The organism is Psychrobacter sp. PSP (assembly GCF_024085615.1).
In the GTDB taxonomy this organism is placed as follows: Bacteria; Pseudomonadota; Gammaproteobacteria; order Pseudomonadales; family Moraxellaceae; genus Psychrobacter; species Psychrobacter pacificensis.
Genome location: NZ_JABLTF010000016.1, coordinates 173015 through 230685 on the forward strand (window position 1 = coordinate 173015; position 57671 = coordinate 230685).

General features: G+C 43.3%; 44 protein-coding genes and 3 tRNA genes (1 of these 47 cut by a window edge). 13 read left to right on the forward strand and 34 right to left on the reverse strand.

Translation table 11 applies throughout. The features are described from left to right. Positions 1–119 precede the first annotated feature (119 nt). The gene (locus tag HL061_RS06775) at positions 120–1394 is read left to right on the forward strand and encodes a hemolysin family protein (RefSeq protein WP_093067574.1); all 1275 of its coding nucleotides are present in this window, start codon (positions 120–122) and stop codon (positions 1392–1394) included. Between the two features lie 66 nt (positions 1395–1460). Here HL061_RS06775 and HL061_RS06780 read toward each other — a convergent pair whose 3' ends face one another. Beyond that, the gene (locus HL061_RS06780; protein WP_093067942.1) at positions 1461–2189 is read right to left on the reverse strand and encodes a YggS family pyridoxal phosphate-dependent enzyme; all 729 of its coding nucleotides are present in this window, start codon (positions 2187–2189) and stop codon (positions 1461–1463) included. Positions 2190–2554: 365 nt separating this feature from the next. On the opposite strand from HL061_RS06780, the gene HL061_RS06785 reads away from it, so the two are divergent. Beyond that, a complete protein-coding gene (locus HL061_RS06785; protein WP_071002368.1) occupies positions 2555–3610 on the forward strand; it encodes a type IV pilus twitching motility protein PilT in 1056 nt (351 codons plus the stop codon). Positions 3611–3729: 119 nt separating this feature from the next. Next, complete coding sequence (locus HL061_RS06790) at positions 3730–4851, forward strand: PilT/PilU family type 4a pilus ATPase (protein ID WP_071002369.1); 1122 nt, start codon at positions 3730–3732, stop codon at positions 4849–4851. Between the two features lie 136 nt (positions 4852–4987). On the opposite strand, the gene fur is transcribed toward HL061_RS06790, so the two are convergent. Then, positions 4988–5422 (reverse strand): ferric iron uptake transcriptional regulator, encoded by a 435-nt coding sequence (gene fur / locus HL061_RS06795; RefSeq protein WP_058024231.1) that lies wholly within the window; start codon positions 5420–5422, stop codon positions 4988–4990. 327 nt (positions 5423–5749) lie between these two features. On the opposite strand from fur, the gene bamE reads away from it, so the two are divergent. Continuing rightward, positions 5750–6169, forward strand: a complete 420-nt coding sequence (gene bamE / locus HL061_RS06800) for an outer membrane protein assembly factor BamE (protein WP_058024230.1) — start codon at positions 5750–5752, stop codon at positions 6167–6169. A gap of 50 nt (positions 6170–6219) precedes the next feature. Here bamE and HL061_RS06805 read toward each other — a convergent pair whose 3' ends face one another. The 4 genes from HL061_RS06805 to HL061_RS06820 form a co-directional block, all read right to left on the reverse strand. Continuing rightward, on the reverse strand, positions 6220–6597 hold the full coding sequence (locus HL061_RS06805; RefSeq protein ID WP_240365861.1) for an RnfH family protein: 378 nt from the start codon (positions 6595–6597) through the stop codon (positions 6220–6222). After that, positions 6573–7703: a hypothetical protein gene (locus HL061_RS06810; RefSeq protein ID WP_240365860.1), complete on the reverse strand. Its 1131-nt coding sequence runs from the start codon at positions 7701–7703 to the stop codon at positions 6573–6575. Before HL061_RS06810 ends, HL061_RS06805 begins: the two co-directional genes overlap by 25 nt. 309 nt (positions 7704–8012) lie before the next feature. Then, entirely contained in the window at positions 8013–8681 is a 669-nt protein-coding gene (locus tag HL061_RS06815; RefSeq protein ID WP_093067562.1) for a c-type cytochrome, read from the reverse strand. Positions 8682–9004: 323 nt separating this feature from the next. Then, a complete protein-coding gene (locus HL061_RS06820) occupies positions 9005–9340 on the reverse strand; it encodes a c-type cytochrome (protein ID WP_058024226.1) in 336 nt (111 codons plus the stop codon). Between the two features lie 670 nt (positions 9341–10010). Here HL061_RS06820 and yihA point away from each other — a divergent pair. Continuing rightward, positions 10011–10778, forward strand: a complete 768-nt coding sequence (gene yihA / locus HL061_RS06825) for a ribosome biogenesis GTP-binding protein YihA/YsxC (RefSeq protein ID WP_071002373.1) — start codon at positions 10011–10013, stop codon at positions 10776–10778. Between the two features lie 85 nt (positions 10779–10863). Here yihA and HL061_RS06830 read toward each other — a convergent pair whose 3' ends face one another. Next, positions 10864–11577 carry an HAD-IA family hydrolase gene (locus HL061_RS06830; protein WP_071002374.1) on the reverse strand — a complete coding sequence of 238 codons (714 nt, stop codon included), beginning with the start codon at positions 11575–11577 and terminating at the stop codon, positions 10864–10866. A 139-nt stretch (positions 11578–11716) separates the two neighbouring features. Next, entirely contained in the window at positions 11717–12727 is a 1011-nt protein-coding gene (locus HL061_RS06835; protein WP_071002375.1) for an RluA family pseudouridine synthase, read from the reverse strand. Between the two features lie 1200 nt (positions 12728–13927). On the opposite strand from HL061_RS06835, the gene HL061_RS06840 reads away from it, so the two are divergent. Further along, positions 13928–18130, forward strand: coding sequence for an Rne/Rng family ribonuclease (locus HL061_RS06840; protein WP_252962644.1), 4203 nt, complete (start codon positions 13928–13930; stop codon positions 18128–18130). Between the two features lie 125 nt (positions 18131–18255). Here the strand turns inward: HL061_RS06840 and HL061_RS06845 are convergent, their stop codons facing one another. Continuing rightward, positions 18256–19185 carry a DUF808 domain-containing protein gene (locus HL061_RS06845; RefSeq protein ID WP_071002377.1) on the reverse strand — a complete coding sequence of 310 codons (930 nt, stop codon included), beginning with the start codon at positions 19183–19185 and terminating at the stop codon, positions 18256–18258. Positions 19186–19605: 420 nt separating this feature from the next. Here HL061_RS06845 and HL061_RS06850 point away from each other — a divergent pair, with 420 nt between their 5' ends. The 5 genes from HL061_RS06850 to HL061_RS06870 all read left to right on the forward strand — a co-directional run bounded on the left by HL061_RS06850 (position 19606) and on the right by HL061_RS06870 (position 25650). Continuing rightward, positions 19606–20460, forward strand: coding sequence for a DsbC family protein (locus HL061_RS06850; protein ID WP_071002378.1), 855 nt, complete (start codon positions 19606–19608; stop codon positions 20458–20460). Positions 20461–20846: 386 nt separating this feature from the next. Then, positions 20847–22205: a homoserine dehydrogenase gene (locus HL061_RS06855; RefSeq protein ID WP_240365856.1), complete on the forward strand. Its 1359-nt coding sequence runs from the start codon at positions 20847–20849 to the stop codon at positions 22203–22205. A gap of 149 nt (positions 22206–22354) precedes the next feature. Beyond that, the gene (locus tag HL061_RS06860) at positions 22355–23536 is read left to right on the forward strand and encodes a thiolase family protein (RefSeq protein WP_252962645.1); all 1182 of its coding nucleotides are present in this window, start codon (positions 22355–22357) and stop codon (positions 23534–23536) included. A gap of 456 nt (positions 23537–23992) precedes the next feature. Further along, positions 23993–24841: a PRC and DUF2382 domain-containing protein gene (locus tag HL061_RS06865; protein ID WP_240365855.1), complete on the forward strand. Its 849-nt coding sequence runs from the start codon at positions 23993–23995 to the stop codon at positions 24839–24841. Positions 24842–25083: 242 nt separating this feature from the next. Then, positions 25084–25650: a DUF2382 domain-containing protein gene (locus HL061_RS06870; RefSeq protein ID WP_240365854.1), complete on the forward strand. Its 567-nt coding sequence runs from the start codon at positions 25084–25086 to the stop codon at positions 25648–25650. Positions 25651–25755: 105 nt separating this feature from the next. Here HL061_RS06870 and HL061_RS06875 read toward each other — a convergent pair whose 3' ends face one another. Further along, positions 25756–26286 carry a hypothetical protein gene (locus HL061_RS06875; RefSeq protein WP_252962646.1) on the reverse strand — a complete coding sequence of 177 codons (531 nt, stop codon included), beginning with the start codon at positions 26284–26286 and terminating at the stop codon, positions 25756–25758. A gap of 232 nt (positions 26287–26518) precedes the next feature. After that, positions 26519–29311, reverse strand: coding sequence for a preprotein translocase subunit SecA (secA, locus tag HL061_RS06880; RefSeq protein ID WP_252962647.1), 2793 nt, complete (start codon positions 29309–29311; stop codon positions 26519–26521). A gap of 459 nt (positions 29312–29770) precedes the next feature. Between secA and mutS the strand changes: the two genes are divergently transcribed. Then, positions 29771–32854, forward strand: a complete 3084-nt coding sequence (gene mutS, locus HL061_RS06885; RefSeq protein WP_252962648.1) for a DNA mismatch repair protein MutS — start codon at positions 29771–29773, stop codon at positions 32852–32854. 97 nt (positions 32855–32951) lie between these two features. Further along, entirely contained in the window at positions 32952–33275 is a 324-nt protein-coding gene (fdxA, locus tag HL061_RS06890) for a ferredoxin FdxA (RefSeq protein ID WP_102094709.1), read from the forward strand. A gap of 91 nt (positions 33276–33366) precedes the next feature. Here fdxA and tfpZ read toward each other — a convergent pair whose 3' ends face one another. From tfpZ to HL061_RS07015, 23 genes are all read right to left on the reverse strand, one after another. Then, a complete protein-coding gene (gene tfpZ, locus HL061_RS06895; RefSeq protein WP_252962649.1) occupies positions 33367–34110 on the reverse strand; it encodes a TfpX/TfpZ family type IV pilin accessory protein in 744 nt (247 codons plus the stop codon). 78 nt (positions 34111–34188) lie between these two features. Continuing rightward, positions 34189–34638 (reverse strand): pilin, encoded by a 450-nt coding sequence (locus tag HL061_RS06900; protein ID WP_290127445.1) that lies wholly within the window; start codon positions 34636–34638, stop codon positions 34189–34191. Positions 34639–34728: 90 nt separating this feature from the next. After that, on the reverse strand, positions 34729–35187 hold the full coding sequence (locus HL061_RS06910; RefSeq protein WP_355457301.1) for a pilin: 459 nt from the start codon (positions 35185–35187) through the stop codon (positions 34729–34731). 363 nt (positions 35188–35550) lie between these two features. After that, positions 35551–35994: a type IV pilin protein gene (locus HL061_RS06920; protein ID WP_240365850.1), complete on the reverse strand. Its 444-nt coding sequence runs from the start codon at positions 35992–35994 to the stop codon at positions 35551–35553. After that, entirely contained in the window at positions 35994–36545 is a 552-nt protein-coding gene (locus HL061_RS06925; RefSeq protein ID WP_240365849.1) for a prepilin-type N-terminal cleavage/methylation domain-containing protein, read from the reverse strand. Before HL061_RS06925 ends, HL061_RS06920 begins: the two co-directional genes overlap by 1 nt. Before the next feature lie 12 nt (positions 36546–36557). Then, positions 36558–40541 (reverse strand): pilus assembly protein PilY, encoded by a 3984-nt coding sequence (locus tag HL061_RS06930; RefSeq protein ID WP_252962650.1) that lies wholly within the window; start codon positions 40539–40541, stop codon positions 36558–36560. 32 nt (positions 40542–40573) lie between these two features. After that, positions 40574–41449 carry a pilus assembly protein PilX gene (locus HL061_RS06935; protein WP_252962651.1) on the reverse strand — a complete coding sequence of 292 codons (876 nt, stop codon included), beginning with the start codon at positions 41447–41449 and terminating at the stop codon, positions 40574–40576. 21 nt (positions 41450–41470) lie between these two features. Further along, positions 41471–42451, reverse strand: a complete 981-nt coding sequence (locus HL061_RS06940) for a prepilin-type N-terminal cleavage/methylation domain-containing protein (protein WP_093067503.1) — start codon at positions 42449–42451, stop codon at positions 41471–41473. After that, positions 42451–43017 carry a type IV pilus modification protein PilV gene (gene pilV, locus HL061_RS06945; RefSeq protein ID WP_075105693.1) on the reverse strand — a complete coding sequence of 189 codons (567 nt, stop codon included), beginning with the start codon at positions 43015–43017 and terminating at the stop codon, positions 42451–42453. Before pilV ends, HL061_RS06940 begins: the two co-directional genes overlap by 1 nt. Then, on the reverse strand, positions 43017–43514 hold the full coding sequence (locus tag HL061_RS06950; RefSeq protein WP_227674181.1) for a GspH/FimT family pseudopilin: 498 nt from the start codon (positions 43512–43514) through the stop codon (positions 43017–43019). Before HL061_RS06950 ends, pilV begins: the two co-directional genes overlap by 1 nt. Positions 43515–43782: 268 nt before the next feature. Continuing rightward, on the reverse strand, positions 43783–44619 hold the full coding sequence (locus HL061_RS06955) for a ComF family protein (RefSeq protein ID WP_252962652.1): 837 nt from the start codon (positions 44617–44619) through the stop codon (positions 43783–43785). A gap of 40 nt (positions 44620–44659) precedes the next feature. After that, a complete protein-coding gene (locus HL061_RS06960; RefSeq protein WP_252962653.1) occupies positions 44660–46072 on the reverse strand; it encodes a phospholipase A in 1413 nt (470 codons plus the stop codon). Between the two features lie 368 nt (positions 46073–46440). Continuing rightward, the gene (locus HL061_RS06965) at positions 46441–48615 is read right to left on the reverse strand and encodes a protein-disulfide reductase DsbD domain-containing protein (protein ID WP_252962654.1); all 2175 of its coding nucleotides are present in this window, start codon (positions 48613–48615) and stop codon (positions 46441–46443) included. A 47-nt stretch (positions 48616–48662) separates the two neighbouring features. Further along, positions 48663–49229 (reverse strand): protein-disulfide reductase DsbD N-terminal domain-containing protein, encoded by a 567-nt coding sequence (locus HL061_RS06970; RefSeq protein ID WP_252962655.1) that lies wholly within the window; start codon positions 49227–49229, stop codon positions 48663–48665. Positions 49230–49470: 241 nt separating this feature from the next. Beyond that, a complete protein-coding gene (gene gspG, locus HL061_RS06975; protein WP_058025683.1) occupies positions 49471–49911 on the reverse strand; it encodes a type II secretion system major pseudopilin GspG in 441 nt (146 codons plus the stop codon). Positions 49912–50513: 602 nt separating this feature from the next. Then, positions 50514–51716 carry a type II secretion system inner membrane protein GspF gene (gene gspF, locus HL061_RS06980; RefSeq protein WP_252962656.1) on the reverse strand — a complete coding sequence of 401 codons (1203 nt, stop codon included), beginning with the start codon at positions 51714–51716 and terminating at the stop codon, positions 50514–50516. Between the two features lie 228 nt (positions 51717–51944). Further along, positions 51945–53000 (reverse strand): hypothetical protein, encoded by a 1056-nt coding sequence (locus HL061_RS06985; RefSeq protein WP_252962657.1) that lies wholly within the window; start codon positions 52998–53000, stop codon positions 51945–51947. Positions 53001–53292: 292 nt separating this feature from the next. Continuing rightward, on the reverse strand, positions 53293–54228 hold the full coding sequence (locus tag HL061_RS06990; RefSeq protein WP_212563968.1) for an AraC family transcriptional regulator: 936 nt from the start codon (positions 54226–54228) through the stop codon (positions 53293–53295). Between the two features lie 434 nt (positions 54229–54662). Then, a tRNA-His gene (locus tag HL061_RS06995) sits at positions 54663–54738 on the reverse strand. Positions 54739–54779: 41 nt separating this feature from the next. Continuing rightward, a tRNA-Arg gene (locus HL061_RS07000) sits at positions 54780–54856 on the reverse strand. Positions 54857–54964: 108 nt separating this feature from the next. Next, a tRNA-Pro gene (locus HL061_RS07005) sits at positions 54965–55041 on the reverse strand. Between the two features lie 233 nt (positions 55042–55274). Continuing rightward, on the reverse strand, positions 55275–56816 hold the full coding sequence (locus HL061_RS07010; protein WP_252962658.1) for an McrC family protein: 1542 nt from the start codon (positions 56814–56816) through the stop codon (positions 55275–55277). A gap of 12 nt (positions 56817–56828) precedes the next feature. Then, a protein-coding gene (locus HL061_RS07015; RefSeq protein WP_252962659.1) for an AAA family ATPase crosses the window boundary here: on the reverse strand, positions 56829–57671 show its 3' portion. It continues 621 nt past the right edge of the window; the window shows 843 of its 1464 coding nt (coding positions 622–1464); its start codon lies off the right edge, out of view — the gene reads right to left on this strand; the stop codon is at positions 56829–56831.

The window sequence follows — 57671 nt, forward strand, 5'->3', positions numbered from 1 at the left end:
CTTGCCCAGCTTTTTTGGTTTTTATACATGAACAAATTTACCGTCCACCTTCTGATCTTCTCCCTTTACCTACTGACTATTTTTGACCCAATTCCTCTTTACTTCTTTTCGAGTATGTCATGAGCTTGCTAACTGCCAGTGTTTTTCTTCTCCTTCTACTTGCCTTGAGTACCTTTGTCTCTGCTGCTGAAATTGCGATTGCCGCAGGACGCAAAATCAAACTGCAAATCATGGCAAAAGAAGGCGATGTTCGCGCACTTGACGTCCTCAATATGCAGGATCATCCTGGGAGCTTTATCACGGTCGTACAGATAGTACTCAATGCGGTTGCTATCTCGGCGGGTGCTGTGGGCGAGTCAGCCATCAGTCCTTATCTGGAGCAGATGTTTAATAGTGAAGCGGTGGCTTCAGTGATATCGTTTGCACTCATCACCAGTCTGTTTTCATTACTTGCAGATCTGATGCCCAGACGCTTGGCAATGTCGAGTGCTGAGGCGATAGCGGTGCGACTGGTACGCCCAATGATTCTCTTGATTTTTGTATTAAAACCCATTATCTGGGTGTTCGATGGCGCTGCAAATATCCTTTTTAAATCCTTTGGTATCTCAACCATTCGCCAAGATGATATGACCCCAGAAGATATCTATGCCGTCATGGATGCAGGCGCTGAAGCAGGCGTGCTAAAAAAACAAGAGCATCATCTGATAGAAAATATCTTTGATATGCAGGAGCGTACCGTCACCTCAGTGATGAACCCACGCGAAAATATCGTTTATTTTGATACCAAAACCAGTACCGAAGAAGTCGTAAATATCATGATTGAGCAGCCGCACAATAAGTTTTTGGTCTGCCATGATGACGACCTAGAACATATCGTGGGTTATGTAGAGTCTCGTAGCTTTCTGGCCTTGGTTTTAAATCAGCAAGAGGTCAATCTGACAGACAAATCTCTATTAAAACCGGCACTATTTGTACCGGACACCTTGTCTTTGTTTGAAGTATTAGAGATGTTCAAATCGACTGGCGCAGACTTCGCTGTCATCGTGAATGAATATGGGCTTGTGGTTGGTGTTATCACACTCAAAGACGTGATGAGCATTGTGATGGGCGAGCTGGTGACGCTTGAGGAGCAGCCTATTGTTCAGCGCACAGACAACTCGTGGCTGATCGATGGAATGACCCCTATTGAAGATGTCATTCGTGCATTAGATATCGTCGACTTACCACGCAGTGAGAACTATGAGACCATCAGCGGCTTTATGATGTATATGCTGCGCAAAATTCCTAAGAAGACCGACACCATCGAGTACGCCAATTATCGGTTTGAAATCATTGCAACGGACAATCTAAAAATCACGCAAATGCTAGTGACCAAACGAGAAGATACGGTTTGATTGATTGGCCAATTAATCATTTATTCAATTGGCCTAGTACGCAGCATTCTAGTCTCGCGCACAAAACTAATCTCGCGCACCAAAGATAGCTGTACCAACACGTACCATGGTAGACCCATTGCCTATCGCCTCTGTCATATCGCCACTCATCCCCATGCTAAGTGTATCCCAAGCATCCAACTCTGGGTGGCTGGCTTTTATATCGTCAAACAATGCCTTGGTTCGTGCAAAAGCGTTTGTATCTGCTTTGGCAGGGATAATCATTAACCCGCGCAGTTGCAAGCGCTCATAGCCTTTAATCGCTATGATTAATGCTGGCAGTTCTGCTGGTAGGCAACCTGACTTGCTGTCTTCGTTATCAATATTTACCTGAATTAATACGTTCAATGCTGGGAGCTCATCTGGGCGTTGATCGTTTAAACGTTTGGCAATGATATCGCGCTCAAGGGTTTGCACCCAATCAAAATGCTCGGCAATATCGCGTGTTTTATTACGCTGAATACTGCCGATATAATGCCAGACGATATCCGCGCATGCAGGATTCGATTTTAGCGTATTTATTTTTTCAATGGCTTCTTGTAGATAGTTCTCGCCAAAGTGCTGCTGTCCCTCATTCGCCAAAGTAGCAATCATATTGGCAGGCTTGGTTTTTGACACGGCTAGCAAAATGGTAGTGTTGGCAGATCTACTATCTCGCTCAGATGCCTGTTCATAGGCTTGGGTCATTTGCTCTTTGACTTGCTGCCAATTAGCGAGAAGCGTCTGATTATCAACACTTTGATTTGTCTCTTTCATATCAGTCATATATAAGGCTCTCAAAATTTACTTAATTTTTAATAGGTTTTATAAATAGTTTATGGCTGAGACTGCTTAATTTAAATATTTTTAATAAAAATTATTTATCGCTCATATATAAAATTAGCTGAAAAATGACTAATTTCATATTTTCTTAAAGGAGTAGATGGTTAAATACTCACAGTCTTGTTATGATATTGTTACATGCTTTAACATATGCTACTGAATATGATAGCGGTGGTAAAGACGGCATGCTGGTTCACTCTTCAATATTTTACGCTTGAACAAAGCGATTGATGGATAGTTTACCACGTGCCTTTATGCTCTTTTGTCTTACCCTGACTAATTGATAGGAATATCGGATTATGGCTGAAAAAAACACCTTAAGTATCGAAGACTTGCTACGTTTTACGGTCAAACATAAAGCATCGGATTTACATATTTCAGCTGGCATGCCTGCGATGATTCGTACCGATGGTGAGATGACACGCATCAATATGCCTGCGATGACGCACCAAGTGGTTCATCAGCTCATTTATGACATTATGAACGACAAGCAGCGCGCTGATTTTGAAGAGTTCTTTGAGACAGATTTTTCTTTTGAGATTCCAAATTTGGCACGTTTTCGAGTCAATGCATTCAATCAAAATCGCGGCGCAGGCGCGGTATTTCGTACCATCCCTTCTAAAGTATTGACCATGGAAGACTTAGGGATGGGCGACGTGTTCAAACGTGTCTCAGACTTCAAACGTGGCGTGGTGTTAGTTACCGGCCCAACTGGTTCGGGTAAATCGACGACGCTAGCGGCCATGATTAATTATATTAACGAAAGTCGTAAAGAGCATATTTTAACGATTGAAGATCCGATTGAATTTGTCCATGAATCGAAAAAAAGCCTGATTAACCAGCGTGAAGTGCACCGCGATACCTTAGGTTTTGAGCCTGCATTACGTTCGGCATTGCGAGAAGATCCAGATGTCATCTTGGTTGGTGAGTTACGTGACCTTGAGACCATTCGTTTGGCACTGACTGCGGCCGAAACAGGACATTTAGTATTCGGCACTCTGCATACTAGCTCAGCCGCTAAGACGATTGACCGTGTCATCGACGTATTCCCTGCCGCCGAAAAAGATATGATTCGTGCCATGCTATCGGAGTCACTACAAGCCGTTATTTCACAAACCCTATTGCGTCGTCAAGCTGGTGGACGTGTGGCAGCTCATGAAATCATGCTAGGCACACCCGCTATCCGTAACTTAATACGTGAAAACAAAATTGCTCAGATGTATTCTGCCATCCAAACGGGTGCAGGCGAAGGCATGATTACGCTTGATCAAACCTTAAAGAACTTGGTTGCAAAAGGCACCATCAGTAAAGATGTGGCTCGTCCTTATGCCAAGCAACCTGAGGCATTTTTATAGTCTCAGCCAAATCACAAAAAAGCGTGAATGGTGCTAAATTGTTATTGGTCTCTATGAATGACCTTTAATACACTACTCTAAATAACTTTTAATCGACTTACATCGAATGCAGGTACGATATGGACATTGATAAATTATTGCAGTTGATGATTAATAAAAATGGCTCTGACCTTTTTATTACTGCTGATGTAGCGCCTTCCATGAAAGTAAATGGAAAAATTTTACCTGTCGGTAAAACCCCTTTGACCGCTGATCAAACCATGATGTTAGTCAAAGGAGTGATGACCCCTAGCCAGCAAAAAGAATTTAAAGAGACGAACGAGTGTCAATTTGCTATATCTGATGAAGCACAGCAAGCACGCTTTCGGGTCAGTGCATTCATACAGCGCGATATGGCAGGAATGATTTTACGGAAAATTGAGAATAAGATCCCAACTGTTGAGGAACTACGCTTGCCGCCAGCGCTCAAAGAACTGGCCATGAAAAAGCGCGGCATTATCTTGCTGGTCGGCGCGACCGGCACAGGTAAATCTTCTACGCTCGCGGCTATGATTGGACATCGTAACCAAAACTCTCATGGGCATATCATTACCATAGAAGACCCTATCGAGTTTGTCCATAAACATCGTGGTTGTATCATCACTCAGCGTGAAGTCGGTATCGACACTCATTCATTTGAAGCAGGACTAAAAAATACGTTGCGCCAAGCACCAGATGTCATTTTGATTGGTGAGATTCGTAACCGTGAGGTCATGAGCTACGCTATCCAGTACGCTGAGACAGGGCATCTGGTATTTGCAACCTTGCATGCCAATAATGCCAACCAAGCGATTGACCGTATTATTCATTTCTTTGAAACCAGTCGTCATAATCAGCTATTTATGGATTTGTCACTGAACTTGCAGGCCATTATCGCTCAGCAGCTCATTCCAACCCCTGATGGCAAAGGACGCCGTGCTGCTATTGAGATTTTATTAAACTCACAGCTAATTAGCGACTATATCCGTAAAGGTGAGGTGCATGAAATCAAAGACGTCATGACACGCTCTCGAGACAGCGGTATGCAAACCTTTGATCAAGCGCTTTTTGACTTGTATGAACAAGGAGAGATCACTTATAAAGAGGCAATTTTGCATGCTGACTCCCCTAACGACTTACGCCTAAAAATTAAGCTCAGTAGCAAAAACGGTAAGGCTAATTTAGATGAAGGTGCGGATAGTTTATCTTTAGACATCAGTTAAGCTATTGAGAGTGATGTCAGTACATACTGAAAAATTAAACTCAAAAAAGCCCTCATTATCAATAATGAGGGCTTCTTAATATAAGAGATCTTAGAGTCATTTATAAAAATAAAGCTTTAATTGATAACCAAGGTCTTTACTTGGCACTGTCTCTGCAAGCTTGGTCAGCACAGATACCATATAAGACTAACGAGTGACCCGATAGTTTAAAGCCGTGCTTTTCTGCGACTTTCAGCTGCTCTTCCTCGATCATCTCATTATGGAATTCAATGATTTTGCCACAAACATCACAGACCAGATGGTCGTGATGCTCTTCTTGGGTAATTTCAAACACTGACAAGTTATTTTCAAAGTTATGACGCTCTACAATGCCCGCCTGCTCAAATTGGGTGAGTACACGATAGACCGTGGCAAGACCAACATCTTCACCTTGTTCGATGAGCGCCTTGTATATTTCTTCTGCACTCATGTGGTGTAACTCGGCGCTTTCTAGCAGCTCTAAAATCTTAATACGAGGCAACGTAACTTTCAATCCTGCTCTACGTAAATCTTGATTGGTAAAAGAAGCCATAATATCCCTTCTGACTGTGACAGTCTTAGCAAATGAAAAACTAAAAAATATGAGATAAATAATCGTTGCTGATTATTCTTTATTAAATATAAGTGGTTTTAACACCCTAAAAACAGTGCTGATGAGGTGACGGACTGCTTTATAATTCCCTGAATAACCGCAGTGCAAGCCTATGAATTTAAAATATAAATAATAAAACCATTCAGGTGGTGTTTGGTAAATAATGTCGTAAGTGGTAGGCAATTGCAAGTAAATGACGTATCATTTGTCCAAGATTGTCGGTCAGACTCGCACCATCTAACTTTGGCCGCGCCTAATTCATTTCTTATGAGTCATCTTACCATGATAAAGACATTAAATTTTCGTCCGTTAAGCCATGCCAGCGTACTACGTAACATTGTTATCACCAGTATGCTGAGCGCTACTGTCGCTATGTCTGGCTGCTCACTATTGAGCGTTTATAAGATTGATTTGCCTCAAGGCACAGCGATTACTCAAACCCAAGCACAAAAACTAAAAGTAGGGATGAATCAGAACCAAGTACTTTATATCCTTGGCAGTCCTGCGATTAGAGATACCCTTGAGCCTAAGCGCTGGGATTACATTTACGATTACCAAGCAGGTACCGAAGGCCGCCGTAAAGGCATTGCTGATGTCAAAAATGCAAGCCAACACTTAGTTGTTTACTTTGATGATAATGGTTTGGTCACTCGCATCGAAGGTATCGAGAGCTTGCCAGCATCGTAATCCGTACGATTTATCAGCTCGAATGACTAACAGTTAAAATTAATAATAACTTAACCGCGAGATTTATTTTTGCGCTGAGACATTGGATCAGCGCTTAAACTGCGATATACCTCGATACGGTCAAAAGGCTGCAATAGATAATTCAGCGGCTGTTTTTGTGCATAGATGCCCACATGCCAACGTTTAGCGGTTGGCGTTGTAACGTTTACTGCTTGCTCACACCATTTTGCCAGCGCTGCAAACCTTTCAAGCCAGCCAGCTTTGCCTAGTGCCTCATACAGACTCGTACCTTGGCTAACCTTTAACGCCAGATAATGCTGGCGCTGCTCATCTTCCGCATACGCCAGATAGACTGTCATTAACTCCGATTGCAGCGCATTGCTATGCTTACCGCCATCACCTGTTAGCTCAACCACTGTATCACCCAACCTATTAACGCCAATAGCAATGCCAGCGGTACGACAAGACGTATCGCAACTCGCCATAAGTTATAGAATGCTTCGCTGCTAAAGTTCAATGATTTGCGTAAATGACTGATCTTCATCTGCCATCCTGCAAATACCGATAATAGTAGTACCGCTATGTTACTCACTATAACTAGAATGCCTACCAGCCAAGTCGTCGGAATCGCAACCACTAGTAGCAATGCTAAAACAAAAGTTATTATCAAGCTAACTAACAGCCCAAACTTATGCGCTAACTGCTGAGTACTGTAATGCAGCAAATAGCTAACGACGAATAGTACGCCAGCCCAATAGAGTAGTTGTCCAATCGGTGGTAACGACATACCACTAATAAATAACGCGACAACCCCTACCAATAGCTGCAACACCCAAATTGGCAATACCGATTTGGTGGCACGATAATTACGAGCAGCCTTATTTTGTGCCTGTTGGCTGCTTGCTTCCACGGCAGTGACCGTCTCCTTACTGACCAAGTTTTGCCCGAACCAGTACAACCCTGTACCCGCACCAACACTGACCAATGCTAGCGCCACTGCCCGCGCCCATTCAACCAAGCTAATATCGGTCATAGCAAAACTAATATTAGGCACACCATTTGCGATGCCCAATATTAATCCAACGACCATCAATCCGAGGCCAATAGGCAAAGGCGCAACGCCAAGCAGACTTAATAGCACAGTAATAACCATCAACCCTGCGGCAACCGCAAAACTTGGTACATCAGGGGTACTATTAAGCTCAGTCAAAGCGGTTAATATCCCTGTACTGGCACCTGATATGATCAATGCTGCAATCACAATAGAAACCAATGCAGCCAGCCAACCAAAGCTTCGCCATATTGGGCTTGCATCTGATTCGCGAGTGAGCTTTTGCATACCGGCCAAAGGTCCCTCGACACTACGATAAGCCAAAGCTATCTCAGCATAAACAACTGGCAACGCGACCAACACCATTGCTAGCAGCCATAATAACCAAAAATCGATCTCACCGATTGAAGCAGGGGCAAACCAGCGAAATAATAACAACGGTAACAATACCGCGATAAAATAAGAAGCATAACGGATCATCATAATCTCAATCCAAACGATCTAATACCATTCACAAAAACGACAGTAGCAAGCAAAACGAGTTCGATACAGCTAATCGCATTTTTGAGTATGGTATAAAGTGAATAACGGTAATTTATAATTATACAGAGCAATGAGTTGCCTCTGTAAAGCAATTCAGCTGTACATTGTCTTTTCAATATAAGGGACAAACAGTTATAAAAAAACCCCGAAATCGGGGTTTAGTAGTTCAGACATGATCAATATGTGCAAGGTGCTCAATAATTCTATCTACAACGTGCGTATCAGATAGTGATCATCAGTGCCGTTTAATTAGTGAATAGCACTCACATAGTCTGACAAGATACGAATGTCACGATCTGATAATTTCGATGCAACGGTTTGCATCATACCCATCTCACCTTCTTTCGCAGCATCATTGACACGTTTTTGATCATCGCTATCGATATCATCAGCACGTCCAGCGGCGCGGAATAGTTTTAGCTGAGTGGCAATGTATTGAGCATGCTGCCCGCCTAATTTTGGAAACGCTGCCCAAGGGTTACCTGCAGCATCCGGACCATGACAACCAGCACAACCAATCACACCGCGTGACTTATCGCCACCCAAGAATAATTTGGTGGCTTCTTGGTTCGTTGCAGGGTTGCCGTATCCAACACCCCAAGGCGCTTGGCTAGAGTAGTAACCTGCCACGTTGGCTAGATCTTGCTGAGACAAGTTAGCAACCTGTGACTGCATGACACCGTTTTTGCGATAGCCTGCTTTAAAGTTAACTAACTGTTTATAAAGATATTTTACATTTTGGCCGCCAAGGTTTGGCTGCGCAGGAACAATACTGACCCCATTAAGACCATGACAAGCAGCACAAACGGTTTCTGCAATTTTCTGACCTGCATCGACGTCATACTCAGGAACAATAATAGCAGCTTGTACGCTGAAACTTGCAACGCATAAGCTGGCAGCAGCGATTAACTTTTTCATTGATACAAATCCTACTAGCTCGGCGTAAGCATTATTTAGAGTGATTGCACGGATAAGATACCTAATATAGTCGCCTCTTTAATCATAGGCGTGGCATATATTTTGAGGTCTTGGACACAAGCAGTCTGAAAGTACTTACTAACATCAGGGTTTATTTTCGATTATTATAGCAAGACTTTGTATCATTTGCCTACTTAATCGTAGTATTCATCAGTTTTCTGATGAGCATAGCCTAAAGTATAGGGCAAAAATAAAAAGCGCATTCAGGTTGTAAACCCAGCGCTCTATCTTACTTATCGCTTCAAGCTTCATTTCTAAATGGACTACTTGCTCATATACTCGATAAGCTTACGGTAGTCATCATCACTACAGGTGTTACAAAGACCGCCTGCTGGCATTTGAATCATGCCACTTTTGACAGATTTAATGAGTGTCGGCATGCCCTTTTGCTCAATAAGTTTCTGCCATTTGGCACTATCGCCTTTTTTGATAGCATTTAGTGCGCCACTATCATGACAGGCTGCACATGAGTTATCATAAGTAGTAGCAATATCAGCCGCACCTGCGCTACTGATCATGATGCCACTTAGCAATAAGGCAGCACTGCCAACTGTTAGAGCATGATAGCCCTTACTAAGAAGTCTATTGATTGAAAACATAGAGCACCTCCTCGTGAGATTTCACGTATCACATCAATCGTTCTATTAGGGCGTGTCGAACATTCGCAAATAGGCACTGCTGATCGCTAAAATGGTTCCAGACAAGGCACAAAGCGACGATAATGCAGATGCCTTAGCGAGATTTGTAACGCAGTATGGGGCAATTTTAGCATCAGCCCCAAAGATAAAAGCAGGGGACAGGACTCTTTTTTGCCGCTTCATCGTTAAAAATAAGCGCTTAGAGTGACTAAACTTATTATTTTTAACATCGAATCGCCTAAAAAATAGTCGCTGTCAGTGCCATGGTCGAATGTTCAATACGTCCTAAATGTCTTTTATTAAACATTGTAACAATATATGTCATGCAAACATAGATAAATTATATTCAGCTTTGTTAACACTAAAAACTTATTCTAATCAACAATTAACTTTAATGTTATCCTACTATTTATATGATGCTAATCGCAGTTATTTCAATAAGTAAGACAGGTAATAGTATAGAATAGCGGATAATATCAAATCGCTAACTTTACAAGGTGTAAGCGCTGATAAAGAAGAGCCTCTTTCCACTTTTTGCATATTTGCTAAATTGAAGTCATGGCTTAAACCAACCACCAGCTAACCAGAATTTTATACCCGTATCTAATTTTTTAAGATTAATGAGCCATTTATGAATACCCCGTTTACCGATGTTGCTGCCGAACATGCGCTGTTCAACACCAAATCTCGTCAGAAAATTCAGCAGACTGAATTTATGACCTCAGCGCCCACCTTTAAGCTTTGCCCACCTGATATGGGATTAGAAGTTGCCTTTGCAGGACGCTCAAACGCTGGTAAATCCTCAGCTATCAACGCTTTGACCAATCAGCGCCAGCTTGCACGCTCGTCCAAAACGCCTGGGCGCACGCAGATGATTAACTTTTTTAGTATCGGTAACACTGATAGACGACTGGTTGATTTGCCAGGTTACGGCTATGCCGCTGTACCACTTGAGATGAAAAAAGAATGGCAGGTCGAGCTAGAAGAGTATCTAGTATCGCGCTCAAGTCTTGCTGGCCTAGTGCTGATGACGGACATTCGTCACCCACTCAAGTTTTTTGACGAGCAGATGCTGCATTGGGCAAAAGATGGCGAGCTACCTGTCCATATTTTGCTCACCAAAGCTGACAAGCTAAAATATGGCGCGTCCAAAAATGCCCTACTCAATACCCGCAAAAGACTCAAAAAACTCGGCTTAAACTGTACTATCCAGTTATTTTCAGCCTTGAGAAAAGAAGGTCTGGATGAGCTGGCTGGTGTCATGGGTAGATGGTACGACTACCAGCTTGATAATGACAAAATCATTGAGAGTAATCTGACACAAAATGATACTGCTAATGATGCTAGTGAACAACTGGTAGCTAACTCAGTGACAGACGCACCAAAAGATGCTGAATAAATATTGTCTTTGCCAGGCATCAAAAAAGGGGTTTGTCGATATTAACGATAAACCCTTTTTTTATGTAAGTTAAAAAGGCTTTTATTTAAGCACACAATAGCTTAGCCAATGCTTGCGGCGTATCAACCTGATATGTCGGCTGCTGAGCGGCAAGCTCTGCACTTGTTGCTGTGCCATAGTTGACCGCGATACTGGTCATGCCAAGCTTGGTTGCCATTTGAATATCATAGATACTGTCTCCGATAAACACGGCATCAGAAACCTTTTTTTGTGTATACGCCAAAATATCGGTTAACATCTGCGGATCAGGCTTTGAGCCTGACTCATCAGTACAGCGTGTCATGACAAAATAATCGCGACTGTCAGAGGCATCCAATACACGATCGAGCCCTTTTCTTTTTTTACCAGTTGCAACAGCAAGCTTTTTGCCCTGCACCTGCAGAGTCTGCAACATATCCTCTATCGGCTCAAAGAGTGGCGTGCAGTGGCTATTAGCAATATAGTACTCTGCATAAGTCTGCTGAATGGCGAGCGTCTGCGACTCATCTGCATAAGGATATAAAATCTCGATACCATTCATTAAACTCAGACCAATGATGTCTTTCACCGCTTTATCAGTCGTCTTAAATCCATGTGCCTCTCCAGCCACATGCATAGAATCCACAATTAAGCCGATAGAATCCATCAGCGTACCGTCCCAGTCAAAAATAATTAGTGTCTTATCAGATAGACGGTGCTCATCTGCTAGCTGAGAGTGTTGAGTAAGTTCTGGCGTATCAGTGGTAAATAATGCAGTCATGGATTCACCTTAACGAATAACAATAGTAAGTAGCAGATACGAAAACGTCACGGCGGCTTATTGATTAAATAAGGTATCGTGACGTTTTCATGTTTCTATAAAGGTCTACATTTTTAGACCAAAATGATTATATTTAGACTTATTCAGGCAACTTGGCTGTCTCTGGTAGCCAATCCGCCATGTCGTCTGGCAATGGTGCGGTAATAGCGTCATAACCCGGAATATCTAAGCGCCACGCGTGGAGACACAGACGATGAACGCCTGATTTATCATGCACGTTATACTTATCATCACCCAAAATGGCATGACCAATATGAGCCAAATGCACACGGATTTGATGCGTACGGCCAGTTAGTGGCTTGGCTTCGATGAGGCTAACTGGCTGACTATTAATCATAAAACGCTCATGAATGATAATATCGGTTTGGCTGTCTTTGGCTTGCGGGTCTTGGCTATCTACCTTGACACGGCGCTCACCATTAGCAAGCGTATAGCGTAACAATGGTGCATTGATACGTTGCTCATTCAGCGCAGGCTGTCCTTTGGCCAGACATAGATAGTGCTTTTGAATAGTCTTGTCTACCAAATGCTGCTGCAATACTTTGAGTGTTGAGCGTTTTTTGGAGATCATCAACAGCCCTGAGGTATCTTTGTCGATGCGGTGAATCAGCTCTAGATACTTTTTGCCCGTCACTTCACGCATGGCTTCGATGACGCCGAAGTCCAAGCCGCTACCGCCATGCACTGCAATACCAAAAGGCTTGTTTAGTACGATCAAGCCTTCATCTTCATAGACCACGCGAGCGAGCAAGCTTTTGGCAAACTCAGTACTGATGATAGGTTTGTCACGTGTTGCCAACTCCACAGGTGCGATACGCACGACGTCTTCACGCTGCAATCTATCATGTGCCTTACAGCGTTTATTGTTGACGCGCACTTCATCTGAGCGAATCATTTTATAGATGTGCGATTTTGGCAAACCCTTCAAGCGATTGAGCAAAAAGTTATCCAAACGCTGGTCGTGCTGATGGCGTGTTACTTCAAGGTAGTTTACCTTGCCGAAGTTGCTAATCTCATCGTCAGCGCTTTGTGGGCGGGTTTTACTATTGAAAATAGCAGGCGCTTCATGGGTAGGAGCGTCGTCAGTCATTTTTGAGTTTGTCATTTTTAGTTAGGTATTTACACAAAGATTTGTTATAGTTTAGCATGTTGAGCGACAATTAAGCAGAGGCGACAGCAATAATCATTGTTGTTTCAGATAGCTGGTCACTGTTTTATTACTTTCCAGTGTTTACTGATTGTTAGTAAAGAGGTCAATGCTATTTACCCTGCTGCTATGAAACGTTTCATCTAATTGTAGGGCCAGTCGTTTAGAGGCATTAGCATTTAAAGGTATTCGTTACCAAACACAGCCCTATAAATTAAAACACTGTATCGAATTTTACTCGGTACCATAAAACAAATAGTGACACTAAATACCATCGCGTTAATAACTTTGACGATCAGTCTATTTATTAACGGATGACAACACCACATTGACTCACTAACTGCATGACAACGACTTTTTTTGATAACTATTTATTATTTAATGATTACTTATCTGATGGTCATTTATGACAGCATAGTTGAGCAAGTATGGGTCGGTTAGCGTTAGGATCGAAAAATAGTTCGATAGCTGCCTGAGTATTGGTGGTCAAACAGATGACGATAAAGAGGTAAATACGATACCATGCTGACAAGCTGGTCCATTACTCTGTTTGCCAAGTACGCCCCGCTGATAACCAAAGCTGTGATACCTAACCTTGAGACACCCAAGATATTATTGACGATATATAAAGAACGATAAATAAAGAGTAACCAATCGCTTTGCCTGAATAGATAACCGCTGACTGATGACGCTACGATATATAGTAGCAATCACGACCGCGATATTATTGTTAGACTTTGAAGGATGAATGGCTACCGCAATATGCCTTTTTAATATCAGTATTTTTTAGACCCGTAGCTGTCCGTCGCCCACGCTTACAACGTGCGCCAACATCACTACCAATAGAACGTACTGACATTAAGAGAGTTTTTATTCGCTGACATATTCATATATGTACCAAGTTTATTGATAATAGAATATAAGTATCATAGCCTTACACCCTATTTTATTTATATTAATGTGAGCACCGCTCATAAGTTCAGGTAAAAGAGCCATTGAAAAAGCCTACGTGCTTTACGAAACCCACGATTTACGTTCTACTGTTCACTGATATCTACAAATGCTAATGTCATATTAGCCACACTTGCCACTATCTTTTAAAGACTGTCTTATCGTTGTTATGCGTACTCATAGGATATAAATATGAAACGCATTTTGATCAACGCAACTCAAAACGAAGAGATTCGTGTCGCCTTATGTACAGGCAATCATCTATACGATTTCGACCTAGAAAATCGTACCCGCGAGCAAAAAAAATCTAACATTTATAAAGGCCATGTAACCCGTGTTGAGCCATCGCTTGAAGCGGTATTTGTCGAGTACGGCTCTCAGCGCCAAGGATTTTTGCCGATTCGTGAAATCTCTGCCGAATACCTAAGCGGTAACCCACGTGATGAAAACATCAAAAAACTGATTAAAGAAGGCGACGAGCTAATCGTCCAAGTCGAAAAAGAAGAGCGCGGTAACAAAGGCGCTGCCCTATCGACGTATGTCTCTTTGGCTGGTCGCTATCTGGTACTCATGCCAAATAACCCTCGTGGCGGCGGTATCTCACGTCAAATCTCAGGCAAGCTGCGCGAAGACATGAAACGTATGCTGAGCAATCTTGATTTGCCAAAAGGCATGAGTGTTATCATTCGTACCGCGGGTATCGGCAAGACGCAAGAAGACTTGCAACATGACCTTAACCATTTGCTTAATATCTGGCAGGCCATCCAAGAACAAAACCAAAAATATCCGTCACCGCGCCTTGTCCATCAAGAAGCAGGTGTCGTTACCCGTGCTGTCCGTGACTATTTGCGTGATGATATCGCTGAGATTTGGATTGATAACGAAAACGCTTATATTGAAGCAGCAGGCTTTATTGATGCAGTGATGCCAAAACAAGCCGAAAAGCTACGCAAATATACCGATTATGAACCAATGTTTTCGCGCTTTAATATCGAAAAACAAATCGAAACGGCCTATCAGCGTGAGGTACGTCTACCATCAGGTGGCTCAATCGTCATCGACCAAACAGAAGCCTTGGTCTCTATCGACATCAACTCAGCTAAGTCGACTAAAGGTTCAGACGTTGCTGAGACTGCTTATCATACCAACCTAGAAGCGGCCGACGAGATTGCCCGTCAGCTGCGTTTGCGTGATATGGGTGGTTTGATCGTTATTGACTTTATTGACATGAATGACAATAAGCATCAAAAAGAAGTCGAAAAGCGTCTAATTGATGCGACCAAATACGATCGTGCTCGCGTCCAGTTTGGTGATATCTCTAAATTTGGTCTGATGGAAATGAGCCGTCAGCGTCTACGTCCATCATTAGAAGAATCAACTGGTTATATCTGCCCACGTTGCCATGGTAACGGTATGATTCGTGACCTGCGTTCATTGTCGCTCTCTATCATGCGTCAAATTGAACAAATTGCGCTCAAAGAACGCCAAGGTGAAGTACAAGCGGAAGTTCCAACCGACATCGCAGCATTTTTGCTAAATGAAAAGCGTGACAGCTTGGTTTATCTTGAGCAAGATAGTGGCACTCGTATCACGATTTTGCCGCACGCCCATTTAGAGTCACCAAACTTTAAGCTGCACTTTAACCGCGACGGATTTGCCCCATCGAGCTACGAGCGTATCACTGATACCCAGCAACAAGAGCACAGTGACCTTGGCTACAATGTCGACTGGCAAACGGCTGAAAAAGAGCGCCCTGAGCAGCAGCCTACTCGCCAGCCTCGTAAACCGTCAAATGATAACAACAAGCAGAGCACAGCCACGCAATCGCAGAACGATACCGTCAATCATAGCAATGATCGCCGTAATCATAAAAATGCTAATGACGCTGCGCCAGCGCGCGCACCACAAGCCAGTCAACCTAAAAACGTTGTAGCGCCAGTCGCAGCGCAAGCTCAAAATGTGGAAGCCACTGCTCAACCAAAAGCAGTCGCTTGGTTATCAAATCTGTTTGCGCAAGCACCGCAAGCCACCACCACACCTAGTGTCAGTAGTCGCGATGCCGCTGAAGCGATCGAGGCCTTGGTAAATACTGGCGCACAAAGCTTAGGCTCATTTGGCCAAGTTGATAGCAATGCATTGAATAGTGGCGCTTCAAATAGTGAGCAGCCAACTCAACAAAACAATCATCAGAAAAACGACAACCAACCATCAGATAGCAACGCTAATCGTCAACAGACACGCCGTACTAACGACAGCGATACTGATGACAGCAATAACGAAGACAGAAGAAGACGTAAGCCGCGTAAGTCAAGAAACTCAAAGCCGCGTCAAAGAAAAGAAGCGACTGACGAGACGACTGACCATACCAATAGCGGTGCTGATGAGAAATCGTCTGACACGCAAGGCCAACAACAGCAAGACAAGCGTCAACAGGAAAACAGACGTACGAACGATCGCAATCGTAATAACCGTCAAGACAACAGCAATCGTCAAGACAATAACCAAAAAGCAAACGATCGTAATGACGCAGACAACGTAACTGGCCAAAAAGCTGATGAGCAAGTGCGCGCTAAGCGTAAATCGCATAGCCAACGTGGCTCACGCGGAAAGCTAGAGCGCGGTGAGACGCTAACGGCTGACGATGTTAAGCAAAACAAGCAGCAAAATGGTAAAAATAGCGACGATGCCAATGGTAAAAACCAATCTGGCACACGTCGTAGTCAGGACCCTAATGAAGTCGTGCTACAAGTCAATGAAGCACCGACCAAGCTAAAGGCGTCAGAAGTTGTACACTTATCTTTAGATGATAGCAAGTCCACGCCTGCTAAGCCTCAATCTAGCGATAAACAACGCTCAACAAACGGCACGGCAAAGAACGAGAGCACAAAAGATCACGCTACTCAGCAAGCTGCCAACAAGCCTAGTAACAGTGAGAAAAATACTGACCAAAAAGGTGACAATAAAAAGGGTACGGTAGAGACGTCTGAGAATCAGACTCAAAACAACCAAGAGGCGACTACTAACGCTAAGGTGCAAAACAATGCACCTGATCGTAAGCAGAGCACTGATAATAAAAATCAGTCAGAACAAGCGCAACCAACCTCTTCTAGCGACCAACCAGCCTCTGCTGGCGACGTAGACAGTCAGTCAGTTAGTACAAAAACGGCTGATGCAGAACAGGCCAAAACCAAGCCCGAGCATCAGAAAGCTGAGACCACTGATACTGGTACCACTGATAATGTCAGTAAAGCTGAAGAAGCTAAAAAAGTTCCAGCTAATGACAGTGGTGCCAATGATAAAGGCATGAGTAACTCAGCACTTGAGTTAACACACGAATCACTGTTTGGTGAACGTTACGTGACTGCTGAGAAGTTTGGTCAAGCTAGCAACGACCCACGTGTGGTACGTGCTCAGCAAGCAAAAGCAACACCTCAGGTCGAAGCTACTACTGTAAGTGTAGCAGCGATACGTGGCACCGTTGGTGAGTTTATTCGTGCGACGCTGCCAGACGCGCAAACTCGCTTAGCAGAAAATGGCGTTATCAGCTGCTTTATCGAGACAATTGCCTTGTATAACGAGCAAGCGCAATCTGCAGATAATAGCACCAACGTTGAGAATGCTGTCGATGACAACCATAGCAACAATATGGCCAGTCAGCGCTTTGACTTTAGCAACTATGGCTACCAGCCATTAGCAGCCGATTACTTGGCACGCTTCGCAGCGATGACTCAAGCAGTCAGTCAATTTGCAGTAGCTCAAGGCAAAACCGCCGTTGAACCACGTGCCATTGGCAAGCGTGCCAGCAATGATCCACGCGGTCAGCATCCTGACTACCAAGAGCCAGCTGTGTTGAGTGTTCCTACAAAGCAGACTTCGAGCAATGAAGCATCGCTAGTAAATACTAAGCAAAACAATAGCGAAGTGGATGCACATAACGTTGAAGCGACAGCACTGGCCAATCAAGCTCAGGCTGACCATGTCAGCGCTGATAGTGAGAAATTGCTAGAAGTCGAGCAAGCGCAATCAGCTGCTAACCGTGTAGAAGCTCAAGCCAGTGAAGCACAAGGAGTCAATACGACGGAAGCTGATGCAACACAGGCAGATGTAGAAAAGTCTGATGCAGAAGAGGCTGAGCAAACAACCGAATCTAAAGTAGAAGAATCTGCTAAAGAGACGAGCAAAGATGACAGTCAAGCAGCTAAATCTAAGACCACCATCGCCAGCTATAAAAACATGATCGAGAATGTGGCTGAGCAATTGCTGCCACAGACCGGCATGTTTAACCTGACGACGCCGAAGGTTCCAAAGGCACGCAGTCGCAAGCCCAAAACGGATCATAAAAAACCGACCCAAGCTGAGAAGCTTGCGTCTGATGATACCGATAGCGAAAGCTAATATATAGAAGCAGAAATATAAAAGCCCCAAAGCTACTAATAGCTTTGGGGCTTTTGCTTTAATAGGTTTTTGTTTAATTATCTATTTAGAATAAAATTGGACATAAGATAAAACCACAAACCAGCTTAATGAGTAGAAGAAGCCTTATCATCTTTGCCGCGAACTTTATCAATAATGGTAAGCAATGCCACAACTGCCACACCGATAATAAAACCAATAACACCATTTAATACGGTGGTTGTTACTCCTTCAAAAATACCAGTGAGATGTGCGATATCCTCTACACCGTGATGCAAAAAGCCAATACCATGTACTAAGATACCGCCACCCACTAAGAACATAGCCAACGTCCCTGCAATGGATAAAAACTTCATGAGCTTTGGCGCGGCGGCAAACATCACCTTACCTAATTTCTTCTTAAACGTGCTTTCTTGCTCCATCAGATGTAGGCCTGCATCATCTATTTTGACAATACCAGCGACCAAACCATAAATACCAATCGTAATACCAATTGCCAAGATGGACAATACTAAACTGCGTTCTAGCAAAGTAGCACTTGCCGTTGCGCCTAGTGCAATCACGATAATCTCAGCGGATAAGATAAAATCTGTACGTATGGCCCCTTTGATTTTTTCTTTTTCAAATGCCACTAAATCGACTGTTTCATCGGCATTGGCTTTTCGGCGAGCATTTTGTTCTTCATCATGTGGCAATGCATGTGGCCAAAACCGATGTATGACTTTTTCAGCCCCCTCATAAACCAAGAACAGACCGCCACACATCAATAAAAACGTGACAAGCGGTGGATAAATCGCACTAATCAATAACGCTGCTGGTACCAAAATGAGCTTATTGATGAACGAGCCCTTAGCAACTGCCCAGACAACAGGTAGTTCGCGGTTGGCTTTGACACCAGTAACTTGCTCAGCATTCAACGCCAAATCATCGCCCAATACCCCAGCGGTTTTTTTGGCAGCGACTTTGGTCATGACGGAGACGTCATCCAATATCACACTGATATCATCAAGTAAGGTTAATAAACTGGCACCTGCCATGTGTGCTCCTTAAAGCAAATTTGTTGAAGTAAGTACTACTGAAATCATTAAAACAAAGTTTTTTATTAGAGTTCTTATAAAAACAATTCTTATAATAACAATGCTGTTAGCAGTAGACTACAAGGGCACGTCCATATATTACATAGTACAAATGTATCTTATTTTTTGAATTTGTGTTGTCAGCTATTCTTAAAAGTTGGGATTATTTGCATTTATTAGACAGTGCATTTGAGCTGTCATTATCCATAAATATGCTAATATAGCGATTTTACCGCTTATCTTTACTATCAATCATTTATAAAAACTTCTGTAAAATTAAACCTTTAAAACACTATACAGACACCTTACTATATATTGTAATCCACAACGCTTTGTATATAACGAACTCATGTCTAGGCGCGATGCCTATAGGAAATCCATATGCCGTCATCCATTAGCAAAAATACCACGACGAATAATTTTTTCTCTCGTACTACCCTATCTCGTTTTGTGATGAGTGCCTTGCTAGTAGGTGTTGCTGCTGGCTGCTCAAACAATGCAGCGGATGCAACCGGTAATACCAGTGTTGTCAACGCGGCGCAGACCAAGGATGCACCAGCCAAAGCGTCAGCTGATAATGACTCTGCAGTAGTTAGTGCATTACAAGCAAACCTAAAGGCCTCTGGTATCGAAGAAACGATCGTCTCAGCGGTACCAACAGATATGGACGGTATTTATTGGGTGACTGCTGAAGGGCTACCCTCTTTCTTTACCGATAAGTCGGGTAAGCATATTATCCAAGGACAGATCGTTGCCGTTGGTGGTGATACGCCAGTTGATATCAGTGCTGCTTTGGCGGCCAGTACCGCGCAAGAAGCGTTACAAGCTGTTGATAAAAAAGAGATGATCATTTATCCAGCAAAAGGTGAGACCAAAGCGGTCGTCTATGCCTTTACTGATGCCGACTGTGGCTACTGCCGTAAACTACATTCAGAAATGGATGATATCAATGCGCGCGGTATCGAAGTGCGATATCTCGCATGGCCACGCAGTCAAGAGTCTGTGCCAAAGATGGAAGCGATTTGGTGTAGTCAGGATCGTAACGCAGCGATGGATCAAGCAAAAATGGGTGCCAATGTGCAAGCGCCTAGCTGTGCTACCCCTGTGCAAGCGCATATGGCTCTAGGATCAAGACTGGGTGTACGCGGTACCCCTGCCATCTTTACTGAAGCAGGCGAGCAAGTAGGTGGCTATTTACCTGCAGCACAACTGGCGCAAGCTGTCGGTGCAAACTAATACTTAATCCTAACATGTGATATTTTTAATATATTCTAATATCTACCGTTTATATGAATGGATTTAAATATAAGACAGCACCGCTTGAGCAATATCTGAGTATGCCAAGTACAGATGAGCACGATAGTTATTCTATAATCTATACCCTATATAACCTTATCGACATTGTGTAGACGTCACAACTGCTTGTCGGTATGATACGATAAAGCGCGATGCAAAATTAGCAATACCCTTTTATCTGAGCATTTTTTATTCAACTATAATGAAGTATGTATGCAAAGTAGCACTAGAAAATGCCTATAGACTGCCGGTGTTATGCCGCAGACTCATTTGCTATTGCCCCAGCGTTATGCCCGCTTCATTATATTTAACCTCTTGAGGATACTGTGAGCAATTCCATCAAACTAGCGATACTTGGTTTAGGCACCGTCGGAACAGGTGTGATCAACCTAATCAATGACAATTTAGATGAGCTAAAACGCCGTAGTGGACGCGATATTATTATTACCGAAGTGGGTACGCGCCGTCAGCGTGATGATATTGATACCAGCATCATGCAAAACAGTGACTTGATGGCAATTGCGGCAAGCGACAATGTCGATATCGTTATCGAAGTGATTGGTGGTACGACCTTGGCTAAAGACGTCATCATGCAAGCTATTAAAAACGGTAAGCATGTCGTAACTGCAAATAAAGCGCTATTGGCTGAACACGGTAATGAGATTTTTGCCTTTGCTGAAGAAAATAATGTCCATGTTGCTTATGAAGCAGCGGTGGCAGGCGGTATCCCAATTATCAAAGTGATGCGCGAAGCGCTTGCTGCCAATAAAGTTGATTGGCTCGCAGGTATCATTAACGGTACTGGCAACTTTATCATGACCGAAATGCGTGACAAAGGTCGCCCATTTGCCGACGTACTAGAGGAGGCGCAAGAGCTGGGTTATGCAGAAGCAGATCCAACTTTTGATGTGGAAGGCATCGACGCGGCGCACAAACTAGCCTTGCTTGCCTCGATTGCCTTTGGTATCCCGCTACAGTTTGACAAAGTCTACTGTGAAGGCATCACTGGTATCACACTACAAGATGTCAACTACGCCGAAGAGCTTGGCTATCGCATCAAACATTTAGGATTTGCAGTACGCCGTGATGGTCAAGGCAACAGTGATGATGCTGGCGTTGAGTTGCGTGTACATCCAACGCTTATTCCACAAGATGCGTTGCTTGCCAATGTCAACGGCGTAAAAAACGCGGTATTGGTCAACTCACATCCACTTGGGCAAACACTCTACTGCGGTGATGGCGCTGGTGCTGGTGCTACTGCTTCGGCAGTGATGGCCGACGTCATGGATCTCGTCCGTGTATTAGGTAGCAAAAGTGGCGACGAGCAAAACAGCAGCGAGCAAAACAATCGTGGACACCATGTACCGCACTTAGCATTTATCCCTGAGCAACTCTCAGACACACCAATATTACGTGCTGAGCAGATGATTACTGGTTACTACTTACGTGTACATGCTTATGATAGCCCAGGTGTTTTAGCGGACATCACTCGCATCCTAAGCGATGCAGGTATCAATATCGATGCCATTCTACAGAAACCTGCGCATAAAGTTGGTCAAGTACCTGTCATTATCTTAACCCTACCTGTGGTCGAGAGTCAGATGAATCTCGCTATCGAAAAAATTGAAAAATTAGAGACCATTACTGATAAAGTAGTACGCATTCGCTTAGATGAGCTGGCTTAAAACATAATTTTAGCAAGCCACGCTTATCACCCCCTTTATCAGTGAACCAGGCAAGTGCTAACTGATAAAGAGTAACAGCGAACCAGCCCTTACCTCTACCTCTCTATGAGGCACTTTCATTTAAAATACGTAAATAAGGAATAATAACGATGTCAAATGATGCAATTGTAATCTTAAACGGCGCACGTACACCAATGGGCGGCTTCCAAGGCATACTAAAAGACATGAGTGCTAGCGATTTGGGCGCTGCTGCAATCAAAGCCGCTGTCGAACGCTCAGGCGTTAGTGTCGATGATATTGATGAAGTAATCATGGGTTGTATCTTGACTGCAGGTTTGGGTCAAGGCCCTGCCCGTCAAGCCATGCGCAAAGCTGGATTGTCTGACGCGACTGGCGCGGTCACCATTAACAAGCTATGCGGCTCAGGTCTAAAAGCCGTCATGCAAGCACATGATGGCATCAAAGCTGGTAGCTTCAATGTTGCTGTAGCTGGTGGTATGGAGTCAATGACCAATGCACCGTATCTGATGCCAGGGTCGCGTGGTGGCTACCGCATGGGTCACAAAGAAGTCAAAGATCATATGTTCTTAGACGGTCTAGAAGATGCTGAGACTGGTAAGCTCATGGGTATGTTCGCTCAAGAAATGGCGGATAAAAAAGGCTATACACGTGAAAAGATGGATGAGTTTGCCATCGAATCACTCAGTCGCGCGCTAACCGCTATCAAAGACAATCACTTCAAAGATGAAATTGAGCCTGTGACGTTTGAAACTCGTAAAGGCGAGCAAACGGTCGATACTGATGAGCAACCAGGCCTAGCGAATGCTGATCGTATCCCAAGCTTACGCCCAGCATTTGCAAAAGACGGTACGATCACTGCAGCCAATGCCAGCTCAATCTCAGACGGTGCTGCTGCTGTCGTCGTCATGAAAGAGTCACAAGCAAAGGCTGAAGGTCTGGATTATCAAGCTCGCATCGTTGCCACTGCTTCAAACTCTCGTCACCCAAGCGAATTCACCATCGCTCCGATCGGTGCCATCGAAAAAGTACTAGCAAATGCTGGCTGGTCAGTCGCTGATGTGGATCTATGGGAAATTAACGAAGCTTTTGCGATGGTCACTATGGCGGCTATGGACGAGCTAAACATCGACCACGCCAAAGTTAACGTTGAAGGCGGCGCTTGTGCGCTTGGTCATCCAGTAGGCTGTTCAGGTGCACGAATCCTAGTGACACTCATCAATTCTCTCAAGCGTACCGGCGGCAAAAAAGGCGTTGCGACACTTTGTATTGGTGGCGGCGAAGCAGTTGCCGTTGCTATTGAGCTTCCTTAAGTAAAAGCAATACTAGCGTGTCGTTGCTCAGATAGCTCGTAACATTTAACTTCACGCATTTATTGGTATTTATCTTTTGTTCAAGAACCGCATTGCTCATTGCTCTGCGGTTTTTTTGTGTCTATTGATTCAACGTTAACTTCAAACATTTCTTTGTGTTAAGACTCGTTAAGTTGTACCCCACCTATGTTATACCACTTACAGCCTATTACATGTAATTACCCCAAGCGCACATTTTGCTACCTTGCTCATGTATTTCATCCAAAATCATAGTGTTAGGATGGCTACAAGTTGATGCAGAGATGTTGTGATATATCTCTTAACTTACTTATTGAAATTCGATTATTGAAGTAATTTTTGCCCAGAATTTAAAATAAGTATTCATCAGCAATTTTAAGAATATCCATTTATAAAATAATTTTTACAAATACTAACTCATAAAAAAGGAAGACAATAATGAGCCAACTAATCCGTTTAAAAGATATTCAAGCCACTCATCGTGACCTAATCGGTGATGACTATTATGATCCAACAGACAAAACTGCTTACGGCGTTAATGAAGAAAAAATCGGTAAAATTGAAGGTGCGTTAGTAGAAGACACTACTGGCCGTATTCGTTACCTAATCGTTGATGCAGGTGGCTGGTTTAGCTCAAAAGAGGTATTAGTACCAGCGGGTCTTGCTCGTATTGTTGGTGATGATGTTTTCTTCGATAGCTTGACCAAGTCTCAAGTAGAAGCCATGGAAGTATATGACCACGACTATCAGTACAGCTATAAAGAGCAATACGAAAAAGATCGTCAAGCGTTTACTGCTGATACCGTTCCAGCTGAAGAGCGCGTAGACATCGCAGACCATTCTTATGATGCACCAAACACACTAGAGCTTTTAGAAGAGCGTTTAACTGTCAATAAAGACCGTATCGTTGCAGGCCTTGTAAAAGTTGGCAAACATGTTGTGACTGAAGAGCGCAATGTCGAGGTTGAGCTAGAAGAAGAACATGCTGATATTCAGCGCACTAGCGTTGATCGCCCAACAGACCGCCGCATCGGTGATATGGATACTAATGATACCGTTGAAGTTGAGTTAGAAGCAGAACGTGCTCGTGTTGGTAAAGACACTTATGTGTCTGAAGAAGTTAATGTTGGTAAAACAACAGAGCGTCATACTGAAACTATCGTTGAGACTATCCAGCGCGAAGAGCTAGACGTTAATAATGACGGTAATGTGGTCGACCGTGAAGGCAATTTAGTTGACCGTGATGATATCACAGCAGATGATGTACGCCGCGCTCGTGGTATGTAATACCCTGATACTTTGCGTCTTTTAATGTCATTGTGATTTCATTATGAGATGTGATAATAATAGGTAGCTAAGCATTTTGACTTAGCAGATTAAGACCAGAGCATATCTCTGGTCTTTTTTGTATCGATAATATGGGGACGTGAGTTATTATAGTAATGATTAATGATAGTAATAAATTCAATATCATTCGTTAACATTGCATTTTGCCCGATTCATCATTTTATAATTATAAGGAAATAAAAATGACTACTGACCATACAGAAAACTTATACCAAGACGATTTGGAAAACCAAAAAAGCACACTAGCTGATGAAACCGCCAATGTCGTCAATGTTGGGCATTTGGAGCTATTAGAAGAGCGACCTGTCATCAATAAAGAGCGCCTAGACGTTGGTAAAGTGACTGTCACCAAGCATGCCCGAACCAAGACCATTGAAGTGCCTATTGAGCTTATAGAAGAATACATTACCATTCGCACTGAGTATCATGATGCAGAGAGTCAAGAATTACTGTCAGGTAACTATGATGACAGAGATATATTGCGTCATGTTGAACCCTCACTAGATAGTAAAGCCGTGGTGACCGTCAATGGTAAACAAATAGAGGTTGGTAACGAGCCGATTGAAATCGTTTTATCACGCCAAGTAGCAACTATTACTAAAGATACCTACGCCATCCAAGAAATTGAAGTCAATAAGAGCACACATATCCATACCGATAGTATTCAAGTAGAGTTGAAACATGAAGAGCTCGATGTGACTGAAGAAGGGTTTTTGGCACATGAGGCCAATGCTACTCGACCAAAATAAATGAGATACTGGTGATTTAATCATCAGCATAGATAAATCACTGACAAAAAAAAGCAACGCTAATCTCGCGTTGCTTTTTTTGTGTGGTACGTAGTAATCAAAATTTTATACTTTATTACATTCAAACGTATTTACGGTTGACTCATCTTCTCCAGCTGTACGCATGACACCAGTTTCGCGTTCTTCATGCGCCACACGCCACTGAGTAAACCCTTGACCGCCATCTAACCCTGTGGCAACTTCAAACACTTCTGGATTACTGCCTTCATTGGTCTGATTCAGTGTTACTGTTCCCATATCAGTGGCAACGACCACTTGATTGGCATCTTCTTTATAAGTCGCTTCAACTTTTAGCTCAGGTGAACACAGATACGATACCTGCGTCACACCGCTGTTTACCGATGCGACCGTATCACCTTCTACTTCATTAAGTGAAGCATCTTCAGTATTTACAACGACATCACTTGGCTCAGCAGGCTCGGCTGACATTGGTACAGATTCTTCAGCATTGACACCATCTTCCATACTTGACTCTGGCTCTGATTGTTGCTGACAGGCACTGATCGTTAATGCACCAGCGAGCAACCCCGTCAATGCGACTGAAGTACGCAATTTTTTTAATAATTCTAAACTCATAACGCTCTCCCAAATAGGTATACTAAACACTATAGCGTGTCCATAAATTCACGCCTATGCTGAATTTGTAAGCAATCAATACAAAGTGTTCATCTGCTATAGAACGGTAAATTATAGAACAAGCAGCCTTGATAAGATATAAAAAAGCCCCTATCTGGTTGAGATAAGGGCTTACTATTTAGCAGTCTACAGACTTTAATCATAATTACTAATGATTAAAAGACCATACTGATTAGATTTTGCCGTGGCACTGTTTGTACTTGAGCCCTGAACCACAAGGACAAGGGGCATTACGGCTAATATTCATACCAGCATACGGGTTTGGCTCATTGGCGTTGCTACCACTGGCTGCCATAGCAGCGCCAGCTGCTGCCGTACCACTAAGGCTGCGGTTTTGTGGTTGCGGCTGAGCGGCTGCACTGTTTACATTGCTATCTAAATTATCTACGTCATCATGTTCAAACTGCATTTGCATATGCGCCGCATTCTCACGTTGCTGAGCTTCCAACGCCTCTAGCTCTTCTTTGGTTGGGATATGAACACGTGATAAATCTTGTACCGTTTCAGACTTAATCGCCCCAAGCATCATTTGGAACAATTCAAATGATTCACGCTTGTATTCCTGCTCAGGGTTTTTCTGCGCATAGCCGCGTAGATGGATACCTTTACGCAGCTGATCCATCTGTGTCAAATGCTCTTTCCAGTGCTTGTCTAGACTCTGTAGCATAAAATGACGCTCAAGCTGGGCGGCGTCTTGCTCACCCATTTGCTCACGGCGGCTGTGATAACGGTCTATGGCTGTTTGGATAATCTTGGCACGCAGTCCTTCTTCATCTAGACGGCGGTCTTCATCTAGCCAATCGTTGATCGGCATCGTGACTTTAAACTCGTCCTCAAGCTCATCTTCTAATCCGTCAATGTTCCACTGATCGTCGATCGAGCCAGGCGGAATGAACTGGTTGATCATGGCGTTATAGACTTCATGATGCATCACTTCAATGGCTTCTAATAAGTCCATTTCGGCAAGCAAATCATCACGCTGACCATAGATAACTTTACGCTGCTCGTTGGCAACATCATCATATTTCAACAGATTCTTACGTGCATCAAAATCGCGGCTCTCAACTTTACCTTGCGCGTTTTCGATCGATTTTGACACCATCTTGTGCTCGATGGCTTCGTCTTCTTTTAGACCCATGGCACGCATCATATTGACCACGCGATCGCCTGCGAAGATACGCATCAAATCATCTTCGAGCGATAAGAAAAAGCGCGACATCCCAGGGTCACCCTGACGACCAGCACGACCACGTAACTGGTTATCGATACGGCGTGATTCATGACGCTCAGAGCCAATGATATGCAAACCACCCGCCGCTACCACTTGGTCATGCTTCACCTGCCACTGAGACTTTAGGCGCTGCATCTCCTCCGGACTGACCGAATCGACATCTTCAATAAACGACTGCCAATTACCACCAAGGATAATATCCGTACCACGACCTGCCATGTTGGTGGCGATCGTCACTGATTTTGGGCTACCAGCCTGTGCGATAATCTCAGCTTCACGCTCATGCTGCTTGGCGTTTAGGACGTTATGCTTCACGCCTTCTTGATCGAGCAAATAAGACAGTTCTTCACTGGCTTCAATGGTCGCTGTACCGACCAGCACAGGTGCACCTTTGGCTTGAATGTCTTTAATCTCGCGGATAATGCCCTTGTATTTGCCTAACTTGGTTAAGAAAATCTGATCATCCATATCGATACGAGCAATCGGCTCATGCGTTGGAATGACGATGACATCTAGATCGTAAGTAGATTTAAATTCTGCCGCTTCAGTATCAGCGGTACCCGTCATACCAGACAGCTTGTCATATAGACGGAAGTAGTTTTGGAATGTGGTGGTTGCAAGTGTTTGGTTTTCTGCTTGGATTTCAACGTTTTCTTTGGCTTCTACTGCTTGATGCAGACCTTCTGACCAGCGGCGACCAGGCATAGTACGGCCTGTGTTTTCATCAACGATGACCACCTCGCCTTCATCGACGATATAGTGGACGTTTTTGACAAATACATGATGCGCACGGATGGCAGCTTGGACGTGAGCCAATAACGGCAAGCGGCTTGGACTATATAAACTTTCGTTTTCACCAAGCTCGCCCACTTCGACTAGGAAGCGCTCGATTTTTTCATAGCCTTTTTCGCTAATCTCAATCTGACGGTTTTTTTCATCAATCCAAAAATCTTCATCTTCGTTATTTTTATTGGCTTCTTCGTCTTTTGAGCGCTTAAGCCGTGGAATGATGGTGTTAATCAGCGCATACATGCGCGAAGAGTCTTCGGCTTGCCCTGAGATAATCAGCGGCGTACGTGCCTCATCGATTAAGATTGAGTCAATCTCATCGATAATACAAAAGTTTAGCGGGCGCTGTTTTTTCTCTTTTAGACTAAAGACCATGTTGTCACGCAAATAATCAAAACCGTACTCGTTGTTGGTACCGTACGTGATATCGGCTTGATAGGCGTCGATTTTTTCTTGTGGCGGCTGCTGTGAGTAAATCACGCCGACAGTCATGCCCAAAAAGTTAAAGAGCGGACGGTTGAGCTCCGCATCACGCGCCGCAAGATAGTCGTTGACCGTGACCAAATGCACGCCTTTACCACTGATGGCATTGAGATACATCGCCAAGGTGCCCATTAGGGTTTTACCTTCGCCCGTTTTCATCTCAGCGATTTTGCCTTCGTGCAAGGTGATACCACCGATCAGCTGTACGTCATAATGGCGCATACCATTGACACGCAATGAGGCTTCGCGGCAGACGGCAAACGCCTCTGGCAATAGTGCATCTAAGCTTTCGCCTTTTTGGTGGCGGGCTTTGAACTCTGCCGTTTTTTGTTGTAGTTGCTCATCAGACAGGGCTTGTATTTCAGCCTCTTGTGCGTTGATCTTGCTGACCACTTTACGCATGCGTTTTAGTTCGCGGTCATTTTTGGTGCCAACCACACTGCCTATAATCTTTGATAACATAATTTTTTGACCTATGGAATATTCGATAATTAGTGCGCATTAGCCAAAGCTTAGCTCGTGGCCTTGTCATTACCCGACTAAGTACTACCTAATTTAGTATCGCCCAATTAAGTGTGCCGTCATTATATATGGTTATGGCGCTGATGGATACAAGGGCGGTGAGTAGATATTTGCCAAGGCAAAAACCGAGCAGGACGTGTTAAAATAGCGCTTACTTTATTAAATTTCTTAGCTTTTTTGGCGCCTGTATGTGATAGCTATGAGGTGGCTGTCATATGGCGCTGTCGATATAATCTAGCCTAAATCTAATCGTTATATCCTTCTTCGGTACGTACCAGGCGCATTTGTTATATCAACTCTATCGTACCAAAACAATCTATAAAACTGGCGCTAATCCGAAACCAGCTGCCGCAAATGCTATTTAATAAAAATCTATCGAAACATAATAAGAGACTCTGCATGACCGTAAAGCCGTCCGTCCAAAATCATTCATCTATTTCTACTCAATCAGATAATGCCTTATCAAAACCAAATACATCTGACTGTTTAAGCATCGGCGATACCGTCTATAACTTAGCAGATCATACGCCAATGATGGTGCAATATCTAACCATGAAAGCCAACTATCCACAAGCATTGCTGCTATACCGGATGGGGGATTTTTATGAGCTGTTCTTTGATGATGCTAAGCGGGCGGCGCAAATATTAGACATCACTCTGACGCGTCGTGGTACGGATAAAGCGGGCAACCCGATAGCGATGGCGGGCGTTCCTTTTCATGCAGCCGATAGCTACATGGCACGCCTCATCGCGGCTGGGCAAACGGTCGTCGTGTGTGAGCAAATTGACGAGTCGACAACGACCAATGCTGGCAGCGCCAACAATAATGCCAATATCCCTGCGATGGGCGACAAGCAAAAAAAAGACAAAAGTAAATCGGCGGCTGGTAGCATCATGCGCCGTGAAGTGGTCAAAACGCTGACAGCAGGTACTATTACTGATGATGCACTCATTGCACCAAACCATACACCGACTGTCGTCGCCATCGATATTGCTCATTTAAAAACGCAAGATAATAGCCAGACGTTACAAGCAGCTGTTAGCCAAATGGATCTAGCTGCAGGTACATTGACTACTCAGACGCTAATAGCAGATAAAAACGATATAGATGGATTGCAAACTCAAATGCTGACGGTACTTGCTCGTTTTGCGCCTAGTGAATGTATCATTAGTGAAGCACTCAGCGATAGCATTGGCGGCACTGATGGCACTGATGCACAGTGGATGCTGTGGTTACGGCAACATCTGGACTGCCCTATTATAGAAGTCGCGGCCAATGACTTTCACCGTACGCACGCGAGCGACACGCTTTGTCAGCAGTTTGAGGTGCAACGTCTCGATGGTTTGGGTATCGCAGATAACCTGCTGGCGCAAACTAGCTGTGCTGCGCTTATTCATTATGCACAGCAAACTCAGCAGCGCCATGTGCCACAAGTCAATCAGCTGATCGTTGAATACAGTGACGATTATTTGATTATTGATGCCAATAGTCAGCAAAACCTTGAGTTATTTAGTCCAGTCAGTAGTAGCGGTACTTCCCTAATATCCGTCCTTAACCATTGTCAAACGCCAATGGGCAAGCGACTGCTCATACAGCAAATGAAGCGTCCACTGCGTCAGCATGCGCGTATCAATATGCGTCTAGATGCGATAACGTCCCTATTGAATGCGGATGGTAATTCGAATCAAAATTCAGAAAATAGCTCACTGGTGACACGTTTACGAGAAACACTGAATACCATTGGCGATATTGAGCGAATCAGTAGTCGCATCGGGCTGATGAGTGCCAAACCTCGTGATTTACGCAAGCTCGCCGATGGTATCGCGAGCAGCGCCCAGATTACCACTCTACTGACAGTGTCAGGTATCAGCCATGAAGACGCTGGTCTATTACCCATGTTGATGCAGCAATTGCCTGCCAGGCTGCCAGCCGTTCAAGCGGTGGCTGAGTTAATCGAGCGTGCCATTGTCATTGAACCACCTGCACATATCCGTGATGGCGGTATGATAGCTGCCGGTTATGATGAAGAGTTCGATCGCCTCACCCATCTTCACGACAATATCCAAGTGACATTGGACGACATGGTAGAGCGAGCGCGTCAAGACAATCAATTACCGAGTCTAAAAGTCGGCTTTAATAAAGTCAGTGGCTTTTACTTTGAATTGCCCAAGATGCAAGCGAAAAATGCCCCTGCCCACTTTATCCGTCGGCAAACGCTCAAGAGTAGTGAGCGTTTTATTACTGATGAATTAAAAGAGGTCGAGACAGAATATCTGAGTGCGCAATCTTTGGCATTGGCTCGTGAGAAAACGCTGTACCAAGCGCTGCTCAACCAACTAAACGAGAACTTGGCTGAGCTACAACAACTGAGCGCTGCTATTGCCCAAATCGATGTCCTCAGTAATTGGGCGCAGCTTGCGACGACTTACCATTGGCAACGCCCAGTTATGGGAGGAGTTTCAGAAAATCAAAATAAATCTATAGCGAAAAATCAGACCCATATTGATATCCGCCAAGGTCGTCATGTCGTGGTCGAAGCGGCGTTAAATCAAGCGAACGCGAACAATCGAAACGGTGCTGCATCAAGTACAAATTATTTTGTCGCCAATGACTGCGTGCTGGGTAGTGCCAATGCTGATGAAGGACATCCTGAAAGACTGCTCCTCATCACTGGCCCTAACATGGGTGGTAAGTCTACCTATATGCGCCAAACAGCGCTGATTGTTTTGCTTGCTCATTGCGGCAGCTTTGTGCCCGCCGAGCATGCACATATTGGTGATATTGACCGTATCTTTACCCGTATCGGCTCAGCGGACGATCTGGCTGGTGGTAAATCTACCTTTATGGTTGAAATGATAGAGACGGCCAATATATTAAATCAAGCAACCCATAAATCACTGGTATTGATGGATGAAGTCGGACGCGGTACCGCCACCACTGATGGTTTGGCAATCGCTCATGCCTGTGTCAACCGTCTAGTCGATATTGGCTGCCTGACGTTATTTGCCACTCATTATTTTGAACTGACGCAATTGGGACAGACAAGTGACGATATTCGTAACGTCCACGTCGCCGCTAGTGAAGTCGACGGTCAGCTACTCCTCCTTCATCATATCTGTGAGGGCGCAGCAAGCTCAAGCTTTGGATTGCATGTCGCGAAGATGGCGGGTATCCCCACTCAAGTATTAAATGATGCCAAACGTTACTTGATAGACAATCTAAAAGCAGAAAATGAAAAAACTATTGATGATAAAAATGACTTAGCTAATTCAGTAACGGATAAACAGCAAAAGTCTAACAACAACTTGGTTCAAGAGCAGCAGGCTAGTTACACGTTTCAATCACCAAATATAGTAGATAATTTAAAGCAAAATCAGCTATTTAGCATAGAAGATGAACTAAGCGCCATTGATCCTGATAGCCTGACTCCCAAACAAGCGCACGATTTGATCTATCATTTGAAAAAAATCATTGGTCACTAAAGGGAATTGTCAAATCGTAGTAAAGGCGCTAAAATACGCTTTATTTTCGACTATTCTATTTAGCCAAAAGCCAAATCAATAACAGGTAGACATTACTATGACCTTTGTCGTTACAGATAACTGCATTCTTTGCAAATACACCGACTGTGTAGAAGTCTGTCCTGTGGACTGCTTTTATGAAGGACCAAACTTTTTGGTCATCGATCCTGATGAGTGTATCGACTGCGCGCTATGTGAGCCTGAATGTCCAGCCAATGCGATCTTCTCAGAAGATGAAGTGCCTAAAGGACAAGAGATGTTCACCCAGCTCAATGAAGAGCTGGCACAAAAATGGCCTAACATCACAGAGATGAAAGGACAAATGCCAGAAGCTGAAAAGTGGGATGGTGTGGAAGGTAAGATTCAGTATTTAGAGAGGTAGCCAATTTGAAAATATCTCAATATTTTGAGTCAACAGAAAACCACCTAATGGCGATATGCGGTTAGGTGGTTTTTTATGATGCCAATTTCTGTCAAGGTCGCAAATTAACTATTCCTATAATGCGCTGTTTATCTTTGTTGAGCAGTACTACTGCATCTGACTCGTAGCCTTTTAAGGGTAACCAACTATCCGCTTCTGAGTGATTAGCAATTATAGCGCCAATCTCCTTTTCTTTATTATGCTGCTTGAGTTGATTCAATGGCTTTACTTGCTTACTCATAATCGACCATTGATTATCTAACGGCTCATATAGATTCGGCTGCATACTTGGCGCAACTCCAGTCTCTAACTCGACAAATAATCTATCGTTTTTTTGCTCAATACTTGTTGTAGGTTTGACCGCTACAAACTTTGGCTTTCCCCATCCTAAGCTATTGTAATCAGCTGACGCTTGCTCCAAACTTTCTACAGGTATGTTATTTGCCTGAACTACTTCAAATCGACTGGTATCAAAAGCAATATACACTGGTCTGCTAATAGCAATATTATATATACCATAGGTGAATGCAGCAAACTGCAAGAAAATAATCACTGCCAAATCAAACTTCAAGGACTTTTTACCTTGTCTAGCAATAATAAATGTCAGTAAAGGGCCTAAAATGACGTCAATACCTAACATCATAATAAATATGTGAGTCACACCGACCACTTTGGCTAGTGGTGCAGGATGCCAGACCATAAATACTATATACAAACTCACTAATGCTATAAGAATAGAAATCCCAAGATGAATTCCAAAAGCTTTAAGACGAAAATTTAGAGAGGTATTTAGCATAGATTACATCAATATTTTATTTATAGGTAAAACGCTTATACCAGTTATCACAGTTTCAAATAAAAATATATAAGCCGTTTAACTCTGGCAACTAGTCGGTAGCTTATCTTTACCTATTGTACCACTACATACCCATTGAATGACTTGTTGATTATTCAGTATGTTTATTTCGGGCGTTAATACCAGCGTTTTACCAGCGATATTTCCAGCATCGAAGTCGATAACAATAATGCCTGTGTCCGGTATGACACTAATACCATTTTCTGCCACATATTTTCCATCAAGTGAATTAGCCTGTCTACCGATAACTCCTGTAACAGCGACCTCTGCTGCATTAGGAAAGCGTTTGTTTTCCCATACATGTGCCGCTATCTCACTACGCAAACCATTAGAGACAGTAAAACCTTCGACTGTTTGAGATTTACCAATATAATTTAAATAACTGGGTATGGCGATAGCTGCTAGAATACCGATCATAGCGGTGACAATCATCAGCTCTATTAAAGTGAAACCGTTCTGTATTCTCATGATAGATCTTCCTTATTAAAAAATTAAAAAAAGCCCTAGCAATTGCTAGGGCTTTTTTATACTCAGAAGACTAGCAAATACGATCAGCAATTACTGACAGCTAGCAGGTAAGCGTGAAGCATCAATACCAGTAGTAGCAGCAGGCGCACACTTCCAGCCTGATATTTGGCCACCATTATTAGTAGGTTCCAATATCATAGCCTTACCACTATTTGAACCTGCGTCAAATTTCACAGTAATGACGCCTTTATCACCAACTGTAACGCCACCTGGAGCAAAATATTTACCGTCTAAAGCCTTGGCTTGGGCAGCAATTGGTGCAGCAGGTTTACCAGCAGCATAATCGGCAGTAGCTGGAAGAGCACCTTTATCTGCTACATAGACCCCTATATCACTTTGTAGACCAGAAGTCGCTGTGAATCCTTCTGATGCTTGTGCACGAGCTGTATAGTCTTGATAAGCAGGTAGTGCGATCGCAGCTAGAATACCGATAATAGCGATCACGATCATTAGTTCGATTAGGGTAAAACCTTTTTGTACAGTGTTCATAGACTTGTCCTTTTGGATAATATGGCAATAGAATTATTATCTAACTGCCAGCTATAAATATAATGTTTCTCTTGTTATAACTGTTGCAGATACTGTGCCAACTTTTTGTGATACTCTAAAAATACATTAGTCTCTTTAAATTGAAACCTTAGCATTTATTGTCTCTAGATTTCAGCCAATAGCTAGTCATTAATCGATGAATCTTGATATGTTTTACCGATTTCATAACATAAAGGCATCAAGCTAGAAGACGATGTTGCCAACTTATTGCTGAAAATTGTCAGTTTATGTAAATTGCCACTATGTACTATAATTTTAGCTGACAATTTTTGTCACTAGACAAAATTAAACTTATATCAAATATCAATCATTCCACTCATCGTCTGTACCACAATTCCTAATGCCACTAATGATACGGCACTTTATCCCTTGGTAATTAAGGGTTAAGCTACCGTCATTGGCCATTTGCGTCATTGGTATGGGGCTTGCTGTGATAGTCCACTGACTCGTTAGCGGCGTCGGGGTTATTGCCACTGTGTAGAGATCTGTACCTTGCCTAGGATAATTAACTGTTAAGTCTGTCAAAACAATACCTGCATAACGACCTTGCGCTAACTTTCGACTCTCAATCTCTGACGCAATATTGTGCATCTCACTCATCATATCAGTACGCTTGGTCTTGATGACATATTGTTGATAGCTCGGGTAGGCAATCGCAGCGAGTACGCCAAGAATGGCGACGACGATCATCATTTCAATTAAGGTGAAACCGTGTTGCTGTTTAAATACTTTAGTAATCGTAGACATTACCAACTCTCCTTTCCCGCACCGCAGTCCGTAGAAGTTATTTGCACCGTTCTATCTTTGCTCTGGCACCGTAACCCCTTACTACTTAGCATAAAGAGGTGCGCGTCAAAGCTTGTGAGGCTAGGACTAGGCTCAGCAAGCATACGCCATGAGTTTCCCGCGGTAGAAAAGCCAGTAGTGGCAGGCGCTAAAGTACCGTTCGTACTAGCATCAACTAGACTAATCCTATAACTGTAATTACCATTATTGCTACCCGCTGGCACATATATAGTTTGATTAGTAGGTGCGTCATCATAACCGTTACTGACTGTACCATCACTGGCTGTCTTTCTAGGCTGAAAACCTTTGTAAGTCAGAGCAGTGGCACGCCAACGATTAAGTTCTATCTCAAGCTGCTGCAGACGTGCTTGTGCTTGGTGCTCTGAATTGCGAACAACATACTGTCTGTACGACGGAATAGCTATCGCAGCCAGAATAGCGATGATAAAGACCACAACCATTAGCTCAATGAGCGTAAAGCCTGTCTGTTGCCTAAACACTTCTTTCTTCATATTGCTGTCTCATCAGTCTACTTCATACCATGTTTTTGGCTGAAGAGTAAATCGATCATTGAATATCAAGTCAGGAGCAGTACCACTTCCTGCAACAAGATCAGTAGCTGACAGGTTTTGATTTAAACCATACGGCTTTGATATTACGTCAAAAATACCCTTACCTGTATCAGAGCCGAAATTTACTCGATCATTTGCACGTTCTGCCAGAGTTCTGGTTCCGATAAGCAAGCGTTGGTTAGAAAGCGTCGAGCTTCGCGGCCCTAAAGTAAGCTCTTGAATACCCTTACCTGCTCTGACAAATCCGCCTAAGCCATTTTTGGAGGCATCATCAGTGCAAATACCATAAGGCAAACAATATAGTTGTCTCTCTGAACCACCAGTAATCTTAGCAGAACAAGAATCTACCGTTCCATAATTCATATCTGGATTATAGGCAGTCGTATATAAGAAGCTATCGATCACTTCAGACTTACCGACACCTTTGGTATATCTAACATTGCCATAACCGTCAAAGTTCGTTAACGGAATATACCAGCCATTCTTTGTTGTACCTTGTAACACTGAGATAGCAGTATTTTTTTGCGCTACTGTATAGCCCGTAGCGCTCAAAGTGCCGATAGCACTAGGCAACTCGACTAAATTACTACTTGCTGAATTATTGGCTGTCAAATCAGCTATTTTTTGACCGTTAGCATTGCTTGCTGTCGTAAAGTTGCTCGCATAAAAAATATTGTCCGCCTTTGTGACATCGGTATCCATTATGCCATAGAGTCTATCAGACTTACTAAGATCACGTATCTTAGATAAAGGTGAGCTACGATCACCCGATATGACATTTACGAGTGCAAATAAACTGCTGCTAACGGGGTTTCGGTAAAAACTGACGACTGGGCGCTCATAGAAACGATGATTGTACTTGGTATCAGAGCCAGTATAAGCACTTTGAAGAACTCGAGTAACTCGAGTGTTAGTAAAAGAGGTCTCAGGCGATGATGCTGTGGCTGTCGTAGAAGGCTTTACAAATCCTGCATTGGTAAAGTCAGCACGGAAGACTTGACCACCTAAATCTGCAAAATAGATATGATCCATAAAGCCATCATTGTCACGATCTAGCGTGGTCACGCCAGCGACGATACTATTTTTCATAGTAGGTACTGACGTTGTTGCCCCTGAGTCACTAGAAGCTGACCAGATGAGTGCGCCTGTTTTGGCATTAATGATATATACTGCGTTACCTTTGACAGAAGTTTTACCTGAGCATTCTTTTAGTTCTGAGTTAGTCACTCCTAGTTGAAAGCCTTCATATTCATAACACATATCATAACCACCACCGAATACCAGAACATCTGTTCCTTTATCACTAGCAGCTGTGCTCATTTTTATCTTAGCTTTAGTAGGCTTTTCCCAAATTTGGCCCATACGATTAAAACCTGAAGTCGCTGGCGTAATCGCAAACATCATACTTGGACTTTCGTTATTAATAAGGTTCAGGCCATATAAGGCCTCACCACCCATACGTAGGCCACCATAAGCATAGATGCCTTTATTATCTGTCGTGTCAATGTTGACGCGGCGAGCTTCAAAATCATACTTATAGTCCGCACTGACCAGCCAAGGTGCATCAATACCAAAATTAGGTGAACCCGTACTAGTCTTAGTAGCATCTTTCACTAATGCTGCTGATTTTTCGGGATCTATCAGCATCTCTCTTGGAATAATGACAAATTTTTCTTTACCACCATTCCCACTCGTACTGGCATTGTCAGCATTAACCAAATGCAGACCACCTTCCGATGAACCAAATAGTACATAATCATCACGAGTAGTGTTAACTCTACCATCTTCATCTAAGTTTGCTGAGTATGATACTGAAGCAGGAGTCGAGTGTATCGTCGCTCCTAGTACCTTGATAGGCTGAGTTGCATTGGCGCTCGTCAACGTCATATCCTTCACATTGACTGTTGTCGCTGGAAGATTGGCAAAACCTAAAAAATTTAGTAATTTTCTCAACGTCGCTTCATTATAGGTTGCTGTATCCACAAAAGATGTATTTGTTAAAGCAGCATTATTTACCAACACTTTACCTGCAGCATTGACACTCACCTTTTTCAATACTGGCTTTTTGCTAGTACTGTTTTCCCAATCTTCTACATATAAAGTTCTAACAGAGGCAACACCCGTCGCTGGTGTGCTCAGTTGTGAGTAAAATCCACCAGACTCTACTTTGTCATTGGCGCCAGCATAGTTAGTGTCTGACCACAGATCCTGTGCTGCTGGGTTCAACTCCCCTGCTATATTTTTGAAGAGCTTAGTATTACTCTTACCATATAGCGTACCCTCGTTTAAGATGTACTTCTTCATATTCCCTTCCCAAATCACCGCGTTATCTGCAACTTTGGGCTGGATAGTCGGATAGTAGGCGACAGCGAGTTGACTATCCGCGCGATAAGGATCGTCTGGGATAATAATCGTACCCGATGGCGTGGACGGTAAGGTTTGGTTTAGGTCGCTGACGAAGTTGGTGATACTTTTGATGATATCTTCAGTAGACTGCGCTGAATAAAAACCGCCTTCACCAAAGCCGCCCACACCTGGTAAAGACGGATGGGATTTCTCACCCCAATTACAAGCGTTTCTTGCATCTTTAGTGGCCTTATCATCTTTACCCACTATATTTTCACAATTATAAAAATCGCGATTGGTAGTAACACCTGTTTTTGGATTAGTATAAGGTAAGCTACGGATCACGCGTTGAGCTTCAGGCTTAGCAGCATCTTCTTCTTTATTGACATTGAAATCTGCGCCAAAGCCGACCACGGCGGTATAGATTTCTTGATCAGTACCTAATGGACTAACAGTAGAATCTCGTAAGGCTTTCGCAAATGCTCCAACTTCAGGCATACCATTATTATCTTGACTTCCGCTTGGTAGCGTTATAGATGGTAGGCTAAAACTATTTTGTTTTAAAGCAATTCGCATCAGTGCTAGAGGATTGCTCGAACTATTTGGTGCACCATCAGTCAAAAAGTAAATGCCGCGACCATCACAACTAGAAGGGTTTGACAGCGGACTGATATAATTACCGCTATTTTTTGTATCCTTATATGATTTACTAAAACCACTACCAGTACCACTTGTTTTGGTACCTAACATATAAGCCCCAACCTCTGCATAAGCATTAGCTGTGGGCGTCCCGTTACCACCACCTGCTGCTGCAACAACGTTTCTTATATTCTGACGTTGAACATCATCTAGTAAGGCGGCAGGTAATAATATCTTACCAGTACTACCATCAGCATTTTTAGCAGTACCGTTTGAATTGAACTCCACCACATTATTACTGCCGCTTTGAGAAGAAAACTGACCAATGCCAATAGCTACTTTATTAGAGTCTAACTGAGTGCTATCCATTAAAGTAAAAATGGCATCTTTAAGACGAGTTAGGCGGTCATAGTATTTTTCACCTCCGACATCTTTGTAGTAATATGTAGAAGTATTCAAAAGACCACCGACTTCCGATTTATAGCCCTTGACTGATGGTTTGTCTATTTCTGTATTACATGTTTCTCGATTCGTAACGCCTAAACCATCACTACTTTCACAGATATACCATTTGTTGCCAAAAATACCTGAATAATTTCTGTAAAAATATCTTTTCTCTCCTTTTACTTCGCAATACATTCTAGGATAGGAAGGCGATGTCATAGATGGCTCAGAACCCACCATACTTCTATCAAAACTGACTGTAGATGGTAGATCACAGGCATAATCAACCTGATTGATAGTCATACTACCTGAAGTATCGAGCATCATCGTAATAGTCGTCTTACCACCTTCAGCCGCCTTATATATCTCTAGATCACCAATCTTTTTGCCAGCCACATCTGCCTGTGCGACGGGCAAAGCGACCATAGCAGCCATGGCAACAACGAGATACTTCAAAGGCAATCCAACTTTGCCACTTATTGGCGATACAGTATTTAGTCGTTTCATGGCTTATATCCTTTATATAATGAGTAAACTGATTACGGCGTAGTTTTGAGAACGCACTCTGCATTCAATGTACCTCTACCGAAAGGAATACATTTCGTAGACGAAGAGATGTTTTCGACATCCGCTTGCTCATATAGCATTTTACTTGGGGTGTTGGCGGCGAGCATACAGTCGCTTAACGATTTCTTGCTACCAATCACATTGGCTTTAATACTGGTCTGTGCAAAACAATTGTCACCATTAGCTTTAGGCTCGCTGTAGGACGGTAACGCTGAAGCAGATCTGATATCGAACGTAAATTTTTTACTGGTCCTATCCTCAATCTCTTTACCAATAACCACATGTCCAAATCTTTCCGCATTTGGGTCGACAGGGGCAACAGTCACGCTCATTTGAGTAACCACCGTTTGTCTAGCACTGGTATAGCCATCAGCGCTATTGTAATCACATATACCATTATTCAAACCACTCCAATAAGCTGTTGGATTGGCGGTCGTGCCCTTCACCATGACGGTAGCATTAGATGCCAAATACTTTTTGGTGCGCGGATTAAAGCAGTAAATAAACTCATTGGTTGCATTTTCAGGATTTAGTAAGAAATGACCAAATACGCCTGCCGCACTCGTTACATCAAGGTATTCAGTGGATGTTGAGCTACCATTCAGCATCATTTCGAGCTTTTGATTGGCACTATCTGAAGACTGCAATAATACTGTGTTGATCTGATCGCTCGTAGCAATCTTAAGATCAGTATTACTCTGTCTCACCGCTATAGCACCAGCTAGCATAATCAACACTAAGAATAGTAGCACTACTATCAACGTTGCGCCTCGCTCAGCACTCCGATATCCAATAGTCATTTTGACATCTTTTATGGTTGAATTTGGTGAATAGCGATGGATCGTCATTCTTACTCTCCTTACCAGAGTTTATAGGCTGGTTTTTACGTTGACTACACGAGCATTGCGTAAGAAGGTTGTTGTCTCATAAGTTGTACGTACTTGCTTCTGGCGCGCAGTGTCTGTCTTCAGTACATTATTTTGACCTAACAGCATGAAAGATGTTTGATCATCACTACCTAATATAGGAGTACTACCATGAACGATTAAACCTATTTTTACTGCTGTTATTGCTGGTTTATTAGCATCTATCAAATAGGCACTACTTGGTAAATACATGATTTGACCTGCATTACTACCCGAATCATACTGGGCACCTAACAAGATCTTGAACTGATCCACATTAGTAATAAATTCTTGACCAGCTTGACCAAAATTACGCGGATCTGTACCACTTATCGTTCTAATCTTGCCTGCTGCAAAATCTACCCTTCCAGCATCGCACGCTAGTACTAGGTTTTTAATAGCGCCACTACTGCTATCATTCGTAGCAGGTCGCAAAAAGTAACGCTCGATAGCGATATCATTTACCTCAACTGCCGAGCCCTCACAATCACTGAACGGGCTACCTGTTATGTTAGTATATTGGATTGTCAGTTGATCACTAGGAACAGTAGTATTTGAGATGCCTGTCCATCCATTTGTACCGCTAGTAGGATCACCTGCGCGCCTTGTCAAATAACCAGTATCGGTATAAGGTGTGGTAGCAACCCCAAGGTTGGCACCTGTTAAGACGATACCACCTTTTGCAGTCGTTCCATCTATTCTATTAATAGGGTTTCCTAAATTAGCCAAGCGAACTTTTTTTTCTAATTGCTGTAGCCCAAACACACTAGCGTCTTGCAACTCGCTACCACTAGATTGCACGCTACTCGTCTTAACACTAATTACGTATATCTGTATAACAGCGGCTGAGACAATCAAACCTATGACTAATGAAATCATCAACTCTATTAAGGTAAAACCAGACTGATCGCAATTACTACGCTCATAACTGTTAAGGTTTGGCATCAGTAGGCCTCCATAATAAAGCACTCTGCACCATTTTTATAAGTGCCATTTGCATTGGCACAGGCATTCGCATCACTATCGCTTAGAGTTACAGTAGTATCACCCCAGCTAGCTACAAAGCATTGGCGCTCTTGATTACCTGATGTACCAGGACAGCCGTTAGGTACTAAGCCCAACTTAATATCATTTTGCACCGCATATGATTTCATCAACAAGCCATCACGTGCCCCTAGCTGCTCAATAGTACAGCTATCTGTGGCAGCAGGTGCTCCAGCTGTATTTTTTACACAACTATCTTTTGTGATTGTGACACCATCTATCGTTATAGAATCAGTACTGCCATTTACAGCAGTTTTGAAAGCGCTTATTCCACCTGAGTTCGCACGTATTGTTTCCGCGCCTCCTCTCATAATAGTTAATGCTCGCGTACGCATGAGGCTTTCATCAGTAGCTTTTACAGCAGTCATTTGCATAGCTGAAAACCCAAGCACTGCAACTGCTAATAGTAACAGTGCCACTAGCACCTCTACTAAGCCCACTCCATACTGGTTATTGATGTTTTTCATTAGCAAGTACCTCCTAACTTCTTGTTACTAATGCTTGCTACTGTGTTAACTTCAATTTGTCGTGGTGTTACTACTGCACTGCTATCACAAATAGTATAAGTAACTTTGCCAACGTTAGATGTCACTTTATTTGGTTGAAAAGTCACCGCAGTTACTGTATTAGGATTGATAGATACTGTGCTTGTAGAATTAACATTATAAGTCGCCAACACAGTGCCACTAGTGTTCTGCAAGACAATGGTTTTGGCACTATTATTATATACGACTCGAATATCTTGACGGCGAATAACACTTTCGACTTTTGCCTCTTTTAACGCATTCTCAAGCGTCGCAGCCGTCGACTTAACACGCTGATTAGCAAGCTGTGTGCTGATACTGGGTGCAGCAATACTCACAATAATAGCTAGCACAGCAATCGTTACCATCAGCTCAATCAAGGTAAACCCTAAACTGGCTGTTCTTAGCGAGGTCGGTAGACTATTCATAGATGCGTTCACATCAAATCCCTATTTAGCACTGCTAATGTCTGTCTCTGATCAGTTTTTGTTTTAAAATAACTAAAATCTGGTGTCAGTTTTGCTAATAATTTTATAGTTAGCTTAACTAATAATATGCAATTTTTGTTCCACAACATTCTGTTCATGTTATATACGGATGAACAATAATACATACTTGATACACCAGTAAATATATATGTATTTAATAATATAGCGTTACGATGATATATAAGCAATATATTAATAATTTCAATTAGATAGATGATTTTTAGGACTGACTGCCATGAGCTAACGCATAGGCAGAAATATGATAATTGTTATGGCTTTGAGCGTTTATTGTCACTGTTTGCTCAGATGAGATGAATGCACGTGCCAATGCTTGCAAGCTCGCGCCTGTGGTTGCGACATCATCGAACAATAGTAAGCGTTTTACCGGAGGTTTTTCAATTAGTGCAAAAGCGTTATCTAAATTGCTTAGACGTTCAGCGCGTGTGAGCCCTTGCTGACTGACCGTATCATCAATGCGCTCCACACCGTGCCATAAAGGAATTTGCCAATGCTTTGACAACTGTGCTGATAAAATACTGACCGGATCGAACCCTCGTTTCACTAGCCGCTGATTGGTCGTTGGCATAGCAACAATCACGCTATTATTACGATGACAGCCATGTGGCCGTGGTAGCTGGCGTAATGCATGTAACAACAATGGCAATTTTGTCATGTCTTCATGATGCTTAAACGCCCGAATCGCTTGACGGATTGGATATTCATAATAGGTAGATACTTGGATAGATAAGGATCTGCCAGCAGCAATGTCAACGTCAAAAGGCTGTGGTAGCCATGCGATACTATTATGGCAATAAGTGCAGAGTAGACCTCTATTTAAGCGGTGATTGATTTGATGAAAAATATGAGCAAATGAGGATGGATTGCTTGAAAGGGAAAATTCAGAATGTTCGCTCGATGCGTCATTACTATTAGCCTGTGATTGCTGCATCAATAGCTGAGACTGTGGTGTACTGCGATAAATACGGCATAGCTGGCAGCGTACACTTAAATACTCTGCCAGCCACAGTCCAGTTTGATAAGGCACTAAGCGGTGCATAGACTAGTGATTATCATAAATATGTTAAGACTCGCTTATATTAGAGGCCTTTCCAATCATTCAGTACGATACCGAAACCAATAGAGGTATTCTCATGATTATAATCAACAATGGACTCGCCATAACCTTGGAATAGCTGCACCATACCATTGACGTTTTCTGACAATGGATAGATATAATCGATTTGGGCAGCGCCTTTATTGGTGCTTGGATTGTAGCGCAAGGTACCGCTAATGCTCTGCTCGGCAGGCAAATCATATAAGAACTTGATATCGCCATAACCCATGTAATCTTCGATATCTGGGTTGTCATCGTCGCTACTGCTATCACCATTCACTCGAGCCCATAGACGCGGTATGACTGACAGCTTACCCCACTCGGCCCCTGCCATCAGATAAGCACGGTTCCACGAACGTGATAACGGATCGTCCTGTCCATTAGAATGGTGCACCGCACCCGCGCCTAACATACGTAAACGCCCACCGAAAGGTAGGTCTGCCGTCACAGGCTGAGTCAAAAATATCTCAGGCTGATAGTCGGTAGCACGAAATGGCCGTGAATTGTCTTCGTTATACACCTGCCAATGTGACTCTTGGGTATAGCCGAACCACAGATCAGCGCTGGTATCGAATAGATCCTCTGCGACTTTACTCTTTAGAGACAACTGGAATTTTAGCTCTGTCTCACGTATGTCATTAGAGTCAAAAGGTTCAATTTCTTGAGAAGGGGTGGTTGGGCTTAAATTAGGATCAAAAGTATAAAACAATGGCAGCAGATAAGTCGGACGGTATGGTCTTACTGTCCAAGTACCGCGCTCACTGTTTTGATCGAGATCATATGCCAAACTGAGTGGTGTGTATTTTTCAATATCTGCTTGAGTGACACCCACATTTTCTAGAACTTGAGCCTCTTGCTGATTGTCTATGACCGTATCCAAACTATTAGTAGCAGACTGTTGATTAGCAGTTGCGCTCTCATCACTGAAAGTATTGGTCGAGTTCTCTTCCACAAAAACGACTTGTGGATTACCCGAAATAGTCGTCTTGAATGTTTTTGCCAAATCAACTGGTTGTTTGGTCGTGGTATAGCTTGGTGTTTTACCTTGTTCAGCTACCTTATCAAAACAAGCCAAACGAGCGGCACTGCTCTGCACTTGCGTACATTCAGAAAACAGCTTCGCTTGTTGCGCAATAAATTCTTTGCTGATTACTTTACCGCTCTGTGTGGTTACGCTCTGCGGCATCTCAACGGTTTCATATTCAAACGCCGCTTCTGGTACTGGCAGTTCGTTATAAGTTTGACTATTGTCAGCTGCTTGTACTTGTACCGCCGTACAACTCAACGCGATAGCGACTGCGATACTCAAATGAGTATGTATCGTGCGACTACTTGCGTTACGACTGATTACATGAGTACGTTGTAATTGACGCTGAGTGGTGATGTGGGCAAACATAAATGTCCTTTATCTAACCAGCATTATCGCCAGCAGATTATGTGAGTTAATTAATATAACTATTAGCGTCGCCGCTAAAAAAGAAAAAATACCTGAACATTTGAGGTCATCATAACGCACCGACCTACCCCTTCAGTATTGTTACTTTATTGTAATGAAAATATGAACACTATACTAGCGTTATCGATATATTAAATCTGCTTAAAAAGACATATTGTGTGTAAAACCAAACGTTTAGAAGATATTATTAAAATAATTTAAAGGCATAAAAAAAGCCAGCGCACCATTATTGGCATACGCTGGCTTTTTTTCATTATTAAGCCTTAGCAAAAGAATTACTCAGGTTATTAAGTACGGGTTGTGAGCCATCAGTTGTTTAGCGTCGTTAAGGTTTGCTCAAACTCCACGCGACCGATTTCGCCCACTTGCTGATTAACCAATTGACCACCTTGATAATAGAGTAATGCTGGCGGGCCAAACAGCTTGTAGCGTGACAAAACGGCTTTGGAGTCGTCAGTGGTATCCGTGATATCAAGTCTCACCAGCTGCCAATCTTGCATCTGTGCTGGGCGATTATGAAATAAATTTTTATCCATGATACGGCACTCAACGCACCAGTCTGCTGTTAAATCGACAAGGACATTAGGATATGCTGCAACAATCGTATCTAGCTCTGCAAGTGTGGTGATCGTTTTATCTGTCGCCGCACTATCGTTGCCCATCGGCTGACCAGTCGCTGACTGAAGCATCGTCGGCGCAGCACTTAGCGAGGCTAATGGATGCAGGCTATCATCATTCCCTAATGCCGCGCCCACGATCAGACAAGCAGCCCAAATACCAGTAATCAGACTCATGGCTTGGGTTAACATGCGTCTCCTGCCAATCCAGCTCCACGCCCATGTCGCCACCACCATAAACCATAATGCCCATACCATAAGCATCACTGGCGATATAAACACGCGCTCAACTAATAGCAATGCTACCGCGAATAATAGTAGCGCAAAGCCTTGCTTGACCCAGTTCATCCATTCTCCTGCCTTTGGCATGATTTTGCCCTGAGTAGCGCCGATTAAAATAAGCGGTGCTGACAAACCAAAGCCCAGCATAAATAAGGCGGCGAAACCCAAGAGCGGACTACCAATGGTAGAGACTGCCAGTAGCGCACCGAATAATGGCGCAGAGACGCAAGGAGATACGACTAATGCAGATAAAAATCCAGCAATCAAACTACCGCCTGTACTACCAAGCTTGCTATCGCCTGCTTGGCTAAGCCCTTGCATTTTTCGGCTGAGTGCTTGCGGTAAACGTATGGTAAAAGCATCCAGCATGTATAGCGCTAACAAGACAAAAACAATCGCAAAGCCAATCAAAATAATAGGATTTTGCAACCAGCCAATAATACCTAATGACTCACCAAATACCGCAATTACAGCGCCCAAAATACCATAGGCAGTCGCCACACCAATCGCGTAACTGGTGGTTAGGATGACGCCGCGTTTGACCGTTGGGTTTTGCTCGCGGGCGACAATATTGGCAACGATAGGCAGCATCGGTAGGACACACGGCGTCAAGGCCAAACCTAGACCTGCTAAAAATAGCAATACCAATGCGAGCCAAGGATGAGACGCCAAACCAAAGGGATCACCATCAACAAGGTTGCTAGCATTTACATTCTCGCTATTGGTCGCGTCACTTGATACATTGGCGTTTGCTCCAGAAATCGTGGTCGTTGCAGTGCTACCATCTAAAGAGTCGTACTCCAAAGTACTGTCATCGATTAGATCATAATCAATAACCTCATCATCCATCAGCGCTTGTTCTGCTTGCGCCGTGGTGCTACTAGTACCAGTCGTTGCAAATGTCGTTTCAGTATTCCCAGCAGATATCGTCGCATCAGTCAGATTGTCGCTCGCAGCCGTCTCGCCAACAGACGCACGTTCTGCCTCAGTGTTGGCATTACTTGTCGCGCTCTGTGACGATGCTGCTGTGATATTGACAGTAGTTTTGATTTTTTCAGGGGGATAACACAATCCCGCTTTGGCACAGCCTTGCCAGCCAATGACAATCGCTGCATCGTCGATGCTTTTGCCGTTGTTACTGGTCAATGTGGTAGTTGCGACCATATTGGCTTGATCAAACACCAATACTTTACCAAATGTCGGATCGTCGATTGAATATGGCTTTTGGTTAAAGGTAAAAGGTGCCGCCGTCACGCCCGCAGGTAGCGTTAGTTTGATTTGACTTTTATAGACATAATGCTCAGGCGTGATATCAAAATTAATAGATAGACGCGTACCTGACTTGGTAGAGGCACTACTGCTACTCACCTGAAAGGCTTCATCTACTGGCAAAAATTTCGATTGCGCTGTATTTTGACTGCTGCCGAATAGATCACCCAATCCTGCCGCTTGCGCTGTCGTTGAGGTCGCTAACAACCCTGTCAATAGCGAGCCGCTAGCAATCACACATGCTAAGATATACGCTTTTTTTGCATGTGTATTTGCAGTCAATGATGCCGATTGTTGTGATATCTTCATGAGCATGAATAGCTACCTGTTATTACCAATATTTGAATCAAACTTCTCAATACTTATCTACGTGTCGCAGCAATATTTACCTTAGTTTTGATCTTTTCGGGTGGGTAGCATAGCCCAGCTTTTGCACAGCCTTGCCAACCAATGATAATCGGGGCATTTTTTGCACCTTTACCATTATTGGTCGTCAGCATCGTGGTGGCAACAACACTCCTTTGCGTAAATACAGGAACTTTACCAAAGGTTGGATCATCAATGGACACTGGTGTCTGATTAAAGGTAAATGGTGTCGCATTTATTCCTTTGGGAAAGCTTAACGCGAGCTGCTCTTTATAGACATAATGTCCTGGCGTGATATCAAACGTGATGGATAAACGCGTGCCCTTAGATATGGCTTTGGTGCTGCTAGTCACTTGGAAAGCTTTATCCACTGGTAAAAATTTTGATTGGGATGCGCTACTACTATTAAATAAGTCGTTCAATCCTGCCGCCTGTGCGCTGATTGATGTCATTGATAAAGCTGTCATCAACGAGGTGGTTGCAACAGTAAACGCAAGCACATGGAACTTAGTAGCGCGTTTATTGATAGCGACTGATTGTAGTGTTGGTATTTTTATTGGCATAAGTTATTACCTTTGATGTTAGCTTCCAGTGACTGGCAGTACGGACATACACCTACTGATAAAACTACTGACCCTCAATACAAGGTTCATATCAGATGGTATTTATTTTACGTATCGATAAAAAATATCAACCAATAAAAAGATATTGGTTGATATTGATAGGTCGTTAATTGGACGATAGCAAGTGCGTTTAACGATATTTTATTGGTGTAGATTTTTTAGATGCAGACAAAGCTAAATTTTATAGCTGAGCATAAAGATCCGCATCCTGACCTTCACCACCTTGCTGTCCATCTGCACCTAAAGAAAACAAGTCATAAGCTCGCCCTTCACTACCTGGCGACACATATTGCAATTCATTCTCCCAACCATCTGTTGGATAGCCACCTTTAATATAGCCGCCTTCAGGATAGTTTTTGGCGTCACTTGGCGGTGTGGTAAGCGCCTCTAACCCTTGCGCTGTCGTCGGATAGCGTGAATTGTCGACTTTATACATATCTAACGCGTTGGAGACGGTAGCGAGCGCGGTTTCAGTGGTTTTGACACGCGCTTTGTCACTTTGCCCGACTACTTTTGGGACGACCAAGCCTGCAAGAATAGCCAAGATAACGATAACCACCATAATCTCAATAAGCGTAAATCCCGATTGTCTAGACTTACCTATCAAGCTGCGATGTGTCATTGAATGGACTCTCTGATGGTCATTTACAATGCCACCATGGGCTTGAATATTATTATTGTCATCTTTGGTATTGGCACTTTTTGGGCTAATATTTACTTGAAGGGTGTCAGTCATAGTCATTGCTTTGGTCATCACAGTTATGTAAATAGTAAAAGTGGCGTTCTAGTAGCACTCATGCATTTAGGTGCATTTAGGTGCATTTAGGAGCTTATCAATAAAACCCTAAATTATTGTCACTATAAACCATGGTTTTATTTTTATCCAGCGCTGTGCTCAGATTGTCATTACAGTCAATACCAAGTAATGAGCAGCAACAAGTAATGAGCAGCAACAAGTAATGAGCAGCAAGTAGCAAGTAGCCGTCACCAAATAATCATCGATATTTATCACTATCGTTTTGACCCGCTTTTACTATAACGTGGTGCTTAGGTTTACCATAGCAAAAATCTTGCTTGGTCAACAATATACAACAGTAAGCAAATCTTAAGAAAGCTAACGTAGGGTTTAGCAAGATAGGGGATTAAGAGAAGATAAAAATGCAGATAGTTGATAATTTGAGAAGAGCATATCGGTTGTTTTTCAGCTAGTCAGTTAACTATTGACTAGCCTGCCAAGTCATTCATATTAACGATTGGTAGCATCACTGCCATCACGATAATCATCACCACCACACCCATCAAGACCAGCATCAAAGGCTCAAGTAATGATAGTAAGGTACTGATAAAATTGGTGGCCTCCGCCTCCTGCATTGTGGCGGCACGACTGAGCATACTTTCAAGCTCGCCTGAGTTCTCCCCACTTTTGATCATTTGTACCATCATGGGCGGAAAGTAAGTGGATTTTTCGAGTTGGCTGGATAAACTTGAGCCTTCTGTAACCCTATCAGCAGCGCTCACAATCGTTTGCTTGATGTGCAAATTGGTCGTCACTGCCGCACCAATATGTAGCGCCTCAATCAACGGCACCCCTGAACGCACCAAAATCGCAAGCGTACTAGCAAAACGTGCCGCATTCAATCCCTTAGACAATCTGGCTAATATCGGTAGCCTGAGTACCATACTATCTATTGCCAGTTTCCCAGCCTGCGTTTGGGCAAAACGGTAAAACAAAAACGCAGTACCTGCCAATACCAGCAGCATTAACCACCACCACTGCGTAATGATATTTGATAACGTCAGAACGACTTGAGTAATCAATGGCAAGGCCTGTTCGGACTGCTCAAAGACTTTGACAATTTTGGGCACCACAAAACTCATCAGCCCCATGATCACGCCAATTGCCATAACCATCAGTACAATCGGATAGACCATCGCCCCTTGGATTTTCTTTTGAAGGGCAAAGCGGTTTTCAGTGTAGTCGGCTAGCTGATTAAGGATTAAATCCAAGTGACCAGATTTTTCGCCTGCGGCAATCGTGGCAATATATAACGGTGGGAAGCTCGCGGCCTGCTGTAATGCTCGTGCTAAGCTTAAACCTTCGAGGACATGTGAGCGTACCGCCAGCATCAGAGATTTGATATGCGTCTTTGGCGATTGTTTAGCGACAGCAGCCAAAGTTTCTTCAAGTGGAATACCGGCCGCTAGTAACACAGATAACTGGCGTGTGAGTAATGCAAGCTCATAAGCAGATGGTTTTTTATAGCGGCTTTTGTTTTGGCTTTGTCTGTCATTGACCGCACTGACTTCGACTGGTGTCCACTGCTTATCACGCAGCTGCTGCCGAACTTGCCGAGCAGAATCCCCTTCTAGTAAGCCTTTTTGGACACTACCTTGGTCGTCAAGCGCTTTAAAATGATAAGCGGGCATAGCGGCAGATATCCTAAAAAAGTCACAGGTAGGGGTTTGGATGTATGGCTTAACAAAAAGGGTAATGTCTATAAAAACTATCTATAGTGAATTCAGTATAAAAACGATACAGTGGGACTGGGATAAATTTTTCGCAGCATCGAGCAGCATAGGCACAGCACGCAAGGAAAATTTAGACCAGTTCCACCTTGATATATAATGTATCTGTTTTATTTAGGATTGACTATATCAAAGCGGCGTTGAGTCATTACTGTCAGGCATCAAGCCTTGTAATAATAAAACATCCAAATGCTGCTGCTGTAACTTTTTATCAAAATCATTGACCTCAGCGATCAGCATTCTCTCAATGCGTTTATCACTTGCAAACACACTCAAGCGCGCACAAATCACTGCCAATTGATAGACACGTTTTTTACAATACCCATCCAGACCTTGTAACAGCCTGACCATGTGCGGCGTCTCAAGACTAGCATAGTCATAATCAGCAACGACTTGCTGACCGAGCGCTGCCACACCATAACTGATAGATAAGTGCGCGCAAAAATAACAGCTGAATAAATACCCAACCACGTGACCGATATAATACCCCCGATCATAGGTAAAGCTGCTCACGCCAAAGTGACCTAGCACGTAGCTATTGAGACTGCCTTGATCGCGGATTGGCTTGCCATGTTTTAGCTTACCGACAGTGGCAAAACACAGCGGGTTGCGCCCATCCTGCGTGGTAAGCTGCCAACCTGCTGGCTGCTGCGCGGGCATATGATGCACGATATCTGCAATAATATCATCGACCACGTGCAGCTGCTGCCAAAGTCGTTCAAGCATTTCTGTATCCATCAAACCACGCTTATCAAGCTGCTGAGCAAGCAAATACTGCTGATATTCTGCAAATTGTGATTTGAGGGTTTGTACTAAATACGTGGGGCGCGTATTGGCGGATGCCATATATAGCAGTCGAGTGCGCTCGTGCTGGCTATGATAAAGAGCCACACGCTGCGCAGCCACGTTTGACTCATTGGCAGTAGGCTGTATGGTTGATGTATCGGTGTCAGGCTGTTCGCTAGCGCCTACTTCATCAATGCTCTCCTGGGTATCTGACAAAGTAAATAGCGTTAATAATGCCGCTTTATCAGGCATTTCAGCCGTATTAGCTAACATCGTTTTGCTAGCATGCACGTTATCTTGCGCATTAACTTTATCAGATTTCTGTTCTTTTTTAGCAGTTGCAGTAGTACCTTGGTGGCTATTGGCTTCTGTACTTGGCTTTGCGGTCGGTTCAGTCATAACATACCATCAGCAGCAAAAATAAACATCGTCTCGATCCTTTTATGCAACGGATATACAGTCACATATCATGCGTCAAATATGAACGCTCACACCTCGACGACTCATTATTCCATAGTACCTGAACACAAGCGTATTGTCAGCCTTGCCTAGCCAAAATAGCACCAGTTGACTGCCAAGTATTTTACCTAGGCAAATGCTAAATATATATCAATCAAAAAAAAGCGTTAAGGATACCTTGGTCGCCTTAACGCTTTTAATAAATGAACACTGAGGACATTAAAATAATAACTTATGCAAGCTTTTGTTGTTGATACTGTTTACGGTACGCTTTTGGTGAGACACCATAAACGCGTTTGAACGCCTGACTAAAAGTTGAATCTGACGCATAGCCCACCATATCACTGATACGGCTGATACTATTTTGCTGTAAGCGTAAATAACGTGCTGCCAAACGCAAGCGATAATCAATCAAATAAGTGAGCGGCGGCATCCCTACCGTATCTTTAAAGCGCTGGGCAAAGCTCGAGCGCGACATACCTGCCACCTCTGCAAGCTTATGAATGGTCCAGCTTTGACTTGGCGCCTCATGCATCGCTGCAAGCGCCTTGGTCAAAAACGGATCTTTCATGGCCTTTAGCCAATTCTCAGTCGCCTCAGGTAAGCTTTCAATATAAACGCGCAAACATTCAATCATCATGATGCTTGCCCAATGATTGATCACAGCTGTTTTGCCCATGCGTTCGCGCTCAGACTCCAAGGTCAAAAGCTTGATTTCCACATCAATCACCTCAAACCGACCATCAGCCGCATCATTGAGCTCAGGCAATATCGGTGGTAACACAGATAGTAGAGGGCTAATCATCTCTTTATCGTATTTACATTCAATCAAAATCAATGAGGAATTAGGATCGCCATTGCCATCAATCTCAAGCGTGCGATCTTGACAGTTGGTCAGTAATTCATCGAGGGGTTCAGCCACGTCACCATGATGATTGAGTGCATAGCTTACGTGCTTATGCGCGTTCGGGATCATAATCATATCACCAGCACGAGCTTCGCGTAGGCTATTGCCAACGTCTATACAAAAACCACCAGACATCACCAAGTAAAATAAAATGGTGTCTTTTCTACTCATAGAATAAGACCAATTGCCAGCACCATTCAAACGATAATACTTGGTCTCAAATAGGTGCACATTCTGTAGCAATACGCTCAATGCGTCCATCAATCAGTTCCTCAATAATACAGGGTCAATAACAACAAATCTTAAAAAGGCGGGTGTGTATCCAAAATGCTTTAAATTTTTTCGATCTAGCCAATACGATGTCTCAATCAGCAGGATGCATCAAGACCTAAGCATAATGCCCGATTTAAAACATGATGTCTATTTACTCATAAGCAGTACTAATAAATAGTAGAGTAGACACAGTCGGTTTAGGTTTTTGAAGAAAAACCTATCGCAAAATTGATATGAATAAGAAGTCAGTGAATCGTTAAACAATCAAAAGTTCAGAAAGCTTTAACCGTTTAATATTATAGGATAATATAGAGAAATAGAAATCAAGCAGGCACAAAAAAACGCCAACAGTGGCGAGTGCTATTTATTCGATAAGGTTTAGTATAAAGATAGGATTTATATGCAGACAATGCAAAATAAAATGGGGCGACTGATGGGACTCGAACCCACGACAACCGAGATCACAACCCGGGGCTCTACCAACTGAGCTACAACCGCCATAACTATTGCCAAGAAGAAGGCAAGATTTGCAGGCTAAATGGCGCGCCTGGCAGGATTCGAACCTGCGACCACCTCCTTAGAAGGGAGATGCTCTATCCAGCTGAGCTACAGGCGCTCTTAGAGTACTTTTATATACTTAATTTAGACTTCCCATACAGTATTTACTATATCAGAAACTAAATCGTTATACATAAAAAAAAGCCTGTAAGGCTCTTAAAATAGATGGTCGGAGTGATAGGATTCGAACCTACGACCCTCTGGTCCCAAACCAGATGCGCTACCAAACTGCGCCACACTCCGAAATTCTCTATTATCACGATAGTTTGTCAATTAACTCGTTGTTGGCAATGGCGCTAACTTGTTAATGTTCCTCGCTATCGAGGTGCACATATTAAGGGGTAAAGGCGATTGTGTCAACACCTATTTTCGATTAATTTTAAATAATCTCTAAATTCTTTCAAAAAAGGCATTCTTATAAAAATAGTCTCTTTAAAAACCTTCGTTAATTATGATTCTTATCATTAATAAAATCATTATTCCTCATTCAAATTCACAGGCAAATCACCGTTGACCATACCTGTCAGCACATCAAACGGTATTAGCCATAAATCCGCATGGTTTGAGTGGTTACTGTTAGTACCATCGCTAATGTCACTGCTAATGTTACTTTTATTATCGCCATTGTCACGATAAATCTGCTGCTTAAGCGCCACTGGTCGTCTCTTGTCTCCTAATACAGGATATACCATCCAACCTTGCCCTGCTTGATAGGCCTGTGCATAACTGGTCAACTGATAGGCATCACTGGCAGTAATGGCACCAGCATGAGGCAGATATTTCCATTTGATATCGATGACGTGGCTATAGCAACCGTTTACTGTCTCTTTACTAACCGCGGTGTCACTCTGATTTTGGTTATTATCATTATCAGCCGTTTTATATATCAGCAAATCTGGTCGTATCGATACGCATGCTTGACCCTCGCTATCATTGAGCCAGACACTTTGGGTTTGATAAAAAGCACGATAATGGCTACTCACTTGCTGAAACATCGACGCGATACGCTGACTCGCCCACTGTTCAAACGCCTGATTCATATCGATTAATAGACACAATCTTGGCTGAGATCGGTTTGGTTTGGCAGGATCAATGCCGTAACCTGTCGCCGCCTCCGATTGCTGTAATAGCCAATAAGCCAAATCTACTAATTGCTGAGCGGCGTGCAGTTTTTGTTTTTGAAGTGGCTGAATATCTAGTTGCCGCTTTGCTTGGGTATAAATGGAGGAGAGTCGCAGCCTTTCCTGTCGACTTAGCCCAGATAACGGCCGCCATGGCTGCAAAAGAGTTGAGCACATCGACTGAGACGACTGAGACAATAGTGGCATCAAGTAGAGTAACGCACTTTTAATCAACCGATTGGCCAACATATCTTGGCTCAGCACACTACGCTCACAGACAAACTTATGCGGCTGCATACTATTGTAGCGAAGCTGCTCTTTGATGAGCAGGCGCCCTTGTAGCGATGATTGGTTATTGATCTGCGCCTGATAGTGCTGGGTTGGCTGATAGTGAACCAAGCGCTGCAAAAACTGCTCTAATAGCCAGTCTGACAATGGCGGAGCCTCTACAGATAATGGCATTGACTGATCACTAAATTGACCTAGGTTTTTCATGCTAGGCAGCTTACGACTTTGACGCGCATCAAGACGAGTTAAGTCAGATAACATGCCTTGTACCCAGTGACGAGTCTGAGCAATATTATTATATTGAGTGGATTGATTCAGTTTTGGCAATAGCTCAAGTGTCATACCACTAGGCAAAAGGATAATTCCTATATGATGCCCAACCTTGAGTTGCCACTGTCCTTGTTTACGCTTGATGGTAAACACGGCAAATTCTTGCGCCATTAGCCAATGAAAGTCAGAGACATGCGCAAAATCGTGCGCTGTGAGGCGTTGATGTTCAAATACCGTGATAACATTTGCTACGAGAGCCTGACTGTTAGGCATATGAGCATAAAAACTGTCTGCATTAATATAGTTTCCTTGCGCATAATATTTATTATGAGTTCTCACTAAACAGCCACCTTACTCGTACAAACGATGATAGATAGCGGGCTTGCCAAACTCACCAGTCTTAGCAATAAGGTCAGGATTCATCATATAACCACCTACGTTCATCGACTGACCAAGAAAGGCGCCTTGTTCTGCAAACATTTGATGTTGCGTCGCTGCATGGTTCTTACTCATCGGATCATACAAATCATTATTTATCATTGTTTGGCTGTCGTGGATGAACTGGGTGCTTAGCGGTTGCTGCTCATCTCTAAAAACATACTGCAAGATAGCCACTTGACCGCCCGCAGCTTGCGCCAACTGCGGAATGATCTGTTCGACCAACACCATTTGCAATTGAGCTAAATCATCGACTGAAAATAAAAAAGCATGCCCCAACTGCGCCTCGGCTCCTAGCGTCTGTGTGATACGCATGTTTAAGCCTGTTAGCAATTTGCTTAAATCTACCGTGTCTGCTTGTGCACGATCAGTCGCGCTAGCGATATCACCAATTATCGGTAATAATTCAGGCTGCGGCGGACAATCAATAAAACGAAAACGTCGACGTAATGCCATATCAAGGGGCGCAAGTGAATGATCTTGTGTATTCATAGTGGCATAGATATCAATATTGGCAGGCACACTAAACGCACGCCCAGAATACGCCAAATGAATCGTCATCGCATTTGGTTTGCCAGCGCGCTTGTCTGGCTCGATCAAACTGAGCAGCTCACCAAATACTCGTGACACATTGGCACGATTGATCTCATCAATCAACATCGCGTAACGATGCTGAGGGTCACGCGCGGCACGCTGACATAGCTTTAAAAACGCTCCATCTTGAACGGCGTAGCTCATCTGGGTATTACTCGAGTG

Coding starts and splice junctions, on each gene's coding strand:
- HL061_RS06775 (WP_093067574.1), top strand. CDS start 120: ATGAGCTTGCTAACTGCCAGTGTTTTTCTTCTCCTTCTACTTGCCTTG.
- HL061_RS06780 (WP_093067942.1), bottom strand. CDS start 2,189: ATGAAAGAGACAAATCAAAGTGTTGATAATCAGACGCTTCTCGCTAAT.
- HL061_RS06785 (WP_071002368.1), top strand. CDS start 2,555: ATGGCTGAAAAAAACACCTTAAGTATCGAAGACTTGCTACGTTTTACG.
- HL061_RS06790 (WP_071002369.1), top strand. CDS start 3,730: ATGGACATTGATAAATTATTGCAGTTGATGATTAATAAAAATGGCTCT.
- fur (WP_058024231.1), bottom strand. CDS start 5,422: ATGGCTTCTTTTACCAATCAAGATTTACGTAGAGCAGGATTGAAAGTT.
- bamE (WP_058024230.1), top strand. CDS start 5,750: ATGAGTCATCTTACCATGATAAAGACATTAAATTTTCGTCCGTTAAGC.
- HL061_RS06810 (WP_240365860.1), bottom strand. CDS start 7,703: ATGATGATCCGTTATGCTTCTTATTTTATCGCGGTATTGTTACCGTTG.
- HL061_RS06815 (WP_093067562.1), bottom strand. CDS start 8,681: ATGAAAAAGTTAATCGCTGCTGCCAGCTTATGCGTTGCAAGTTTCAGC.
- HL061_RS06820 (WP_058024226.1), bottom strand. CDS start 9,340: ATGTTTTCAATCAATAGACTTCTTAGTAAGGGCTATCATGCTCTAACA.
- yihA (WP_071002373.1), top strand. CDS start 10,011: ATGAATACCCCGTTTACCGATGTTGCTGCCGAACATGCGCTGTTCAAC.
- HL061_RS06830 (WP_071002374.1), bottom strand. CDS start 11,577: ATGACTGCATTATTTACCACTGATACGCCAGAACTTACTCAACACTCT.
- HL061_RS06835 (WP_071002375.1), bottom strand. CDS start 12,727: ATGACTGACGACGCTCCTACCCATGAAGCGCCTGCTATTTTCAATAGT.
- HL061_RS06840 (WP_252962644.1), top strand. CDS start 13,928: ATGAAACGCATTTTGATCAACGCAACTCAAAACGAAGAGATTCGTGTC.
- HL061_RS06845 (WP_071002377.1), bottom strand. CDS start 19,185: ATGGCAGGTGCCAGTTTATTAACCTTACTTGATGATATCAGTGTGATA.
- HL061_RS06850 (WP_071002378.1), top strand. CDS start 19,606: ATGCCGTCATCCATTAGCAAAAATACCACGACGAATAATTTTTTCTCT.
- HL061_RS06860 (WP_252962645.1), top strand. CDS start 22,355: ATGTCAAATGATGCAATTGTAATCTTAAACGGCGCACGTACACCAATG.
- HL061_RS06865 (WP_240365855.1), top strand. CDS start 23,993: ATGAGCCAACTAATCCGTTTAAAAGATATTCAAGCCACTCATCGTGAC.
- HL061_RS06870 (WP_240365854.1), top strand. CDS start 25,084: ATGACTACTGACCATACAGAAAACTTATACCAAGACGATTTGGAAAAC.
- HL061_RS06875 (WP_252962646.1), bottom strand. CDS start 26,286: ATGAGTTTAGAATTATTAAAAAAATTGCGTACTTCAGTCGCATTGACG.
- secA (WP_252962647.1), bottom strand. CDS start 29,311: ATGTTATCAAAGATTATAGGCAGTGTGGTTGGCACCAAAAATGACCGC.
- mutS (WP_252962648.1), top strand. CDS start 29,771: ATGACCGTAAAGCCGTCCGTCCAAAATCATTCATCTATTTCTACTCAA.
- fdxA (WP_102094709.1), top strand. CDS start 32,952: ATGACCTTTGTCGTTACAGATAACTGCATTCTTTGCAAATACACCGAC.
- tfpZ (WP_252962649.1), bottom strand. CDS start 34,110: ATGCTAAATACCTCTCTAAATTTTCGTCTTAAAGCTTTTGGAATTCAT.
- HL061_RS06900 (WP_290127445.1), bottom strand. CDS start 34,638: ATGAGAATACAGAACGGTTTCACTTTAATAGAGCTGATGATTGTCACC.
- HL061_RS06910 (WP_355457301.1), bottom strand. CDS start 35,187: ATGAACACTGTACAAAAAGGTTTTACCCTAATCGAACTAATGATCGTG.
- HL061_RS06920 (WP_240365850.1), bottom strand. CDS start 35,994: ATGTCTACGATTACTAAAGTATTTAAACAGCAACACGGTTTCACCTTA.
- HL061_RS06925 (WP_240365849.1), bottom strand. CDS start 36,545: ATGAAGAAAGAAGTGTTTAGGCAACAGACAGGCTTTACGCTCATTGAG.
- HL061_RS06930 (WP_252962650.1), bottom strand. CDS start 40,541: ATGAAACGACTAAATACTGTATCGCCAATAAGTGGCAAAGTTGGATTG.
- HL061_RS06935 (WP_252962651.1), bottom strand. CDS start 41,449: ATGACGATCCATCGCTATTCACCAAATTCAACCATAAAAGATGTCAAA.
- HL061_RS06940 (WP_093067503.1), bottom strand. CDS start 42,451: ATGCCAAACCTTAACAGTTATGAGCGTAGTAATTGCGATCAGTCTGGT.
- pilV (WP_075105693.1), bottom strand. CDS start 43,017: ATGAAAAACATCAATAACCAGTATGGAGTGGGCTTAGTAGAGGTGCTA.
- HL061_RS06955 (WP_252962652.1), bottom strand. CDS start 44,619: ATGCACCGCTTAGTGCCTTATCAAACTGGACTGTGGCTGGCAGAGTAT.
- HL061_RS06960 (WP_252962653.1), bottom strand. CDS start 46,072: ATGTTTGCCCACATCACCACTCAGCGTCAATTACAACGTACTCATGTA.
- HL061_RS06965 (WP_252962654.1), bottom strand. CDS start 48,615: ATGCTCATGAAGATATCACAACAATCGGCATCATTGACTGCAAATACA.
- HL061_RS06970 (WP_252962655.1), bottom strand. CDS start 49,229: ATGCCAATAAAAATACCAACACTACAATCAGTCGCTATCAATAAACGC.
- gspG (WP_058025683.1), bottom strand. CDS start 49,911: ATGACACATCGCAGCTTGATAGGTAAGTCTAGACAATCGGGATTTACG.
- gspF (WP_252962656.1), bottom strand. CDS start 51,716: ATGCCCGCTTATCATTTTAAAGCGCTTGACGACCAAGGTAGTGTCCAA.
- HL061_RS06985 (WP_252962657.1), bottom strand. CDS start 53,000: ATGACTGAACCGACCGCAAAGCCAAGTACAGAAGCCAATAGCCACCAA.
- HL061_RS06990 (WP_212563968.1), bottom strand. CDS start 54,228: ATGGACGCATTGAGCGTATTGCTACAGAATGTGCACCTATTTGAGACC.